The organism is Acidisoma cellulosilyticum, assembly GCF_020621385.1.
GTDB lineage: Bacteria > Pseudomonadota > Alphaproteobacteria > Acetobacterales > Acetobacteraceae > Acidisoma > Acidisoma cellulosilyticum.
On the sequence record NZ_JAESVA010000001.1, the window covers coordinates 789,002 to 844,220 of the forward strand.

The window sequence follows — 55,219 nt, forward strand, 5'->3', positions numbered from 1 at the left end:
CCGCAAGGGCGCCATTCAACCGCGCAGCCAGGCTCAGGCCGGCTATATGGAAATGCTGGCCCGCAACGAGATGGTCTTCGGCGTCGGCCCGGCCGGCACCGGCAAGACCTATCTGGCCGTGGCCCAGGCCGTCGCCATGCTGCAGACCGGTCAGGTCGATCGCATCATCCTCTCCCGCCCCGCGGTCGAGGCTGGCGAGCGTCTGGGCTTTCTGCCCGGCGACATGAAGGAGAAGGTCGATCCCTATCTGCGCCCGCTTTACGACGCTTTGAACGACATGATGCCGGGCGATCAGCTTGCCCGGCGCATGGCGGCCGGCGAGATTGAGGTGGCGCCCCTCGCCTTCATGCGCGGACGCACCCTCTCCCATGCTTTTGCCATTCTGGACGAGGCGCAGAATACCACGTCCATGCAGATGAAGATGTTCCTGACCCGTATGGGCGAAGGAACCCGGATGGTGATTACCGGAGACCCGACGCAGGTGGACCTTCCACCCGGCGTCAGTTCCGGCCTTGTCGACGCGCTGACGACCATCGAGGGCGTTCAGGGCATCGGCGTCACCCGATTCGGACAACAGGATGTCGTGCGTCACCCGCTGGTGGCACGCATCGTCGCAGCCTATGACCAGCGAGCAACGGCCGAGCGGGACGTCGTGCGAGATGCACGGCGCCACCGGCCCCGTGAGAGTGAAAGTGGAACCTCCAAGTAGTTACAAGGCACCCGCCGCCGACCCTGTGATCATCGTCGAAGATCAGGGCTGGCGTCGGTTCGTGCCACGCCTGGAGGAGCGGGTTCTCCGCTCCATCCGGGTTGCCCAAACCACCGTCCCCGACGTGGTGGTGGATACCGTTGTCCTCACCGATGACCGGACCGTCCGCCAGCTGAACGCGCGGCATCGCGGCCGCAACAAGCCGACCAATGTGCTGACCTTCGAGCCTGCGGGTTTCGGCGTGGGCGGCGAATTGGTGCTGGCACTGGGCGTCGTGCGCCGTGAAGCGGCGGCCGAGCGCAAGACCATGGCGCAGCATATGGCGCATCTGCTGGTCCATGGCGTGCTGCATCTGGACGGTGAGGATCATCACCATCCCGGCGATGCGCGCCGCATGGAAATGGCGGAAAGCCGCATCCTCAGCCAACTCCGCGTGCCCAACCCCTGGAGGGCGGCGCGATGAGCAGCCATAACGAATCCTTCTTCAGCCGCATCCTGTCGATTCTCGGCCGTCGGGGAAACGACCAGACCCTGCGCCAGTCGATCGCCGATCTGGTGGAGGAGGCCGGAACCAGCCCACAGGCCCAGGGCGATGAGCCGCCGGAGCTTGACCGGCAGGAGCGTCTGCTGATCGGCAATATCCTGCGTCTGCGGGGCACGATGGCCAATGACGTCATGGTGCCCCGCGCCGATATCGTGGCGCTGCGGGTGGACCTGACACTGGACGAGACCTTGCAGCGCTTGCGGGAGGAGCAGCATTCCCGCCTGCCGATCTATCGCAGCGAGCTCGATGACATCGTCGGCATGGTCCATATCAAGGACGTCTTCGCGTATATCGGCCGGGCCGAGGAATTCTCGCTCGAAAAGCTCGTGCGCAAGCCGCTGATGGTCGCGCCCCAGGCACCGGTGCTGGACCTTCTGGTGCAGATGCGCCAGGCCCGAGTCCATATGGCGCTGGTCATCGACGAATATGGCGGCGTCGACGGGCTGGTGACCATCGAGGATCTGGTCGAGACCATCGTCGGCGATATCGACGATGAGCATGACGATATCGAGGCGCCGCTGATGACCGAGCGGCCTGACGGCACGCTGGATATCGCGGCCCGCCTGCCGATCGAGGATTTCGAGGAAAAGGTCGGGCCGGTGCTGACGCCGGAGGAGCGCGCCTCCTCCATCGATACCGTGGGCGGGTTGATCTTCACCCTCGCCGGCCGCGTGCCGGCGGAAAACGAGATCATCACCCACCCGAGTTCGGGGGCCGAGTTCCAGGTGCTGGATGCCGACGCCCGGCATATCCATACGGTGCGGGTCAGGCCGCCGGCACCCAAGACCGAGACGGAAGGCGCCGCAGCCGCGGCGTAGCATAACCGATGCGCCTCGCTTCGCTCCGGGCGCAGCTGCGACCAGGCAACGGCCTTGCCATTGGCCTGGTCATCCTCTCGTCGCTGCTGTACTCGCTCGGTTATGCGCTGAGCAAACAGCTGATCCAGGCGTGGCATTTCAATGCCATGCAATTATTCGTCCTGCGCTCGATCCTGGTGCTTGCGGGAATCTCGGCCATGCCGCTGGTGGGCGCTCGGCCGCCGTCGCTGGCGCGGGTGCTGTCCCCACCCCATCCCTGGCTGCAGCGCCTGACCGCTCTCACCCTCGTCATCTCCGCGGTGCTGGCGACCATCGGCTACGGCTATCTGCCGGTGACGACGGCGACCGCCTTCAGCTTCCTGGCACCTCTGCTCGCAACCGCCATGGCTGCCGTTTTTCTGCGGGAGAAGGTTTCTGTTCAGCGATGGATCGCCATCGCCGTCGGATTCGCGGGTGTCATCGTCATCGTCCATCCTGGCGGACGGAACCAAGGCCAGTCAGCCCATCTGATCGGTATTGTCGCCGCTTTCGGCTCCGCGACGCTCTACGCCATGCAGCAGATGCTGATCCGTCGCGCCCGCGACAGCATGACGACCATGGATGTAATGGCCCAGGCGGCCGTCGTGGGGCTCGTCCTGCTCGTCTGGTTCATGCCCTTCGTCTGGCGACCCGTGCCGACTTCCGCACTTCTGCTGATCGTGGCAGCGGCGGCGACGCAGACAGGCGGGTTGCTGACGATCGCGGCCGCCATCCGCATCGGCCAGATTTCCCAACTCGCACCCTGGCAATATGGCGGCATGGTCTGGGCCATGCTGCTCGACCTCTTCATGTTCGGCCATACGCCCGGACTGGTCGCGCTGATCGGTGCCGCCATGATCGTCGCGGGCGGGCTGCTTTCCCAGTTTCGCCTGCAGGGCTTCTCCCGCCTGGTCCGCATGCGAAGCTAAGGGTCAGGGCCGCCAGGAGCCGTGCGGCAAAGCCTCGTCCCGCTTCGCGGCCGCAAGCGCTGCGATCATCCCGTCAAGGTCGAGGGGAATGCAGTAAGCCGGCTTCGCGCGTTCGAAGCGCCAGCTTTCTGCCAGGCCGCCCGCGTCCAGCGCATCGAAACCGATCTCCGCATGCAGACCGGCAACGACGGCTTTGGCCGCCGCATCCTCCCCCGCGATCGGCAGCGCTCGGCGCGCCCCTGACGGCAGCAGCGACGATCCCGGTTCCAGATCCACGGCCAGAATGGCGTTGAAGGCCTTCACCAGACGGGATTGCGGCAGAAGGGCCGCGATCATGCCACTGGTCGTCGTCCGTTGCTCATCCAGGTCTGCAACCACGCCGTCCCGCTCGGGATAATAATTATTGGCGTCGAGCACGATCTTCCCGGCCAGCGGCAGGTCCGCGAGACTGTCCCGCGCCGCGAAAGGCAGAGCGAGGAAGACAATATCCCCAAAGGCTGCGGCGTCCTCGGCCGTGCCGATGGTGGCACCCGTGCCGCTCGGCACGCTTGTCAGCGTTTTTGGCCCGCGCGCATTGCTGAGCATGACCTGATGCCCTGCCGCAATGGCCCGCCTCGCGAAAGCGCGGGCCAGAAACCCAGCCCCGATACTGCCGATACGCATGTCCTTGTCCTCGCTCTTGGAATGGCGAGAGTTTATTTGCCAACCATTTAGCGATAAATTCTGCTGAAAGAAATTCTTTCCCAATCATGAGTGGGCAATGCTCGATCGGCTGACCAGCATGACCGTCTTCCTGCGCGCCGTGGACCTCGGCTCCTTCGCGGCAGCGGGGGCCGCGCTCGGCCTATCGCCGCAGATGGTCGCGAAGCATGTCGTGGCGCTGGAGGATCGTCTCGGCGCAAGGCTGCTGCAGCGGACGACGCGCAAGCACAGCCTGACCGAAGTCGGCCGCGCCTATGCCGATCGCTGCCGGACGATCCTGGCGGAAGTCGAGGAAGCCGAAACGCTTGCGCAAACCGCTCGCCTGTCCCCGCGCGGCAAGCTGCGCGTCAATGCACCAGTGACCTTCGGCGCGCAGATGCTGACGCCACTCGTCACTCGCTTTCTGCGCCAGCACCCGGAGGTCGAAGTCGAACTGACCCTGACGGACCGGCTGGTCGATCCGATCGAGGATGGGTTCGAGGCGATCATCCGCCTCGGCCCGATCGGGGACAGCCGGTTGATCGCGCGTCCGCTGGCACCTTACCGGCTGATCGCCTGCGCCTCACCCGCCTATCTGGCGGCGCGCGGTACACCGCAAACCCCAGCCGATTTGGCCAGGCACGAATGCCTCGGCTTCGCCTTCTGGACGAGCGGCCTCGGCCGGCAATGGCAGTTCCGGCGGGATGGCCAAAGCTTTGACGTGCCGGTCTCCGGCCGTCTCAAGGTGAATGACTGGAAAGGCCTGCTCGCCGCCGCGCTCGACGGCTTCGGCATCACCCTCGGCCCGGAATCGGCCCTGACACAGGAATTGGCCGAAGGCCGGCTGATCCAGCTGCTGCCGGATTACGAGGGGCCGCTGCGGCCCATGCATCTTCTTTATGCGGCGGACCGGCGGATGACGCCGAAGCTGCGCCTGTTCATCGACGCTGTGATCGCGGAATTCGGCTCTGGCCTGCCCTCCCGCCCCTCTCCCAGCCGCGCGGTTCTGAGTTAGGATGGGGCTTCGGGAATGGTTGGAGCGCCGATGAATTCGATTTTCGTGCAAATCAAATGTGACCTCGGCCAGGCCTATCAGGTGGCGGCACAACTGGCCGATGAGTTCGAAAACGCCTCCCAGATCTACTCGACATCGGGACATTGGGACCTGCTGGTGCAGTTCCGCCTGGAAGACGGGCTCGACCCTGGATTGTTCGTGAACGAGCACCTGCACCGCGTGCCGGGGATTCGCGACACCTATACCATCATGGTCTTCGACGCCTTCACCCCCAGCGGCGGCTAGAGTCTGTCAGGTTTTAATAGATAATTTGTCATCCGCGCACTTGTTGCGCGGACCTACCCACCGCGGCGCCCAGCCGGCCGATTGCTTGCTCCACCGGGTAGATGCGCGGGTCGGGGCCCGCGCACGACAGATTTAGTGGCGTTTCCAACTAAACCTGACGGACTCTAGAGCGGCGTGATCAGCCTTGTCGCCAGATCGACGACGACCGTGTCATCCGGCGTTTTCGCCGTCTCCCCGTCGCTCGCCGGATGATATTCGATGCGGAGCTGCGTCTCCGTCACCACGATGCGCAGATAGCCGTAATTCTGATCGTCATAGCTCTCCAGAATCACCTGATCCTTGTCGCCCTTGGGCATCTGCAGCTTGGTCGGCGCGCGCAGCGGCAACTGCCCCTTGCGCGACAGTTTGGCGACGGCATGGCCGCCATTGCCGGCAATGATATAGGGGATCTGCATAGCCCCATGCAGGCGCGTGAAGCGCTGGTAGTTATGGGCATGCCCTGACAGCACGGCATGCGGCCAGAGCCCGACCTTCTCGCAAATGGCGTCGACCTCCTCCCGCAGCGTGATGCTCCAGCCATGAGTTGTGCCCGCCGTATAGGCCGGGTGGTGATGCGCGATGACGATGGCGCCGGCGAATTTTTCGTGTTTCGCGCGTTTCAGCGCGGCTTCCAGATAGGCGAGCTGGCTGTCGCCAATCTCAGGCCAGGTGCCGTCCTCGGATGATATGACACCCGGGTCTTCCAGCGTGTTGGAATAGAGCACGAAGCAGCGCAGGAAAGGCGCCTCGAAGGTATAAAAGACGCCGGGCTGGATCTGCGCCGTGCGCAGCAATCCGCCCGAATCCGCCGTGCGGTGGAAATCCTCGGCGCAGAAATTATCCAGGAAGGCAGCAAGCGTGGTCGCGTTCGAGCCGGGGACGGTCATGCCGTCATGATTGCCGGCGAGTGCGACGATCGGTGCCGGATAGCCGCGATAGGGGTCGTAGAACTGATCGTAATAATATTCGGCCTCGCCGAAATTATAGATGACGTCGCCCAGATGGAGGAAGAATTTCGGCACGTCCTTCGGCTCTGACTCATTGAAATCGCTGACCATCTTGTCGGCGACCTCGCTCTGGCTTTCCGGTCCGCGCGTGCTGCCGGTGTCGCCCACGGAGTGGAAGACGAGCTGGCCGGATTGCGTGATCATCTTTTCGGCGGCGGCACCGCTGGTGCCGTAGATGTCGGCGAGCGTCAGGCGCGGCTCAACCCCGCCGCGCGGCGCCGGAAAGGCGATGGGCCGCAGCTTATGCGCCTTGTTGAGCTTGTCGATCTTGGCATAGGCGGCGTCATCGGTCGGGTGATGGATGACGAATTCGGTCGGGTCCGCCCCAGGCTGCGGCTGAGCGAAGCTCGGCGACGGCTCATCCGGGCCGGGACCGGCCGCAGGCGGCTCGCCCTCATCACCGCCGTTTCCACCACCCTGGTCGTGCTTGTCCTTGGACTTGCTCTTATGGGCCAAGTTCGCCTCCCCCTTCTTGTCTCCAAAGAGATGGGAGTGCGATCAACGCGGCAGAGAGGCCGCTGCATGACCATGCAATGACAATCGGAGCCGCGTCAGCCTTTGCTGAGGCGTCGCTTATTGGCCGCGACCTTGCGGGCATAGAAGCGGGTGACGGCTTCCGCGCCCTTTTCAGGCGAGCCCGTCATTATCGCACGGGCCATGATGCCCTGCGCGACAGCGGCCGCCGCGATCTTCTCCGTCACCATCAACTGGGATTCGGCCGCGCCGCGCTTACCGCCGCGGGCGATTTTGGCCAGCCGCAGAGACATCACCTGCGGCACCGTCCAGGCGAGGCCGAGCCCCGCCAATCCAGTCGGGTAGCTTTTGCGGCGCGCCATGATCCAACCCCCATTTTGTCCCCCGCGGCATGAAGCCGCGGGCGACACATAGGTGGGTTTGGCAGTCGTTGGTTACGAGAGGCGGGCTTTTACGCCTTGGACATCGCCAGCTTCAGATTGTCGTCGATCTTGGCCAGGAAATCCTGGGTCGTCAGGAAAGGCTGGTCCTTCGCGATGAGGACGGCCAGATCCTTCGTCATGAAGCCGCTCTCCACCGTCTCGACGCAGACGCGTTCCAGCGTCTCGGCGAAGGCGGTGACGTCCGGCGTATTGTCGAAGCGGCCGCGATAGATCAGCCCGCGCGTCCAGGCGAAGACGCTGGCGATGGGGTTGGTGCTGGTCGGGCGGCCCTTCTGATGCTCGCGGTAATGGCGCGTCACCGTGCCATGCGCGGCCTCGCTTTCCACGACGGAACCCGACGGGTCGAGCAGCACGCTGGTCATCAGGCCGAGCGAGCCGAAGCCCTGGGCGACGATGTCGCTTTCCACGTCGCCGTCATAATTCTTACAGGCCCAGACATAGCCGCCGTTCCACTTCAGCGCGGAGGCCACCATGTCGTCGATCAGGCGGTGTTCGTAGGTGATGCCCAGCTTGTCGAATTCGGCCTTGAATTCGGCGTCGAAGATCTCCTGGAAGGCGTCCTTGAACATGCCGTCATAGGCTTTCAGGATCGTGTTCTTCGTCGAGAGATAGACCGGGTATTTGCGAGCCAGGCCGTAATTGAAGCTGGCGCGGGCAAAGCCCTGGATGGAAGCCAGGGTATTGTGGATGCCGAGCGCCACGCCCGGACCCTTGAAGTCATGGACTTCCAGTTCCATCGGCGCGGAACCATCGGCCGGCACATAGTTCAGGGTCACGCGGCCCGGGCCGGGGATCTTGGTCTCGGCGGCGCGGTAGATGTCGCCGTAGGCATGACGTCCGACGACAATCGGCTCGTTCCAATGCGGCACCAGACGCGGCACGTTGGAGCAGATGATCGGCTCACGGAAAATGGTACCGTCCAGGATGTTGCGGATGGTGCCGTTCGGGCTGCGCCACATCTTCTTGAGGCCGAATTCCGTCACGCGGGCTTCGTCCGGGGTGATGGTCGCGCATTTCACGCCGACGCCGTATTGCTTGATGGCGTGGGCGGCATCGACCGTCACCTGATCGTCGGTCTGGTCGCGATATTCGATCCCGAGATCATAATATTTCAGGTCGATATCAAGATAGGGGACAATGAGCTTCTCCTTGATGAAACCCCAGATGATTCGGGTCATCTCATCGCCGTCGAGTTCTACGACGGGGGTCTTCACCGGGATTTTTGCCATGTCGGTCCTCGTTAGATCTTCTGGGAATGGTCTTGCCGCAAATTCGCACCAAGCCCGGCCTGCGGCAACCCTGCGCGCGAAAATGTGGCCGGTATCTGCTGCTCCCTTGTCGCAGGGGTCATTGAAGCCGAGGCCGGTTCGCGCGACCCTCCGCCTCAGGCCATCCCGCCGGGCAGATCGCCCGGATGAGAAGATCGGCCGAAAGGGAAGCAAAGCCATGAGCGGCAATCGCGGCGTCGTCTATCTCGGTCCCAAACACGTAGAAGTGCAGGATATTCCGGACCCCAAGCTGCAAGCGCCGGACGGGCGGCGGATCGAGCATGCGGCGATCCTGAAAATCGTCGCCACCAATATCTGCGGCTCCGACCAGCATATGGTGCGCGGCCGCACGACGGCGCCGGCCGGTCTGGTCCTGGGCCACGAAATCACCGGTGAGGTGATCGAGACCGGACGGGATGTGGAAATGGTCGCGAAAGGCGATCTCGTCTCCGTGCCCTTCAATGTCGCCTGCGGCCGCTGCCGCACCTGTCGCGGCGGCGATACCGGCGTCTGCCTGACGGTGAATGACGGTCGGGCCGGCGGCGCCTACGGCTATGTCGATATGGGCGGCTGGATCGGCGGGCAGGCGCGCTACGTCATGGTGCCTTACGCCGACTTCAACCTGATGAAGTTCCCGGACAAGGCGCGGGCCATGGCGAAGATCCGTGACCTCACCATGCTCACCGATATTTTCCCGACCGGGTTTCACGGCGCGATGGGCGCCAAGGTCGGGGTCGGCTCCACGGTCTATGTCGCGGGCGCGGGTCCGGTCGGCATGGCGGCGGCCGCCTCCGCCCGCCTGCTCGGCGCGGCCGTGACCATGGTGGGTGACTTCAATCCCGAGCGTCTGGCCCATGCCAAGGCCATGGGGTTCGAGCCGATCGACCTCTCCAAGCATGACCGGCTGGGGGAGATGATCGCCGAAGTAGTGGGCGTGCCGGAGGTCGATTCGGCGATCGACGCCGTGGGGTTCGAGGCGCGCGGCCATGCCGGCGGGGAGCAGCCGGCGGTGGTGCTGAACCAGATGATGGAGATCACACGGGCGGCCGGCAGCATCGGCATTCCGGGTCTGTACGTAACGGATGATCCGGGGGCGGTGGACGCGGCGGCCAAGGTCGGCAGCCTGTCGCTCCGCTTCGGCAAGGGCTGGTCGAAGGCCCATACGCTGCATACGGGACAGACGCCGGTGATCCGCTACAATCGTATGCTGATGCAGGCGATCCTTTATGACCGCGTCAATATTGCCGAAATCGTCAATGCGACGGTGATCGGGCTGGAAGATGCGCCCAAGGGATACGAGTCTTTTGACGCCGGCGCGGCCAGGAAATACGTGATCGACCCGCATGGATTGATCGCCAAGGCGGCGTAATTCTCGGTCCTATCGGCCGCAGGTAAGTTCCGCACAGCACGACGTCGGGGGGAAGGGCGAGCCCTCCCCCCTTCGTCGGTCGTTTACTCTTCGTGCCAGCTGCGGCCGTCACGCTCCAACAGGGCGACGGAAGCCGAGGGGCCCCAGGTGCCGGCGCGATAGGTCTTCGGGAATTCGCCCGAGGACATCCAGGCATCCATGATCGGATCGACCCAGCGCCAGGCGGCCTCAACCTCATCGCCGCGCATGAACAAGGTCTGGTTGCCGCGCACGACATCCATGATCAACCGCTCATAGGCATCCGGGCTGCGCACCGCGAAAGCCTTGGCGAAGCTCATGTCCAGCGGAACGTGCTGCAGGCGCATGCCGCCCGGACCCGGATCCTTGATCATCAGCCAAAGCTTCACGCCCTCATCCGGCTGCACGCGGATGACAAGGCGATTGGCTTGCAGCTGGCCGGCATTCTCCTCGAAGACGCTATGCGGGATCGGCCGGAACTGGACGACGATCTCCGACACGCGGGAGGGCAGGCGCTTGCCGGTGCGCAGATAGAAAGGCACGCCGGCCCAGCGCCAATTGCCGACCTCGGCCTTCAGGGCGACAAAGGTCTCGGTCATGCTGGTCGGGTGGCCGAGTTCTTCCAGATAGCCGCGCACCGGACCCTTGGTCGAAGCGCCGGCCGTGTACTGGCCGCGCACAGTCTGATGGGCGACCTGCGTCGGGTTCATCGGCTTCAGGGAATGCAGGACCTTCAGCTTCTCGTCCCGCACGCTGTCGGCGTCGAGCGAGGTCGGCACTTCCATCGCGGTCAGGCAGAGCAGCTGCATGATGTGATTCTGGATCATATCGCGCATGGCGCCGGCCGTATCGTAATAGCCGGCCCGGCTTTCCAGTCCGACTTCCTCGGCGACCGTGATCTGGACATGGTCGATGTAGCGCGCGTTCCAGACCGGCTCGAACAGGGAATTGGCGAAGCGCAGAGCCATGAGGTTCTGCACCGTTTCCTTACCCAGGTAATGGTCGATGCGGTAGACGCTGGTTTCCGGGAAGATCTTGCCGACCGAGGCGTTCAGCGCCTGGGCGGATTCAAGATCCTTGCCCAGCGGCTTTTCGATCACCACGCGGCTTTTATCGGTGATCAGGCCGTGGGCGTTGATCTGCTCGCAGATCGGGCCAAAAATATCCGGCGCGGTCGAGAGATAGAAGACGCGGATGCGATCCTTCTCCTCGTTCAGGCGCTTGGCGAGAACGTCCCAGCCTTCCGAGCCGGTCGCGTCCATCGACACATAGCCGACGCGGGCGACGAACCGTTCCAGCACCTCGGCGTCCATATCGGCGCTCGGCACGAAGCTCTCGATGGCCTCGCGGGCGACCTTCTGGAACTCTTCGTCGGTCACCTTCCGGCGAGAGGTGCCGATGATGCGCGCCTCGGCCGGCAACTGGCCGTCACGGTCACGCTGGTACAAGGCAGGGAGAAGCTTGCGGCGAGAGAGATCTCCCGAACCGCCGAAGATGACGAAATCAAACGGATCGACGGCAATGATGCGTGCGACCATACGACAGGGCTCCTTTTCAGGCGAGGCGCTACCATACGCGAGCGTGAGGAATTGGCTAGAACCCTGGCCTTCGCATTTGCACCATAAGCGCTGCACGAGAGGCGCTTGACGGCGCGAGCAGGCTGGCGTCAACCCGAACCATGACCGTTTCATCACGATTGTCTCCACCGGTGCCCCAAACCGAAGCCGTCAACCGGCGCTACCGGGACCTTGACCTGTGGGACAGCGCGACCGCGCTGGAAACGCTCTGGGAAGGACAGATGGCGGCGATGGCAGCCCTTCGTCCGGCTTTGCCGGTCCTGGCTGCGGCCGCCGATGCCGCCGCCGCGCGTCTAGCGACAGGTCAAGGCCGGCTGATCTATGCGGGCGCCGGCACCTCCGGCCGGTTGGCGGCACTCGACGCCGCCGAACTGCCGCCGACCTTCGACTGGCCTTACGCGCGGACGCATCTCGTCATCGCCGGCGGCACCGGCAGCCTGCTGCGGGCGGCGGAAGGGGCCGAGGATAATGCCGATGCCGCCCGCGCCGAGCTTGAAACGGCGGGCGTCAGCCCTGACGATGTGCTGATCGCGCTCGCCGCCAGCGGCACCACCCCCTTCGCGATCGCGGCGGTCGAAACGGCGCGTGCCGCCGGCGCGCTGACCATCGGCATCGCCAATAGCCGCGGCGCGCCGCTTCTGGCCGCCGCCGACCATGCCGTTTTGCTCGAAACCGGCGCGGAGGCCATCGCCGGTTCCACCCGCATGAGGGCAGGCACGGCCCAGAAGGCGGTGCTGACCTTGCTCTCGACCCAGATCATGATCCGGCTCGGCCGCATCCATGACGGGCGGATGGTCGAGATGCGGCCCACCAATGCCAAGCTTCTCGCCCGCGCCCAGCGGATGGTCGCAGACCTGACCGGCTGTTCGGCCGAAGACGCCGCCGAAACTCTGGAGGCAGCGCAAGGCCGGATCAAGACAGCCGTCCTCATGATCCTCCGCGCTATCGACGCCCCCCAGGCGGAAGCTCTGCTTTCCCGCCATGCCGGCATTCTCCGCGCGGCCTTGGCGGAGGGGCGCGAAGTTCCGCTATAGCCTCCTGACCTGCAAACCCTGCTCCGCTTTCGGGGCAGCCATGCCAAGGAACCGATGATGACCGACACCCAGACGGCCGCGGATATCCGCATTGAGCATGATGCGCTGGGCGATGTGCCCGTGCCCAACAACCGGCTTTGGGGCGCTCAAACCGAACGCTCGATCCACAACTTCCCGATCGGCCGGGACAATTTCACGTGGTCGCGGCCCGTTATCCGCGCTCTCGGCGTCCTGAAAAAATCGGCCGCCCTCGCCAATGGCGAGCTCGGCGAACTGCCGCCCGAAAAAGTCGCACTCATCGTCCAGGCGGCGGATGAGGTGATCGCCGGCACATGGGATGACGAATTTCCCCTCGTCGTGTTCCAGACCGGCTCCGGCACGCAGAGCAATATGAATGCGAACGAGGTGATCGCGAACCGCGCGATCCAGATCGCGGGCGGCGTGCTCGGCTCCAAGACCCCGATCAATCCGAATGACGACGTCAATCGCGGCCAGTCCTCCAACGATACCTTCCCGACGGCGATGTATATCGCGGCGGTCGAAGTGATCGCCGGCAAGCTGCTGCCCGCGATCACCGTTCTGCGCGATACGCTGGATGCGAAGGCGCGCGCATTCGCCCATGTCATCATGATCGGCCGTACCCATCTGCAGGACGCGACGCCGATCACCCTCGGACAGGCCATCGGCGGTTGGGTGGCGCAGCTGGATGAAGCGGCCCGCGCCATCAAGGAGGGGTTGCCTTGGCTGATGGAGCTCGCCATCGGCGGCACCGCGGTCGGCACCGGCCTCAACGCCCATCCGAAATTCGGCGAGACGACGGCACGCCATATTGCCGAGACGACCGGTCATCCTTTCGTCTCGGCCCCCAATAAATTCGCCGCACTCTCCGCGCATGACGCCATGGCTCATTCCAGCGGGACGCTGCGCACGCTGGCCGGCGCGCTGCTCAAGATCGCGAACGACGTCCGCTGGCATGCCTGCGGTCCGCGTGCCGGCCTGGCCGAAATCCTTATCCCCGAGAACGAGCCTGGTTCTTCCATCATGCCGGGCAAGATCAACCCGACGCAGTGCGAATCGATGACGATGGTGGCCGTGCAGGTTTACGGCAATGACGCTGCCGTCGCCTTCGCCGCGAGCCAGGGCAATTTCCAGCTCAACGTCTACAAGCCTGTCATGCTGTATAACCTGCTGCAGTCCGCGACGATCATGAGCGAGAGCATGCTGGCCTTCGATGAGCATTGCGCGCGCGGCATCGAGCCGAATTACGAGCGGCTGAAGCACAATCTGGAAAGCTCGCTGATGCTGGTGACGGCGCTGAACCGTCATATCGGATACGAGAAGTCGGCCCAGATCGCGCTGAAGGCGCATCGCGAGAATAGCAGTCTGAAGGAATCGGCGCTCTCGCTCGGCTTTCTGACCGAAGAGCAGTTCGACGCCTGGGTGAAGCCGGAAGACATGCTTGGGCCGATCGCCGCGCGGTAAGCGACCCGTCCAAGCCGACATAAAAAAGGCCGCTCCGATCTCCGGTGCGGCCTTTTCTGTAAAGCCCTGCGGCTGCGGCTTCAATTGTGAAGATTGTTGTAATCGACCCAGCCTTTGACCGGGCCGTTCGGCGTCTGCATCTGCATCTGGATCGAGGGTTCGCGCATGCCGTCCGCCTGAATGCCGACAAGGCCTGCCGGCAAGCCGTTCGTCACCATCGTGCAATCGCCCGGACTGCCCGCCGAATAATTTTCGAGATCCGACTCCGTCGGGCAAATCGCCGCAGCACCGCGCACGAAAATCGGCTTCGCCAGATCCAGCGTGTGGCGGCCAACCGAGATGGTCTGGCCATTGATGAAATAGGCCGCCATGCCGACCGGCGGCGGCGTCTCCCCGGTCAGGATCGCGGTCACCACCAGCCCGCCGATGACGAACAGAAACACGCCCACGAGAGACTTGCGCGCAAGCGAGCTTTCAGGCCGCTTCCCTGCGTCCATCAAGCCGGGGACATTAAAATCGGAATCGCCGCTCACACTCTGTCCGATCACCGTCGAATGTTCCGCTTTCGAGCGCGCATGCTCTCTCTGCCACTTAACTGCGAATGTCGGCCCGATGCCTAGCCGATTTTTTCTATATCGTCCTTTTCATGGCGGTCGTTAGCCGCAAATGGGGCCGTTTTCCAGCGGCATTACGATACTGACGGGTCTTCTCCGCATGACGGATCGCGACCCGGCATCCGTCAGAGCTTGTAGGCCTTCTTCGCAAGATTATAGGCAAGGTCTTGAGCGATAGCCTGCGCCTCATCCTCGTTAAGCCGGTGCTGCACGACGAGGCCAGCCAGGAAGGCGCAATCGACCCGGCGCGCCATGTCATGCCGCGCGGGAATGGAGAGATAGGCGCGCGTGTCGTCATTGAAGCCGACCGTATTCGCGAAACCTGCCGTCTCCGTCGCTATCTCTCGAAAGCGCTTCATGCCCTCGGGACTGTCGAAGAACCACCAGGGCGGCCCCAGGCGCAGACAAGGATAATGGCCGGCGAGCGGTGCCAGTTCCCGCCCGTAACTCGTTTCATCAAGCGTGAAGAGAATGAGGGTGAGATGAGGGTCATTGCCGACCGCATCCAACAAGGGTTTCAATGCCCGCACATAATCGGTGGACGACGGGATATCCGCGCCCATATCCGGCCCGAAATCGCGGAAGACGAGCGGGTTGTGATTGCGGAAAGAGCCGGGATGCAGCTGCATGACCAACCCGTCCTCGATGCTCATCCGCGCCATTTCCGTCAGCATCTGCGCCCGGAACAGTTCGGCCTCGGCAGCACTCCCTTGTCCCGCGATAATCCGCGTGAACAAAACGGCGGCGTCTGTCTGCGGCAGGTCAGCCGTCTGTGCGGTCGGATGACCGTGATCCGTCGCCGTAGCGCCCATCGATATGAAAAAGGCGCGGCGTTGCCGGTGTGCTGACAGATAACCTTGCCAGGTCATAGCCTCGCCGGTCATGGCCGTAAGCTGCGCGACATTGGCGGCAAAACCCTCACGCGCGGGATCGACCGTGAAATCCGGCCGATAGGTCGGCACCACCCGCCCCTGCCAACCTGACGCGCGGAGTGCGGCATGATTCTCCAGATCGCTCAAAGCGCTGTCGGTCGTCGCGATCGCTTCCAGGTTGAAACGTTCATACAGGGCGCGTGGGCGAAACGCGTCCTGACCGAGGTGATCGGCGATGACATCATAGAGCCTGTCAGCATTGTCTTCGTTCAACCGCTCGGTGATCCCGAAGAGGTCTTCCAGAGACTGTTCAAACCAAAGCCGCGTCGGCGTGCCGCGGAACAGGTGGAAATGACGGGCGAAGATGCGCCAGATTTTGCGGCTGTCGGTTTCCACGTCCTGTCCGTCACGCCGCGAAATCCCGAGCGACTCAAGTGAAATCCCCTGGGAATAGAGCATGCGAAAGATATAGTGGTCAGGCTTGACGAACAGCGTCGCGGGATCCGGAAACGGCGCATTCTCGCTATACCAGCGGGGTTCGGTATGCCCGTGGGGGGAGATGATCGGCAGGGTCGCTATGGTGTGATACAGCCGACGGGCGACAGCGCGGGTCGCAGGATCGCTCGGGAAAAGTCTGTCTGGATGTAAGGCCATGGTCAGCTGCCCCCGCAGTCTTCTCAGTTGCTTTGGGGGCGCATTCGTGGCGCCCTCTTGTTCAGATGCAAAAATGGAATTGATATATTAGAATGTCAAGCGACGGCCCTTCGATCCGCAATTCGCAATCCCTCGTGGATCAAGTGATTGCGAACGCGCCGCGCCTGCCGCGCATCACCTCGGCAGTCGCGATTTACCGTCATCTGCATGCGGCTATCTTGAGCAATGCGCTGCCGCCCGGAACCGCCCTGCAGGACAAGCTGCTCTGCGCGGAATTCGCCGTCAGCCGCACGCCGGTGCGGGAAGCGTTGATTCGCCTGGCGGAAGACGGGCTGGTCGATATCTTTCCGCAATCGGGCACCTTCGTCTCCCGCATCAAGGCCGACGCGATTCCGGAAGCGCTCGATATCCGCCAAGCGCTGGAAAGCCTTGCTGTCTCACGCGCAGCGGCGCTCGCCAAACCCACCGATATCGCGCGGTTGGACCAGTTGCTGGCACGGCAGACCGCACTCGCGGAGGCCGGCGATACGGGACTGTTTCACGAGGCCGATGAGTTTTTTCATGAGACGATCGGCATGATCGCTGACCGTCCCGGCCTCTGGCGACTTGTGAAACAGGTGAAGTTGCAGATCGACCGTACCCGAGTCCTGACCCTGCCGGCACCGGGCCGCATGATCCAGGTCGTCAGCGAGCATCGGCTTGTACGCGACGCGATTGCCGCCGGCGACGCGGTCAGCGCGCAAGTCGCGATGACGGATCACCTCAATGTGGTGATCCCTGATCTGGCCCGGCTGCGCGGCGAATATCCGGCCTATTTCACATGACAGCCCATCTGACCCGCCGCGCCGCGCTCGCGGCACTCGCCACGGGCCTGGTCTTGCCCAGCGCCGCAAGGGCTGAGGCGCGCGATATCATCCCGCTTTGGCCAGATGGACCGCCGGGCGGCGGCGGCCCGGCGGGGCCGGAACGCATCAGCACGCGCGGCGCCATCAGCCACATCGCGATCCCGCATCTGCGGGTCTATCGCCCTGAAAACCCCACCGGCGCAGCCGTTCTGGTCGCCGCTGGCGGTGGCTACAGACATATCGAGATGGGGATGGAGGCGGCGCCCGCCGCGCATTGGTTGGCCGCGCGCGGCATCACGGCCTTTGCCCTGCTGTATCGTCTTCCGGATGAGGGATGGTCCGCCGGACCTTACGCACCGCTGCAGGATGCGCAGCGGGCCATGCGCCTCGTCCGTGCTCAAGCTGGCCTTCAGGACGGCAGGATCGGCGTTCTCGGCTTCTCATCCGGCGGGCATCTGATGGGCATGACGGCAACGCGATTTGATAAAGCATCCTATGCACCGGTCGACGCGGTGGATCGGCTTTCGGCGCGGCCTGACAATGCGGCCTTGATCTATCCGGTCATCACCCTTGAGCCACCCTATGACAATACATCGACAAGGCGCGTGCTGATCGGACAGACCCCGAGCGCGGCGGAGAGCGCGGACTGGTCCGTGCAGACCGCGGTCCGGAAAAACGGCCCGCCGGTCTTTCTCGTCCAGGCCGACGACGACCCGATCTCCAACCCCGCGAATACGCGGATCATGGCGCAAGCCTGTGCCAAAGCCGACGTGCCGGTGGAGTGGCATAGGCTCGCCCAAGGCGGCCATGGTTTCGGCATGGGACAGCCGGGGAGCGATACCGCGCTTTGGCCCGGCTGGTATCAGGAATGGCTGCAGCGGCAGGGCATGCTTTAAATCAGGCTGCAATGCGCATCGGCTATCGACCCAAACAGGGCATAGGCCAACTCGGAAAACGACCCCAGAAGCGGACATTCATCGCTGGCGCATGCCTAAGGCAACGCGGTCGGAGTGGAGCGGCGCCTGTGAGCATAAGCGAACAGGAAACGCTCTAAACGCTGACCCAGGCAAAAGCCTCGATCATTAGCGGACGTCCTTGTTGGTTTTGCGTAAAGTCTCTCGATGAGAGGCACCGGGGCGGTCATCGATGAGTTTTGAAGCGAACCCAAGGAATGAGGCTTGGAAGCGGTTGCTGCCTCTGGCGCCGCATGACGCGCGTGCGGGCGGCAGCGCGGACGATGTTCCATCCATCTCCGCCTTCGTGGCCCGGCAACGCGAACACTTCAAGGAACTGACGCTGCCGACGAACGGACTTATCGTGCTTCTGGAGGGCAAGAAGGAGGTTCGCTTTGGCATTGACCGATACCTCTATCGTCCCGGTGAGGCCTTTGTCGCACTGGCCGGTGCCGTAATGGATGTCACCAACTTCCCAGACACTTTGTCCGAGCACTATCGCGCCCTGTTTGTGCGGCTGCCACGCTCGTTGATGATCGAGGCCGCACGGCGCTGGCCGCAGTTCTCCAACCCGGTATCGCCGCCCCATCTCAGCCGCCTTCCGGTCGATGCGATCCTTACCGATACGCTTATTCACGCGGTCGGGCGCGGCTATGGGTCGGGTCAATCCACAGTCTCGCAGCCACTCGCACAGCACCGCTTCCTGGAAATCGTTCTTGTTCTGGCGGAGCGCGGAGCGATCTCGCTGACACCGAAATATGCTGAGCAATCCTTTGCCGATGCCCTGCGCCAGTTCATTCGCCACCGGCTGCACCATCCCTGGACCGCGGCAGAGGTGGCCCAGCATTTCGGCTGCTCGGTCGCGACCTTGCGGCGGCGGTTGCTGGCCGAAGGCCAAAGTTTCGCCAAGCTTCTCCTGGCCGAGCGTATGGCCGCAGCCCGCATCCTGCTGACCGAGCGGGGTGCCGAGGTCGCGGATACGCTCGCCGCGACAGGGTTCGCGTCCCGATCCCATTTCGCCGTGCATTACCGGCGCCTCTATGGCGAGACGCCATCGAGCGCCCGCGCCCGGGCGAGGGAACCGACCGTCCCGATTTGATTGGCTTCGGCGCATTCCTGCTCGTTTCGGGCCGTCATCCCCCGTTTCCCACGGATAGTTTTGGGCGGTCACACAGCCCGGAGCGATCCCATGCGCACTCTCATTCGAGTCTCTTCCCTGGCCTTCGTCGGCACCTGTCTTCTGGCCTCCGCAAGTGCGGCGGCGGACCTCACCGTCACGTTCGGCGAAACAGGGGCCCACGGCGTCATCGCGGATCGTTATGCCTTCTGCCCGCCCGCCGGCACGAAGGGGGCCGATATCAGCCCGGCCGTCACGTGGTCGGCGGGACCGAGCGGCACGCGGTCTTATGCCCTGCGTATGCAAGACCTCGACGTACCGGCCAGCTTCGACCAGATCGAAAAGCCCGGCGTTACCATCCCGTCGGATGCGCCGCGGATCAGCGTTGACCATTGGGTTCTGGCCGATATCCCGGTCCAGATTCATGCGCTGGCCGAAGGCGCGGATAGCGCGGGCTTCGTCAAGGGAGGCAAGCCGACGGGGCCCACCAGCCACGGCGTGCGCGGCACGAACATCTATGCCAGATTCCTGGCCGCCAAGCCTGGCATGGCAGGCCCCTATGGCGGCTATGATGGCCCCTGTCCGCCGCGCAACGACCAGCGTCCACATCGCTATGTGGTAGAGGTCTTCGCGCTGAACATCGGCAGCCTGACGCTGCCCATTGGCTTTACCGGCGCCGAGATGGCCAAAGCCATGGCAGGCCACATTCTGGCGCAGGGGCAAGCCTCGGCTGTCTACAGCCGATGGAAGACCAAGATGTGAGCCATGGCAGCGCGGTCTTGCGGAGGGGCTGCATGCCTCTACTGCCGCACCGGCATCGTTGAGGACTGATGATGTTCCTTATCGAACAGCCGGTAACGACCCGATGCAGCCGTTAACGGTACCTTCGGGCAGTCCCGAAAGCGGATGTCGGCGGCCTCACCATGAATGAGGGTAGCGAAGAGCATCGATCAGCAGCTTAAACGCCGACGAGCCATGTCTGCGGCTTGGGTAATACAGATGATACCCGGGGAAAGGCGGACACCAGTCTTCCAGCACCCGGATCAACCGACCTTGGGCGATATCTTCGAGGGCTTGATCCTCTGGCATATAGGCGAGGCCCAGACCATCCCGCACCGATTGCAAGCGCAACACCGCGTTATTGAAAACAAGCTGCCCCTCGACCCGCACGCGTAGCTCACGGCCGTCTTTTTCAAACTCCCACGGAAACAGCCCGCCATACGTCGGTAGCCGGAAATTGATGCAGTTATGTCCCGTCAAATCGGCTGGTATCAGCGGGCGCGGATGGCGGTCGAAATAGCTGGCTGAGCCGACGACGGCGACACGCATATCCGGCGCGATCCGGACAGCGATCATGTCTTTGGCGACCTGCTCGCCTAGGCGCACGCCAGCGTCATAGCCTTCGGCGACAATGTCCGTCAGGCCGAGATCAACGATGATTTCTACCCGAATGTCAGGATGGTCGATCAGAAACCGTTTGAGGGCCGGTTGCAGCACAGTCACCGCCGGATGTTCGCCTGCAGAAATTCTGATCGTGCCGGACGGCTTGTCCCGCAAGGCGCTCAATGCCGCCAGTTCGTGTTCCATTTCATCGAAGCGTGGGGCGAGCGTCCGCATGAGCCGATCACCAGCCTCAGTTGGCAGGAGGCTTCTGGTGTTACGGCTCAGAAGCCGCACGCCAAGACGGGTTTCCAGACCCTTGATGGTCTGGCTTAGGGCAGACTGCGACACCCCCAGTTTGGCGGCAGCCCGGGTGAAGCTGCGCTTACGGGCAACCACCACGAAAGCGGCCAGGCTATTGTAGTTCTCGGTGCTCAACTATTAGGTCACCTTATGACGGCATGCTGATTACCCCTTCTTATCGAAGTTAGGCCCCGAGGTTAAGTAAGAGGCCGAGCAAAGGCCGGTCAGAAAAGACCCGATCAGCCTTTCATCCGAAAAGGAGATGCGCATGACGACATGGCTCATCACCGGCTGTTCCGCCGGTTTGGGGCGCAGTCTGGCCCAGGCTGTCCTCAAGGCAGGGTTCAATGTGGTTGTCACTGCCCGGAACCCGGATTCAGTCGCGGATATCGTCTCGGCCTATCCGAAGACGGCGGTCGCAGCCGCGCTCGATGTCACCGACCGCCAAGCCATTGACCGCGTGGTCGCCCTAGCCGGGGAGCGGTTCGGCGGCATCGATGTGCTGGTGAACAACGCGGGGTACGGCTATCGCGCGGCGGTTGAGGAAGGCGACGAGGAAGAGGTGGCCGCGCTCTTTGCGACCAATGTGTTCGGCCCCGTATCGGTCATAAAGGCTGTCTTGCCGGGCATGAGGGAGCGGAAGACCGGGACGATCGTCAATATCAGTTCCATTGCGGCACAGCGCTCCTCACCCGGTTCGGGCTTCTATTCGGCGACCAAGCGTGCCCTGGAAGGGTTGTCCGACGCACTTCGGAAAGAAGTGGCACCGCTTGGCATCAAGGTTCTGATCGTAGAGCCCGGCGCCTTCCGCACCGAGTTTGCGGGCCGGTCGCTGCGTGGCAGCGATAAGGGTCTTGATGCCTATGCCACCACTGCCGGCCCACGTCGCAAAGGGACCGACAAGACGCACGGCACCCAGCCGGGTGATCCGGATCTTGCCGCGCAAGTCATGATGGACACCATCATGGGCGGCGATCTCCCGGTGCGGCTGCTGCTGGGTCGTGATGCCATCGCGGTCGTGGGCGAGGAAATCGAGGCGCAGCGGGCCGAGATCAAGGCATGGTCTGACGTCAGCGTCAAAACTGATTTCACCAATCGTTAGATGATGGGACCGGCCGGGATGCCCCGTCGCCTGATCTTGGCCGCATCCGCCGCGCTTGCCGCCGCGACCAAGACGGCCGCCAGTGCCGAACCGGATGCAACGCAGCAAGGCTCGCCTAAAAGCCTCGTCGTTCTTTTCACACGGTCAGGCAATACGCGCGTCATCGCGGGCATCATACAGCGTAGATTCAAGGCAGCGTTTTTCGAGATACAACCAGCCAAACCCTATCCCGATGACTATGAAGCGACCGTTGCACGAGCACGCCTGGAACGCGACCAGCAGATCGAGCCGCCCATCGTGCAGACGGTTTCGGATCTCTCCCGTTACAGCACAGTCTTTCTTTGCTTTCCGATATGGGGAGAGACCGCGCCGCCGGTCATTCGCACCTTCCTGAAGGCGCACAACTTTCAAGGAAAGACTGTGCGCCCCTTCATCACCCATGGCGGCTATGGCCTGGGCAATAGTCTGTCCGTCATCCAAGGCCACGCGCCCGGTGCGCAGATCGCCTCTCCCTTTGTGATGGAGGCCGATCAGGAGCGGCGCACACTCAATCAAGTCCAAAACTGGCTCGGCCAGATCAAAGGAAATACCTTATGAATAGTCGTATCCTAGGAAACGGCCTGGAGGTCTCTGCACTCGGCCTTGGCTGCATGAGCATGAGCGCGCTTTATGGGCCACCGGCGGATATAGCGGAAATGATCAAGCTCATCCGCGACGCCCACGAACAAGGCGTGACGATGTTCGATACGGCGGAGTCCTACGGCCCGTTTACGAATGAACGCCTTCTCGGCGAAGCCCTCCAACCGATACGCGATCAAGTGGTCATCGCCACCAAATTCGGCTTCGACATTGACCTGGAGACCGGCGAGCGCCGGGGTGGCACGAACAGCAGGCCGGAGCACATCAAGGCAGTCGCAGAAGCGAGCCTGAAGCGGCTGAAGACCGACCGGATCGACCTTTTCTATCAGCACCGCGTAGATAGCGCAGTACCCATCGAAGACGTTGCCGGAGCGGTCAAGGACCTGATTGCAGCAGGGAAGGTGAAGCACTTCGGACTATCGGAAGCCGGTGTGGGGACAATCCGCCGCGCCCATGCGGTTCAGCCTGTGACCGCTGTTCAGAGCGAGTATTCCTTGTTCTGGCGTGGCCCGGAAAGTGAGCTTCTTCCTGCTCTTGAGGATCTCGGCATCGGCTTCGTGCCGTTCAGTCCCCTTGGCGCAGGCTTTTTGACCGGCAAGATCGACGAGAACACGAAGTTCGACCCCACAGACTTCCGCAACAACGTGCCACGCCTCGCCCCTGAAGCACGCAAGGCCAACATGGCGCTGGTTGATGTCATCCGAAGCGTTGCAGAGCAAAAAGGGACTACTCCGGCTCGGGTAGCGCTTGCATGGTTGCTGTCTCAGAAACCTTGGATTGTTCCAATCCCAGGAACGACGAAAGCGCATCGCCTTCAGGAAAACCTTGGCAGTGTTGAATTGACGCTGACGGCGGCCGACCTGGAACAGATAGAGACGCAATTGGCTCAGATAACTGTTCAAGGCGAACGGCTCCCCGAAGCGGTTCTCAAGTTGAGCGGACGCTAAAACCAAGGAGAGTTTCAATGCAAAAACGAACACTCGGAAAAAGTGGTTTAGAGGTTTCCGCCCTTGGCCTCGGCTGTATGGGCCTGAGCTTCGGCTACGGACCAGCCACAGATCGCGGCGAAGCCATCGCGCTGATCCGCGCTGGCTTTGAGCGTGGCGTTACCTTCTTCGACACGGCCGAAGCCTACGGGCCTAACCACAACGAGGAGGTCGTCGGCGAAGCCCTTCAACCCTTCCGTGACGAGGTCGTAATCGCCACCAAGTTCGGTTTTAAGAACGCCGTTCCCGCTCAAGGCACCGACAGCAGCCCAGAACGCATCCGCCAGGTGTGCGATGAGGCGCTAACGCGTCTGCGTACCGACCGCATTGATCTCTTTTATCAACACCGGGTCGATCCCAATGTGCCGATCGAGGATGTCGCGGGTGCGGTGAAGGACCTGATCGCCACCGGCAAGGTGAAGCACTTCGGCATGTCGGAAGCGGGCGCCCAATCGATCCGGCGTGCGCACGCGGTGCAACCCGTGGCGGCCCTCCAGAGCGAATACTCCATGTGGTGGCGCGAACCGGAGCTGGAGATACTGCCGCTTCTGGAAGAGTTGGGTATCGGCTTCGTGCCTTTCGCCCCGCTCGGAAAGGGATTCCTTACTGGCAAATTAGAGGCGACGACCACCTTTGATAAAGGAGATTTCCGCAGCACGGTACCCCGCTTCGCGCCGGACGCGATGAAGGCTAACCAGGTGGTGGTCGAACTGATCAAGGAGATCGCGGCCGATAAGGGCAGCACCTCGGCACAGATCGCGCTCAGTTGGCTTCTCACCCAGAAACCCTGGATCGTGCCGATCCCCGGCACGACCAAGCTGCACCGGCTCGATGAAAACCTTGGAGCAGTGAATGTTGAGCTTACTGCCGAGGACCTTGAACGCATAGCCCAGGCACTTGCCAGACTAACGGTCCAGGGCGATCGTTATGGTGCATCACACCAGAACCTCATCAATCGTTGAGACGCTTAACCGTCTCCGCTCGCCTCGGCTATGAAAGCTCATCCCAGTTTAATCGACAATAAAGCCGATTGTTTGATCGGTTCTCAGGGCGCGACACAGCGGAGATGGCAGAGATTTGGGGACCGAAGGCTTAAACTCAAATCTCTGCCACACCGACAACTCACTGCCTTAGATAAACCGCTCTCAAAAACACACTGATTGTCAGCTAAACACAGTTCCGATCCGAAAACCGACAGGCTGCTTTCCCCCCATCTCGGCCATTAACTCTATTGCTCGGGCCTTCGGTCACATCCTGACACGGGCAACGAGCGGTTCATCCCACGGCCCGCCGACAGTCGTCGACACGAAATCCAGAAAGGCGCGCACCTTGGCCGGCGGCAGATGGCGCGACGGATGATAGACATGGAGCGGAAAATGCTCCCCGTTCCAATCCGGAAACAGCTCGATCAGCCGCCCGCTTTCCAGAAGCGGCGCCATGCCCAGCACCATAGGCTGGGCGATGCCAAGCCCTGCCAGACAGGCGGAGACCGAGGTTGTCGCATCATCCAAAATCAACCTTCCATGGACGTTGACCGGTAGAATCTGGCCATCGCGATGAAATTCCCAGTCGAAAGGCCGGCCAGTCGCAGGGTCACGGAACAGCAGGCATTCATGGCTTGGCGTCGCCAAATCCTCCGGATGCGCAGGCCTTCCGTACCGCGCGATATAGGATGGCGCCGCGCAGGTCATGATCCGCGTGTCCAGAAGCTTGCGGGTGATCAGGGCGGAGGGTTCGGGCTCCCCAAACCGTACCGCCGCGTCGAAACCGTCCGAGATCAGATCGCCCAGCCGATCCCGCACCACCACATCCAGTTCCAGCTTCGGATAGCTGTCCAGAAAGGCCTGCAGGCGTGGCACCAGAAGCAGGGAGGCGAACCAGGGGTCGCAATTGATGCGCAACCGGCCCTGCACCGCCTGCGCTTCCCCGGCAGCCGAGCGCGTCGCCTCCTCCATCCCAGCCACAAGGGGTGCCAAGTCCGCGACCAGACGGCGGCCGGCGGCGGTCAGGGTCGTCGCACGCGGATTGCGGTCGAACAGCCGCAGAGCGAGCCGTGCTTCCAGCCGCCCGATGGCACGACTGACGCCGGAGGGGGTCAGGCCCAGCACCTCCGCCGCTCGGGCGAAGCTGCCGGTCTCCGCCACCGCCATCAGCGTGCCGACACCGCTCAACAGCCGCCCGTCAAAATCCATGGTGATTTTCGGTCATCTATAGGCTGACAAAGATGCGCTCACGTCATCCTATATCCAAGGGCTATCTCTCCCCTCGCGGCGGGTTCGCCGCCGAAATTGGAGGCTAACATGACATTGAACGCCAAAACCGTGGTCGTGCTGGGCGGAACATCCGGCATCGGCTTCGCCATCGCGGAAGGTGTGGCGGCGGCCGGCGGCAAACCCATCATCGTCTCGCGCTCACAGGCCAATGTGGACGCGGCTTTGAGCAAGCTGCCCCAGGGCGCGGAAGGCCATGCGGTCGACCTCACGGATGAGGCAGCCTTGGCCGCGCTGTTCGCGACCATCGGCACGCTCGATCATCTCGCCTATACGGCCGGTGAAAGTCTGATGATGGGCCCGCTGACGGAGATGGACCTGACGGCCGCACGGCGCTTCACGGAAACCCGTTTCTGGGGGGCGGTCGCGGCTGCCAAACACGCGGCCCCGCGCATCCGGCCCGGCGGGTCCATCGTGTTCAGTTCCGGCATCGCGGGCGCACGTCCGCCGCAAGGCGGCTGGTCCATGGGCGCCAGCATCTGTGCGGGGATGGAGGGGCTGACGCGGGCGCTGGCCATCGAACTCGCGCCGACGCGCGTCAACCTCGTCTCACCGGGCTTTATCCGCACGCCGCTGTGGCGCGACATTCCGGAAGCCGACCGTGAGGCATTGTTTGCCTCAGTCGGCGCCAAGCTGCCGGTCGGCCGCGTGGGTGAGCCAGGGGAAATCGCCGCTGCCTACCTGTTCCTGATGCAGGCCGGTTTCACCACCGGGCATGTTCTGGTCGCCGATGGCGGCGGATTGCTGGTCTGATCCCCAAGGCTCACGGACAAAACGGGTCCTCGTCGCGCGGCCAATAGCGCGACGAGCGGCGCGTATAGGAAATCTGGCCGAAATCCTGGGACAAGGCGCCGGGCGACGAGGCATAGAGCACGTCGCCCGCGATCGGCGCGAAGCCGGCATAGAAATGCTGGTTGGATTTCACGACCAGAATGTGCTGCGTTGCCGGGTCAAGCCCAAGCGTCACCATCGCCTCCGGATGGAAAGCCTGGCCGCGTAGGCTGCACAGGATGATGTTGATCCCCTGCGACTGCACCCAGGCGCAGGCACCGAGCGACACCGGCGCATCACCGAAACGCTGATAGACCTCATCAGCCAATCCCATGACCTGGACGGAAAGATCGACCGGCGTACCGGAACTCACCCCGCATTTGCCGCCGATGCGCAGGTCAAGACTCGCACCCAGCCCGGCCTCCTGACAGAAGCGCACGGCCATCGGGTCCCACAGATAGCCGATGGTGATGCGCGCGATACGCCGCTCCAGGGCCGCTTGCAGAAAGAACGTGGCATCGCCCGGCGCGCCGCCGCCGGGATTATCCGCGACATCGGCAATCACGATGGGAAAGCCCGGCTTGTCCTCGGCCAGTTCCAGCGCGACCTCCAGCGCAGCGTCGATGGTCAGGCAATGGGGCAGAACCTCCTTGCGCTGCGCGAACAGAGCCTCCCCGTAATGACGTGCTGTGGCAGCCGCCTTCTCGGCGTCACCATCGGCCACCGCCAGCAGCTTGACGCCGACATCCGCCACATCCGCCCAGGGAAAGCCGTGGATGAGCGACAGCGACAGGATGCCGTCGCGTCCTTCATGCGCCGCCAGATGATCCACGAAATCGCGCATCGGCTGGGCGGTCGGGCGGAACATGCCGATCATGCGGCAATCGAAGACGGCCATCACCGGTTGCGTGCGTCCGGCGGCGGCATCTTCGATCAGCGTGAACAGGTCATCGGCACGGGCCGGAATATCGACATGCGGATATTCCTTATAGGTCAGCAGCACCGTGGCGGAATCAACCATCGCGTCCGTCAGGTGGCAATGCAGATCAAGCTCCACGCCGATCGGCACAGCGGGACCGACAATCGCGCGAACGCGGGTAAGTACCTCGCCCTCGCAATCCTCATAGCCGTCCGCGACCATGGCGCCGTGCAAGGCGAGCAACACGATATCGGGTTTCGCGGCCTCAAGATCACGCAGGATCTCGTCGCGGAAACCTTCGAACACCGGCCGCGTGGTGATGCCGCCCGGCTCGGCATAGGCACACAGGCTTTCCGCCACCTCCCAACCCAGCGCCTCCGCCCGGCGGCGCCAGACATACAAATGCGCCGAGCAGTAGTTTTCCGGCCGGGACGTGGCATCGCCATGGGCGACGAACCCGTCCGCGAAAGCGCGCGCGCCGGTCGGCAGCGGGGCAAAGGTATTGGTCTCGGTATCAAGCGCCGCGATGAAAATTTTCATGCGACCGAGGATAGCAGCGCCTCGCCAAGGCCGGGAAGGCCCGGTTGCCGCGTCATCGCGGGCTTCTCGTGATCCAGCAGCCAGACCTTGCGTGGAAGGCCGCCGCCATAGCCGGTCAGCGCGGCACTGGCCCCGATGACGCGATGACAGGGCACGACGATGGCGATGGGGTTGGCGCCGTTCGCCGCCCCCACGGCACGCGAGGCATTGGGACGGCCGATGCGGACAGCGAGCTTGCCGTAGCCCAGGGTCTCACCGGCCGGGATATCGCGCAAAGCGGCCCAGACCTGGCGTTGGAATTCCGTGCCTCCGGTCTTGGTTTTGATCTTGTCGATGGCCCGGAAGTCACCCGCGAAATAGCGGTCCAAAGGATCGCGCAGCGCTTTGGGTGCTGGTTCCGGCTGCAAGGCGGCGGCCCCGTAATGCAGCGACAGCAGGCGCCGCATGCGCGTCTCGTAATCATGGAAATCGAGGGCACGCAGAATATTGCCTTCGAAGACCAGCAGAATTTCCCCGACCGGAGAGGGGATACGGTCAATCGACAAGAGCACTTTTTTTCTCCTTGTCCGTCTTGGTTGCAGGCTTGGTTGCAGGCACAGAACCCAGCGCCTGCAGCCAGAGGTGAATGGCGGCATAGGCCCGCCACGGCCGCCAGCTTTCCGACCGCGCCTCCAGCGCCCTGGCCGATAGGCCCAGCACCCGCTGCATGCCGACATCCTGCGCGGGAAAGGCATCCGGCTCCCGTAGGGCGAACAGCGCGATACAATGCGCGGTCCAGGGGCCGATACCGGCGACGGCGGTCAGCCGCCTAATGGTCTCGGCCAGATCGCCGCCCGGTGCCAGCAGATCCGGATCAGCAGCCTCGGCGCGGGCAAGGTTGATGATGGCGGCAGCCCGGGCGCGCGGCATATTGAGGTCAAGGCTGAGATGATCCGCGACTTCGATCAAACGCTCGGGCGTCGGGAACAGCCCGATGAGGCCGGGAATGCCGGTCTCGACCTCCGTGCCGTAGCGCGTCACTACCTCGGCCGCCAGACGGCGACCGGCAGCCACGCTCACCTGCTGGCCCAGGATGATGCGCACCGCGCATTCGAAACTGTCCCAGGCGCCGGGCACGCGCATGCCGGGTCGGGCCGCAACCCAAGGCGCGAGGGTCGGGTCAGTCGCCATATGCGCGTCGATCAGCGTAGTATCGGCGGCCAAGTCGAACAGCGCGCGCAGACGCGCCACGATTTCAGGCAGGAATGCGAGTTTCGGAAAATCGATCCGAACGATGAGGTGATCGCCGCCACCGGGTGACACGACAACCGTCCCGTGATGACCGCCGAGCGTGATGAGCCGGGCATAGCTTTGCGGCGTCACCGCTTCCACGCCCGGAATGGCATGGGCGGCCAGGGCCGTGATGACGCCGTCCCAGTCATACGGGGGACGAAACGGCAGGCTGAGCGAGAAGCTATGATCCGCTTGCGGCTTGGACGACCGGCGGCGCATCTGGCTCGGCGGCTGGCCGTACAGCGTGCTGAAAACATGGTTGAAGCGGCGCAGGCTGCCGAAGCCGGCGGCGAGTGCCACATCGGTCAGCGGCAATGTGGTTTCCACGACCAATTGCCGGGCGAGCAGATGCCGCCGCGTCTCCGCCACCTGTTTCGGGCTGGCGCCAAGATGGGCGGTGAACAGGCGGCGCAAATGCCGCTCCCCCACGCCAAGCTTGCGCGCAAGGCTCGGGCCATCCGTCGCATAGCCCAGCGCGATCAGCGCCATCGCGCGTTCGACCAAGGGATTGGCAGGCGCCGTGGATGGCGCGCGTTCCGGCCGGCAGCGCAGGCAGGAGCGATAGCCCGCGACCTCGGCCGCCGCCGCCGTCGGGTAGAAGGTGACGTTTTCGGATTTGGGCGTCTGCGCCGGGCAGACGGGGCGGCAATAAATCCCCGTCGTGCGGACAGCGGTGAAAAACCGGCCGTCGAACCGCGCGTCGCGGGTTGTCAGCGCCCGGTAGCAGATGGCGGGATCGAGCCTGGCCAGCGCGATGGGATTGGCTGCGGACATGGGGACATCATGCCATGCAGCCGCCCGCCCCGCTCGCCGTTTTCGGACATGACCGTCCCTCGGCGGGACGGATCGATGTCAGGCTTCGCGCGCCAGCCGCACCGCCTCGCGCTTGGCCTGACGGCCGTTCCAATAGCCGGCCAGAAGCGAGCCGGAGATATTATGCCAGACCGAGAAAATGGCGCCCGGCAGGGCGGCCAGCGGCGTGAAGTAGAGCTTGCCCAAAGTGGCCGCCAGCCCGGAATTCTGCATCCCGACCTCGAAGGCCAGCGTCCGGCAGATGCTTTCATCGAAGCCGAGCAGGCGCCCGCCCCAATAACCGCCGAGATAGCCGGTGCCATTGTGCAGAACCACGGCCAGGAAAACGATCGGTCCCACGGTTGCGATGGCACCCGCCGTGCCGGCGACAACCGCGGCAATGATCAGCAGGATGCAGACCATGGAGACCAGCGGCAGGATCGGCTCGATCCGCCGTACCGCCTTATGCGCCACCACATTCACGAAAACGCCGAGGGCGACCGGCACAAGCACGATGCGCACGATGCTTTCCAGCAGGCCGAGCGTATTCACCTCGATCCCGTGGGAGACATAAAGCCGCACCAGCAGCGGTGTCGCGATGACGCCGACGATGGTGGAGACGGCGCTGATCGTGACGGACAGCGCCACATCGCCGCCCGCCAGATAGACCATGACGGTGGAGGATGTGCCGGACGCGACCGACCCCACCAGCACCATGCCGACGGCCAATTGCGGCGAGAGGCCGAGGATCTTGGCGATCAGGAAGGCTGCCAGCGGCATGATGATGTAATGCAGCACAAGGCCGGCGATGACCGGTGCGGGCTCCCGCGCCACGCGGCGGAAATCCCCCGGCGTCAGCGTCACGCCCATGGCGAACATGATGATGCCGAGCAGCAGCGTGACCCAAGGCAAAATCGTCTTGAAGGCCGGCGGCATCAGGAAGGCCGCGACGGCGATCAGCAAGGCCCAGAGCGGAAATAAACGGGTGACAAGGCGCATGAGGCGATTTCTCCGGTCGTGAGCGATGCTTCAAGGACCGAAGCGACGCACGGCAAAAGGGCAGGAAAGATTGTGTCGCCTACCGTCTTTCTCCCGACAGGAAAATAGCGAAAACCGCCTGTCTGCTTTTCCCTTTGGTGTTAGTGGTGGTGATGCGCGTGGACCGGCTCGGCCGCTTTCGCCTTGGCAGCGCTGTGGCCGCAGCAATGGCGCGGCGCCATTCGCATCGGGTTCCGCTTGGCAAGGATGACGGCAGCGACGGCAACAAGTCCGAACAGGATATTGAGAAAGAACGTGTAATTGACGGAGAAATGCTCCATCGCAGCGGCCGCATGCGGGTTGCGCGCCGGAATCCAGCCGAGACCGTTGAAGGCCAGATCCATGATCAGCGCTGCCAAGACCATCGTCGCGTAGAAAACGCCACCGATATAAGCGGCCATCTTCCAGCCATAGGTGCGCCGATAGACATCCAGCAGCGGCAGCACGATCAGATCGGCGAACAGGAAGGCCAGCACGCCACCGAAGCTGACACCCGATCCCCATAGGATCGCGGCCAGCGGCACATTGCCGATGGAGCAGACGAAGGACAGCATGGCGACAATCGGGCCCAGCAGCGCATTGGCCGGCACCTGAATCCAGGGATTCGCTCCCTTCACGAATAGGAACTGCCAGACGCCGTCGGGCACGAAGGCACCCAGCACCCCGGCGATGACGAAGCCGAGCACGATATCCTTCCACAGCATCTGCCAATCCATGACGAAGCTGTGGGAGGCATGAACCCAGGTGTCACGACGGCCGAGCTTCTGCCAGACGCTGCCCGGTGCTTCGGCCATGCCGCCGTGATCGTGGTTGTGGCCCCCCGCCTCGGGGAATGTCCGCGCCTCTTCCACCAGCTTTTTCGGATAGGTCAGCTTCACCAGCACAGCGAGGATGATGATCAGCACCACCCCGCCGATCCATTCGCCGACCATGAATTGCCAGCCCATCAGCAGCAGCAGCACGACGCCGAGTTCGATGACGAGATTGGTGGAGGCAAACAGAAAAGCGAGGCTAGGCACCAGCGCCGCGCCCCGCTTGAACAAGGTGCGGCTGACGGCGGCGGAGGCATAGGAGCAGCTGGAACTCGCCGCGCCGGCCAAAGTCGCGAGAATGATTTCCTTGGGGCCGTTGCGACCCAGCGCCTTCTGCATGCCCTGCTTGGAGACGAGGGTTTGCAGCAGCGCGGAAATGGCGAAGCCAAGCACCAGGCTCCACCCCACCTGCCAGACCATGCCGATGATCAGCATCACCGCATGCTCCAAATCCGTCAGCAGCATTTCCATCGGCTCTCTCCTGCGCGCCCGCCAATGGGAGAGATGGGCATCGCCGCATCACCCCTCATCAGGCGTGACTGCAGGCTAGACCTTTCCAACATGGGAAGGTCTAGCCTTTCTTCCGGCCGTTGAAGGTCAGGCAGCCATGCTTTGGGCGAAGTGATCAGCGTTACGGATTGCATCTGCCGATACCGTCATGCGCGCGACATCGAGATCGTAGCGCAGTTGCAGGTTCAGCCAGAATTCGGGCGAGGTCGCGAAGGCATGGCCGAGCAGGATCGCCGTCTCACCCGTAATCCGCCTGGTGCCGTTGATGATAGCGGTGATGCGGTTTGTCGGAATGCCGAGGTTTTGTGCCAGCTTATTGGCGCTGATCCCATGCGGCTCCAGAAACTCTTCCTTCAGAATCTCTCCCGGATGGATCAGCAGGGTCTTGTCCATCGCCGCGCCTCCTTCAATGGTAATCGACGATTTCGACATCCGTGGCACCGTCCCCCGCCCATACGAAACAGAGCCGGTACTGGTCGTTCACTCTTATCGAATGCTGACCCAGCCGATCATGCTTCAGCGCCTCAAGCCGGTTTCCGGGTGGTGACCGGAGATCGTCCAGGCTTTTCGCAGCATCCAGCATGAGCAATTTCCGGCGCGCCACGCGCTCGAACGCCTTCCAGGCCGGATCGCCGGACCGACCGTCGAACAGACCCTGCAAAGCCTTCGAGCGGTAGCTCTTGATCATACGAAGAATGGCATTCCCATATGCTTTACGTCAAGAATAATGAAATTGCCTTCCGGGTAGATCACCCCACCAGCGCCTTGACGCCGACGAGGTCCGCGAGCGTCGGGAAAATTTCCGGCGCGCCGGCTGCCAGGGGGTGGCCGGTCCACATGCCGTCATCGGCCAGGAAGTCGCTCACGGTGCCGCCGGCTGCTTCGATGATGCAAAGTGCGGCCAGGCAATCCCAGGAATTGATGTGCTGCTCGATATAGCCGAGCAAGCGGCCGCAGGCGACGTCGCACAGCATCAGCGCGCCGGATCCGTTGCGGAAGAACATGCCCCCTTTATTGAGCAGGCTCTCCAACAGCGGCAGGAACCTTGCGGGCGGAATGCGCGCGGAATGGCCCATGCCCGTCAGGCCGTCGGTGATCTTCGCATTGGGGCGCACATGGATCGGTTTGCCATTCAGCGTCGCCCCTTGGCTAAGACGGCCGACGAAGACCTCGCTGCGCGCGGGCGCGGCGACGAAGCCGAGTTCGGCACGGCCATCGAGCACGAAAGCGATGGAGACGCACCAGTTCGGCATATTGCTGACGAAAGGCTGCGTGCCGTCGATGGGATCGACCACCCAGATGCCGCGTGCGCCGTCCACGGCATCGGTCCGGCCGGTTTCCTCACCCAGAAACGCATCTTCTGGGAAAGCGTCGCGCAGCCGGTCGCGGATCAGGATTTCGGTATTGAGATCGGCCTCGCTCGCCATGTCCTGCGGGCCTTTGCTTTTGATCGTCAGCGTGCCGAGGCTCTGGAAATAGCCCATGGCGAGTTCCGCCGCCTCCTCCACCAGACGGGCGCCAAAGGCGAAGCGGGCATCGAGGTCGAAATCGGCCATTTTTTCTCTTTCGTCGAAGATCGAACAGAAGGGTCAGGACTAGCGCCAAAGCCAGGCAGCGCCGCGCACGCCGCTGCTGTCGCCATGCACGGCACGGCGGATCGGCGTGTGGAAAACGGTGGAGAAGGTGTAGCGCGCCAGCACGGTCGGCAGGTCAAGATACAATTCCTCGACATTCGACATGCCGCCGCCCATCACGAAAATATCGGGGTCGAGCGCATTGACGACGAGCGAAAGGCCGCGCGCCACGCGGTCGACATAGCGCTGCCAGATGAGGCCCGAGAGCCGATCGCCCTGCCGCATCGCCTCGATAATACCGGGTGAGGTGACGGTCTCGGGGTCGATATCGGCCGGCGCATGGCGCAGGTAATCGGCGCGGAAGGCGCGGCCGGACACCCAGGTCTCCATACAGCCATGCTTGCCGCAATAGCAGGGCGTGCCTGGCAGTTCCGTGAGGTTGGGCATGGGTAGCGGGTTATGCCCCCATTCCCCGGCGCTGTTATTGGGACCGTGATGGGCGCGGCCGCCGACCGCGATACCCGCACCCGCGCCGGTTCCCAGGATCACCGCGAAAACGACATTGAAGCCGGCGCCCGCGCCATCCACCGCTTCCGACGCGGCCAGGCAATCGGCGTCATTCTCAACCCTGATCTCCCGCCCCAGCACGCGGCGCAGATCGGCTTCCACCGGCCGGCCGAGCAGCCAGGTCGAACTGGCACCCTTGCCGAGACGGGATTTCGGTTCCAGCGAGCCGGGAATGCCGATGCCGAGCGTGCCGGTGCCGCCGGCCTCTGCCTCCAGCTTCGCCACCAGATCGGCGATGACCGCCAGGCAGCCGTCATAATCATGCCGGGGTGTATCGGCGCGCAGCCGGGCGATCTGCTGGCCTTCCGGGGTCATGGCGATCCCTTCGATCTTGGTGCCGCCCCAATCGATACCGATCAGCATTGTCGTCCGCCCCTCCGCATCGGGCGCGTCTTGGTCGCGCGCCTCGTGTGTTTCGTCACTTATGCCGCCCGACATGACACCTGTCATCTCACCGATGATGCTTGAGGCGCCCCGCCCCATCCGCTAGGCAACGCCATGTCCAAAACCCTGTTCATGCCCAATGCCACCCTCCATCTGCACCGGCACGATCTGCCGCCCGATCTCGACCTCGGCGCGTCCATCGCCGTCGATACCGAAACCATGGGCCTGAACCCCATGCGGGACCGGCTTTGCCTAATCCAGCTTTCGGCGGGCGACGGGCAGGCGCATCTGGTGCAGTTGATCCCGGAGTCGCTCGGCGGGCGCGGTTACGACTGTCCCAATCTGAAAGCGATGCTGGCCGATCCCGCCCGCCTGAAGCTGATGCATTTCGCGCGTTTCGATGTCGGCATCCTGTTCCACGCACTCGGCATTCGCGCGACCCCGGTCGTCTGCACCAAGATCGCCGCCAAGCTGGTGCGAACCTTCACCGAGCGACATGGCTTGCGCGACCTTTGCCGCGAGTTGCTGGGCGTCGATATTTCCAAGCAGCAGCAGACCAGCGATTGGGGCAATCCTGAACTGAGCCCGGAGCAGCTGGCCTATGCGGCGTCCGATGTGCTGCATCTGCACGCCCTTTGGGCGCGGTTGGAAGCCTTGCTGATCCGCGAAAATCGGCGGGATATCGCGCAGGCTTGCTTCGACTTCCTGCCCGCCCGCTGCGAGCTTGATCTGCTCGGCTATGATACGCCGGACATCTTCGCCCATCAGGGCTGACCTGCGATCCGCTCGCAACCGGCGCCGGCTGTGGTAAGCTCGTGTGACTGTTAAGACTGGGACAAGCCAATGATCGACCTTGATTATCAGGCCTTCGACGCGACACCCGTGGCAAGCGAGCCCTATACCCACATCGTCGTCGAAAACTTCGTCAAACCGGAATCGCTCGCGGACGTCGTCAAGGAACTGCCCAAGCTCAGCAAGGGCGGGTCATTCCCGATCGATTCCCTGCGGTTCGGCCCGCATGCCCAGGCGCTGATGACGGAGCTGGAAGGCCCCCGCTTCCGTGACGCGGTGGCCAGGAAATTCGGTCTCGATCTGGACGGCGCGCCCACCATGGTGACGCTGCGCGGCGCATCCCGCGAGAAGGACGGCCGCATCCATTGCGACAGCACGACCAAGCGCGTCACGATTCTGCTGTATCTGAACCCCGAGACTGAAGCCTGGGCGCGGCGTGAAGGTTGCCTGCGTCTGTTGCGCGGGCCGGACGATATCGAGGATTACGTGCATGAAGTGCCGCCCGTGAACGGCACGCTGCTGGTCTTTCCGAACGGGCCGACCACCTGGCACGGCCATAAGCAGTTCGTCGGCCAGCGCTACGTCATCCAACTCAATTACATGACGACGGATTCGACCGCGCGGTCCGAAATGCGGCGCCACAAGGTTTCGGCTTTCATCAAGCGCCTGACCTCCGCCGCCTGAGAGCCCGGCGGCGTCAGACCTCGGTCAAGACCGTCGGCGCCCGCGCGCCGCGATCGGTCGCCAGATACCAAAGCACGCTGGCGAGCACGATGAAGCCGCCGACGAGGACCGTCGGCGTCGGGCGTTCCGCATAGAATAGCCAGACCCAGAAGGGTCCGAGCACGACATCCAGCATGGAGATGAATCCGGCCTCGCCGGATGAAATCAAGCGGCCGCCCTTCAGGACCAGCAGATAGGCAAGGCCCGTCGTCAGAATGCCGAACAGGGCACAGGCCAGCAGCGATAGCGGCGCGGGAATGCTGTGCTGCATGAGCGGCGCTATGATCGGAACGCAGGCGGCCGCCGCCAAGGCACTGACCACCGTCATATTCAGCGATGCATGCCGCTTGGTATGAACAAGCTGCGCGGCGAAGGTCGCCGTCATCACTAGCGCTGCCAGAATGCCGAGCAGGTCGCGCCTTGTGGCGACCCCGCCCGCCATGATGACGATACCGGCCAGCCCGATCGCACCCGCGACCAGAAAGCGCTTCGTCACCCGCTCCCCCAGCCAAAGAAAGGCGATCGCCGTCGCGATGAAGGGCAGCGCCGCGTAGATCGTCATCACATTCGCGACCGAGGTCAGGCAAAGGGCAACGACATAGCTGATTGATGAGACGGTCGAGATCGCGACCGAGGCGACCCCCGGCCAGCCGATGCCCGTGATCGTGCGGAAAACATGGCCGCGGTTTTGGACAAGAACGATGCCGCCCAGCGTCAGGACGGAGAAGAGCGACCGCCAGACAAGGATGGTCCAGGAGTCCAGATGGGCCATACGCACGAATAGCCCCGCCGTACTCCAGAACACCGCCGACAAAGCGACGAGCATGATGCCAGTGCGACGGGTCTGGGCGAGAGGCATGGTTGCTCCGAGGCGCGTAAGGCGTTATCCGTGTTAGATAGTCGATCGGTCTACTATCATGATCTCAGAGCACCAGACAAGAACCGCCCTGATCAGCGAAGGCCTGAAAGCGCTGATCGCCAACGGGTATGATGGGGTTGGTATCGGCCCCATCCTGACGGCCGCCGGCGTGCCGCGAGGCTCGTTCTATTATTTCTTCAAGAGCAAGGAGGAATTCGCGGTTGCGGTGCTGGAGGCCTATCACCGTCATTATCAGGACCTGCACGCGCCGCTGCTGGACGACGCAGCGCTAAGCCCGAGCCAGCGACTGCGCGACTATTTCGATGATCTGGAGCGGATACACTTGGCCGAAACGCCGCTCGGCGGCTGTCTGTATGGCGTCTTCGCCCAAACCGTCTCTGCCCGCAGCGCGGCGTTCCGGGACAAGCTCGCGTCGATTTTCGCGATTTGGGCGGCGCAGCTGGCAAAGCTGCTGGAAACCGCGCAGACGATGGGGGAGATCGATCCTACGCTCGACCCGAAGGAGGCCGCCGGCTTTCTGATCGAAGCCTATGAAGGCGCGCTGATCCGCATGAAGGTCGACGGCAATGCCGTCGGGTTCGACCGCTTCAGACGCTTCGCGCTGGAACCGATTCTGGCGAAGCCGGGGTGAGCGGCCGCCGATCGATCATCGACATCGAGCATCTTCGGCAATCATTCTCCCCCAGCGAACCTTAACTTTCTACAATTCGTACACCCGGGAACGATTATGGCCGAAAGCCACACACCAGAAGCGCCGCAATCAGAAGACGAGCCTAGTAATCCTCCTTGGGCGAGTGCTGCGCTTGAAGATCTGGACAATCTTGATTTTGAGGCACCCATATCCGGTTCCGACGCAGGCGATAGCGGCGATCTCGCGGATCTCTATCGAACTGCGTCTCAAGCGTTGGAATCGCAAGACGGCCTAAGCGAAATTGCCGCCAAGCGAGTGTGGGACATGCTGGCCTCCGTTACCGGCATGTATTTCAAACCGGCTGACTTCAATGAACCCTTTGGCCCGATGCTCGTGCTGGATGGAAAACGCTCGGCGATACCGTCAGATTTTCGAGAGCATATCGACATGCTCGAAACCATGGCTCAAACTACATCGAATATTATACTGAAGGCCCGTCTTTGCGATGTGGCTTGGTCGCTCGACCACAAGCGAGCTTCCCTGGGTTTAGCAGCAATTGCCGCTTACGGAGAACTTGCTCGGCTAACGGAGGCAGGCGTCCTTAAACTCAGGTATTCGTCTGACAAAGCACGCTTTCATTATGAGAGCTACAATTACCTACAGCGGGCCCTGAACATTGCCCAACTGCTCGGGTGGAACAAAACTGAGTTCGATGCCACAAAGAAAATGCTCATTGACATCCGCAAAGGTGCAATCGAGGTGCGCGATCCTATGGCAGCACTACAATTTTCTAACCTTGATTTGCAGGTCGGCGTTTCTGATCCTCTAGACTTAGCTGCAGATCTTGAGACGGTTCTGGCAAACTTGCCCGGTGAAACCAACCACAACACAGTTATACAACTTTGGCATCTTGCCGCCCAAGCCTATATGAGAGCGAAGCGGTTTCAGGATAACTACCGGTGCCGAGAGGCTGCTGCCGAAACAATGGTCCTCCAAGCAGATGCAGCGGCGTCCGCAACGGTCAAATCGCACTTCATTGCTAACGCAATAGCTGCCCTTCATCGTGTTCCAGAAAGCAAAAATCGGCGCATCGCACTTCGTCATCAGTTGATCGACGTGCAAGCCGGCATATCCGACGAAATGTCGTCATTTTCACATGAGATCGATTTAACCGAGTTAGTGGAAAAAGTCCGCAGCGGACTCGTGTCGCGAAGTCTAACAGACAGCCTATTTTTGTTTGCCAATCTAGATTCCAGTCCCGATCCGGCAAAGCTCGAAACCGAAGCTATCGAGACAATTCGAAATTACCCGCTGTCATCTCTCTTTGGGGCAACTCAAGTGGATGGTGAAGGTAAGGTCATTCATAGGGCAGCTGGGGGCGCCGGATTCGGCGATCCCGATATCGACACAATTACACAACAGATTTCCCAAGCCGAAAGCAGCCGTCGATATCTCGTCGTAGCCGGCGAAATCGAACCCGCTCGGCACCAAATATCGACATTGCACTACGTCTCTGATGATGTACTCTCCGCTTTACTTCGATGCAGCCCTTTTGTAACTCCCGACCTGATTCAAACCTTTGCGCGGGGCCTCACCCGTTTTTTTCAGGGCGACTTCACGAGCGCCGTATATATCCTCACGCCGTTGCTAGAAAACTCGCTGCGGCATGTTCTGAAAACATACGGACATGATGTGACAACTTTTGATCACGCAAATCAAACGCAGGAAGATCGTACGATCTCCTCACTGTTCAACAACATGCGATCGGAATTAGAGGAAATATTCAGCTGTTCGATCATTGAGGACATCGACCGCGTCTTTCTCACAAAACCTGGCCCACACCTTCGACACGCGGTCGCGCACGGCCTGCTCTATGATGGTAGTCCTTATGGGCCCGACTCTATCTACGCCTGCTGGCTGATCTTCAGGCTATGTATGCTCCCGCTTTTTCCTTATCGTCAGGAGTTGGGCCTGGATTGACCAAATTTATCGCGTGAAAAGTTGGGCGGAGCAGCCTCGCCCCTACTCAGCCGCGACGCGCGTCAGCCGGTAGCCGACGCCCGGCTCTCCGTCGCCCAGAATCCTCGCCAGCGCCTGCAGGATCGTGGGGGCCGTCGTCATGAAGGGCCAGGGCGGATTGACGATGAGCAGGCCGCTGCCGTTCAGCCGGTCGACATCCACAGGCTCCCGCAACAGAACCTCGGCCGCCACCACATCGCGAATACCGGCCTCGGCCAAAGCGGTATGGAAGGCACGGACCGGCCCGCGATGCTTGATCGGATACCAGGCGGCGAAGACGCCACCGGGGAATTTCTCATACCCGTCCCGCAGCGCCGCGGTGAGCGCCGAAAACTCATCCGTCTGTTCGTATGGTGGATCGATAAGAATAAGACCCCGCCGCTCCTTCGGCGGCAGGAAGGCGCGCATCGCCTCATACCCGTCCCGCAGATGCGTGGCGACCTGGGCATTGCCGCGGAAATGCCGCCGCAGCACAGCCTGATCCTCAGGATGCAGCTCACAGCAGATCAGCCGGTCCTGCGGCCGCAGCAGAGCCTCCACCAGCGCAGGCGACCCAGGATAGAGACCAAGCTGATCGACAAGGTCCATGTATTCCAGGATGCCGTCCGGCAGCTTTGCCCCATTGGCACGCGCATCCCTGAGCCGGCCGATACCGGTCTGCCACTCCCCTGTCCGGGTCGCTTCCGGCCCGGACAGGTCATAGCGGCCGATACCGGCATGGGTATCGAGCGTCAGAAATCCGGCTTCCTTCCGCCCCAGCGCGCGCAGGAGCCAGAGCAGAAGGACGTGTTTCATGCAGTCGGCGAAATTGCCGGCATGGAAGGCGTGGCGGTAGTTCACGACCGTTAATGACCTTGCAGAATTAGAGGCGGGCGCTGTCCGTCGCGGTTTCGATCACCGGCAGCTCCATCAGCCGCTCAACGATCGCGTCCGCACTCTCCAGCACCTCAAAGAAATCCCGCGAATGCGCCGGGGCGAAGCCCATCTCGACATAGCTGTCGACCATATCCGCGAAGATCATACCCCAGCCCTCGATATCGCAGACCAGGATTGGCTTGGCGTGCAGGTCCAACTGCCGCCAGGTGATCATCTCGAAGGTCTCGTCCAGCGTGCCGAGCCCGCCCGGCAGGGTCACGAAAGCGTCCGACATCTCGAACATGCGGCGCTTGCGGCTATGCATGCTGTCGGTGACGATCATCTCGGTCACCTTGGTATGGGCCACCTCCTTACGCGCCAGGAAGTCAGGAATGATGCCGATCACCTGCCCCCCGGCGGCCAGCGCGCCATCGGCGACCGCGCCCATCATGCCGATACTGCCGCCGCCGAAAATGACGGTAATCCCGGCCTTCGCCAGCTTTTCGCCCAGTGCCGTCGCCACGTCCCGGAAGATAGGACTGCTGCCCGAAGACGCGCCGCCGAAAACAGTCACCGCTTTGATCGCCGGCATGTCGTTCGTCCTTTGCAACAGGGTAAGCCAACGGATGACTGACCATGAAGGACGCAGCTCCGCAACCGCGAAAACGCTTGCTCGCCGGACAGGCCCGCCTGGGCTTAATCAGGGCCGCGGCTAGGCCGTCCCTGGCCAATTATGCGTTTCCCCTGCACAGAACGCGCGAATCCGTGATAGACATTGCTTTGATTGGTAACAAATTCGGCTGAGCGGCAGGATAGATCGCCCATGACTGAGGTAACACAGAATGTACCGAGCCCGTCCGAAAGGCCGAGCCGGCCTTTGGGCGGCTTCGCTCTTGCCGCGCTGTGCGTGCTGGGTGCCGGCGCGCTTTACCTCTATGAGAATCACGGCCAGCTCTATCCGCAGCCTGCGGCGCCCGTGGTGACGGCAACGGCCGTTGCCCCTGCCGCCACCGCCGCCAAGCCGACCGTTCCCGCCCAAACGATGGCCATGACGATGGCAGCGGCCTCCCCCTCTGCCCCGCTATCGTCCGCCCCGCTTCCCGCTGTCGCCAATCCGGCGGCGCCGAGCGTGGATGTGGTGCGCGTCGATAAAAACGGCGATCTGGTGATGGCCGGCCGCGCGGCACCCGACGAAAAGTTGACCGTCCAAAACGGCGACACCACGATCGGGACCGTCACCGCCGATGATGACGGGCAATGGGTCTTCCTGCCCGACACGACACTGCCAAGCGGCGTGCACCAGCTGTCGGTCAGCGGCGCGGCTGCGAAGGCCGGCGATAGCTCGGCCAAGACGACCGTCCTGCTCAACCTGCCCGCCAGCGGCGGCACGGCGGGCGCGGCCACGGGTCAGAATGCCGGGCCCATGGTGGTTCTCGCCCAAGGCAATGCCCCGCCGCGGCTGCTCGAAGGCCCAAGCGGCCATTCGGGTCCGGTCGGCCTCGATATCGTGCAATATGACGAACAGGGCCGTATCCGCTTCACCGGCCATGCCGAGCCAGGGCATTCCGTACGTCTTTACGTGAATAACAAGGCCATCGGCGATGCGACGGCGGATGCCAAGGGCACCTGGTCGATGATTCCGGCTCAGGATCTCAAGCCCGGCCTCTATCGCTTGCGGACGGATGAGCTGACCGCCACCGGCAAGGTCGCCGCGCGCAGCGAGGTGCCTTTCGCCCGCGCCAGCCTCTCTCAATCCCTGGCCGCCGGCCAATCCGTCGTGCAGCCGGGCGACTGCCTCTGGACCATCGCACGCCAGAATTACGGGCGCGGCGTTCAATATACGGCGATCTTCGTCAAGAACATGGACCAGATCCGCGACCCCAATAAGATCTATCCGGGCCAGGTTTTTCATATGCCGAGCCAGGACGAAGCCGCCCATGCCCCCGATGTTTCGACTATCAGGAAACTGAAGCGAGGCGAGACAAGCCAGGGGTAGACCTGTTAACAGGCGGGCATCATGGCCCATCCAAGCGCTTTCAAATACGTCCTCTCCCCTCCGCACCCGGCGGCCCGCCCCTTTCTGGCGATCGGCGCGGCCCTTGTGCTGATCGGCCTCATCTTCGCGAGTTGGCTCGCCTGGATCGGGGTCCTGTTCACCCTTTTCTGCCTCTATTTCTTCCGCGACCCCGAGCGCTTCCCGCCGGCGCGGACGAACGTTCTGCTGGCCCCGGCCGACGGCCACGTGACCAGCGTGGCACTGGCCGTGCCGCCGTCCGAACTCGGCCTCGGCGCCTTGCCCCGCTGGCGCGTCGCGATCTTCCTCTCGGTGCTGGACGTTCACGTCAACCGCATGCCGGCCGACGGCACGGTGACGCGCATCGCCTATCGTCACGGCAAGTTCGTCAGCGCCAATCTCGACAAGGCGTCCGATGAGAATGAGCGCAATGCGCTCGCCATCCGCCTGGAAGACGGGCGGGAGATCGCGGTCGTGCAGATCGCGGGGCTGATCGCCCGGCGCATCCTGTGCGACGTCAAGGAAGGCGATCATGTGCAGGCCGGCGGTCGCTTCGGCATCATCCGCTTCGGCAGCCGTACGGACCTTTATCTGCCGGCCGGCGTGTTGCCGCTGGTGACCGAGGGCCAGACGATGATCGGCGGCGAGACCGTCATCGCCGACATCAGCGGGGACCCGCTGGCCGAGATCGACCCGCTGGCTGAAAGCTTCGAGGTCGATACCGAGATCACGGAGCCTGAGATCACCGTGATCGACCCGATGGGCGAAATGCATTCCATTGTCACCGCGCCAGGCATCGACACGCCGCCCGCAAGCCCGATCGAACCGGAAAAGCTGTGAGCGATCCGCGGACCCCCGGGTCGCCGGACGGCCGCATCTGGCCGGTGCGGCGCCGGCGCCGGTTGAAGCGGCCGGCGCATCGTCCGCGTTATAAGGGCCCGTCCTTCAATCGCGTTCTGCCGAATGTGCTGACCATGCTGGGCCTCTGCGCCGGGCTGACGGGCATCCGCTTCTCGCTCGACGGGCAGTTCGATGCCGCCGTCATCGCGATCGCGGTCGCTGCCGTCATCGACGGGCTGGACGGGCGGATTGCCCGCCTGCTGAAAGGCACGTCGCGCTTCGGCGCGGAATTCGACAGCCTGGCCGACTTTCTGTGCTTCGGCATCGCCCCGGCCTTTCTGCTCTATCTGTGGTCGCTGCACCGCTTCGGTGGCGTGGGTTTCATCCCGTCCCTGATGTTCGCGGTCTGCATGGCGCTGCGTCTGGCGCGCTTCAATGCGGCGCTCGATTCGACATCCGCGCCGAAATATACGGCAGGCTTCTTCACCGGCGTGCCGGCGCCCGCCGGCGCCCTGCTCGCGTTGTTTCCGATTTTCGTGGGCCTGGAAGCGCGGGTTTTGAACCTGCAATGGCTGGACACGCTATCGCATGCGCCGGCCGCCGTGGCCCTGGTGCTGATCGGCACGGGCCTTCTGCTCGTCTCCACCCTGCCGGTCTGGAGCTTCAAGAACTTCAAGGTGCCGGCCCCGGCCGTGCTGCCCATTCTGCTCGGCACCGGCGTCTATGCCGCCTTCATGCTCGCCGAACCCTGGGCCGCCCTCGCTTTGGCCGGGATGATCTATGTCGGTATGCTGCCCTTCTCCACCCGCAGCTTCCGCCGGTTGCGCGATGAGGCCGAGGCCATGCGCATGGGTGAGGAAACCGACGAAACCGAGAGCAACGCGGCCTGATGCCAGGCCGTCAGGGCTTGAGGTCAGCGATCGGCGACGGCGCCTGACTCTGGGCATTGGGGGACAAAAACAGCCCCCGGCTGCGCAGCAGATGCGTGCGCATCGCCTCCGCCGCCGCATCCTCGTCATGAGCGATAATGGCGTCCAGGATGATGCGGTGCTCCTCCAGCGTCACTGTCTCATGCCCTTTCCAAAGCAGAAGGCTGGCGTGGAACATGCTGAGCCAATGCAGCATGGCGCGGCTGACGGCTTCCAGCACGCCGTTGCGGGTGACGGCCGCGATCTTCGTATGAAACTCCATATCGGCCGCGACGAAGCGGCCGGAATCCTTGTCGAGGAAGGCGGCCTGGGTCGCCAGCGCCGCTTCCAGCCGGGCGATATCCTGCTCATCGGCCAGCCGCGCTGCTTCCCGCACCATGCCGATTTCGAAAAAGACGCGCGCATCCTGAAGCTGTGACAGGGAGCCGGGCTGCGTCATCAGAATATGACGCGCCGCATGCTCGATCTGGCCGATCACGTCGGCCACGGTCGGCTGCGAGACGCGTGCCCGCTCGCCATGGGTGATGACGATGAGCCCGAGCTTTTCGAGCCGCTGCATGGCCTCGCGGATCGCCGGACGGCCGACACCATAGGCCGCCATCAGCTCACGCTCGGACGGGATATGGGCGTTCGGCGGGTAGAGGCCGGTCTCGATCTCCTTCAGCAAGCGATCGAAGACCTCATCCGACAGTTTGCGGCGGACAATCTTGCGGACGGGAAGCGCATCACGCCGCCGCGCGGGCGAAGCGGCCTCCCCCTTGGCCGAAACTGTCACACCTCTTGCCATTCCTTGGGCCACCGATTCCGTAACTGCGTAAAGCTCTGCCTAACCAATGGTCTGGACAACCGCAACCGCTGGCCGAAATCCGGCCTCAGGCAGCGAGGGTGACGACGCTCCCGCTTTCGGCCGAGCGATAGGCCGCCATGACCAGCGCATAGGTTTGCAGATTGTCGGTGCCCGAGGTTTCCGGCATCTCCTCCTTCCGCCAGGTATCGACCCAATGACGCTGCAGGTTGAGCACACTTTCCTGCAGCACGTGCCAGGGCTTCTGCGTCCAGGACAAGGTTTCCGGCTCAACCCCTTCCTCGGTCACCTGACCGTGAGAGGTCACGCGCAGCCGATAGCCTTCCAGCAGTTCGATGGTCCCATGCTCACCCTCGATGCGCAGAACGGTCTGCGGGAAGGGCTCCGGCAGGCGGCGGCTGGCATAGCTGCAATCGACGACGCTGACGCCACCATCGCGGTGACGGATCATCGTGGTCGCGACATCCTCGCCCGCGATCTTCGGGTTGATATGCTGGGTCAGGCAGTAAAGCGTCTCGGCCTCGCCCATGATGGCGCGGCAGACATCCAGGATATGGATGCCGAGGTCGATCAGGATGAAGCGTTTTTCGGTCGCAAGATAAGGCTGGCCGGAAAAGACATCATAGCCGCTGCGGAAGGACGCCTGGCAGTAATGCGGCTTGCCGATGCGGCCATCGGCCAGGGCCCGGCGGGCGGCCAGGATCGGCGACTGGAAGCGGAAATTCTCATGCACCATCAGCCGCACGCCGGCCTGCGCACAGGTATCGACGATCTTCTGGCAATCCTCGAAGCTGGGCGCGAGGGGCTTCTGCACGATGACATGCACGCCCTGTGCTGCCGCCATCTCGACCAGCGCCAGATGCGTCTGCATCGTCGTCGCGATATCGACGAAGTCGAGCTTTTCGGCTGCGAACATCTCGGCCGCGTCGGTATAGGCGCGGGCGGCACCGAAATTCTTCTGGGCGGCCTCCGCCTTGGCCGCGTCACGGTCACAGACAGCGACGATCTCGACCTCGGGGATCGACGCCCAGGAATGCAGATGGTTCTGCGCAAAAAAGCCACAGCCGATCAGGGCCATGCGGAGCTTCGGAGACGTCGTCATTTTTAGTTTTTATCCTCCCTGATCAGTCAGGCAATGGTCAGTCCGGCACTTGCTGCCATACCGTATCGAAACCGTCTATGCGCAGCGATCCGCCTTCGGGCAGCAAAGCCTCGGCCGGTTCGTGATGAAGATTGGCAATGCAATAAGCTGTTTCGCTCAGGCGCAGCCCGGACAGACGCGGCTGGCCTGGCCAGGACAGAATGGCGATGCGCTGGCCCTGAAACGCGGCAAGGCGCTTGAACAAGGCGGCCGCCGGCGTCGGCTGGCCTTCGGCATCCATCAATCCACGCGGCCCCTGCGCTTCGAAAAACGACATCGTGTCGATGACGTCATCGGCATAGCCGGCCAGCATGCCGAGCATCCAGGCGGCGGCGATGCTGTCACCCTGACGCGGATCAGCATCGGCTGGGCGGCTGAGGCCTTCCGGCGTCGTCGCATTCGGGTTGAAACGTGCGCCCAAGGTATGCGGCCCGATCTGGAAGCGCTGGCCGGGAAACGTCGTTTTGGCGGTGCGCAGGATATCGCCCAGCGGCCCGATCGATTCGCCGATCGTATCGTCGGTGGCCCCGTGATAGGTGGGCGTCGAGGTCCAGGTCAGGTAATCCGCGCTCTGCGGCCAGTTCTTGCCGCGATTGAGTTCGGTAAAGAAGGCGCCAGTGCCGCTGCCGATGGGCAGACCCGGCAGCAGCACGCGTGCGGCTGCGACCAGCGCCGCATCCGCATCCCACAGCGAAATACCGATCACGCTGCGGCCCGCGAGCAAGGGCGCCAGCGTGGTCATTGCGCGGAGGACCGCCTCTGCCTCCGCCCGACGGATATCAAGGCGGATGGCGCCGGGAACGGCGGACAGGATAAGACGCGTCTGCACCAGATCCGGATCGCCTGCGAGATCAATCTCGATCGCCGTGAAGCCGGGCGAGAGAGCAGTGATCGCCTCGTTCAGCCCATCAACACTAGCCCCCGGAGAGACGCCGACACCCAGACGCGGCATCGTGGTCTCGCACACAACCACCGGCGGGCCGAATGCCTCGACAGGTGCAGACGCAATCTTGAGGAAAGAAAGATCGACGCGCTGCCGCTCAGGCTCGGTAGTCGTGATGCGATAGGGAAAGGGTTTGGACAGCGGCCGGGAATAGGTCTTGTAGGAGGCATCGGTCCAATTGCGCTGATCCTCGGTCTCGAAGACCTCGCCTTCGAAACGCAGATGGAGGCGATGGCCGGCAGACGTCGTGTAATCCATCGCCGTCACGCCCATGAAGGGCTGGTGCGGTGAGATCAGATCGGGGAAGTTTGCTGCCTCTACCTGCCCGTCATCGTGAGCGATCGAAATCGCTTGCCCTTTTGCCGCCGGCACGCTGTGCAGCACAACAAAACCGACGCGGGTCGTCGGAAACCCATCGACGCTCGTGCAATCGCACGCAACCGACAAGCCATCAGCCGCCAAGGTCCAGATCAGCGACCAGTCAAGCAAACCGTCCGGCGCGTCGATCCGTCCGGCGACGCGGACAATGATCTTCTCGGACGTTTGTTCGATCTGCGGATCAGCCTGGAGCGAATAGCTGCCCCAGTTCTGATCGCGCACAACGAAACCGATGCCACGAAACACTTCCTCGCCCGGCAGCGCAATGGCGCGCAGAAAGCCGCCATCCGCGTCGAGATAGGCGACAAGGTCGCCGATCTGAAGCCGCGTGCCGGACGTGGAAAGTGTTGTCATGGCAAGCGTATCAGGCGTTGCAGATGTCTTTGACGGATTTCAGCACGGCGTCCTTGTTGAAGATGCGCTCCAGCCAACCCTCCCGGAAGATTTCCGGCTTCGCCTGGTTGATGGCGTGGATCGCGCCGTCAGAGAACTTGCCTTCCGGGAAGACGCCGAAAGCGATCGACAGGCCGATATTGATATGGCCGAGCATGAAGTCGGTCGCGGCTTCGCGGTCGATACCGTGCTTCACGACTTCGTCCACGGCTTCCTTCATCGCGAGGCAGAGCGTTATGCCGACCGTCTCGGACAAAGCGGGCTCAAGGAAAGCAATGCCTTCCAGCGTGCAGCGATGCGCCTTCATCACCGGCTTGTAGATGTTGCGGGCCACTTCCTCGCACAGCGCGTAATGCTCTTCCGGACCCTGGATCAGCGCGCAGACGATATGCTGCTTCGCATGAACGCCGCCGAAGAAATCATTCTTCGCCTGCATCTCGGTTTCGTCATTGAAGATCGGCGGATGGCAAGGATGGGTCACGAAATAGGTGACATCGTCGCGGGTCGGCATTTGGCCGGCATAGGGCGCGGCTGCGTCAAGCACGATGAAGGCCGTGCCCGGACGGACCTTGTCGATGATCTGGTGGGCAATCTTGCCGATCATACGATCCGGCACCGCCATCAGAACGACATCGGCCTGGGCCAGGGCGATGTCCATATCGACGCAATCGACGCCGATGGCGTTCTTCAGACGCTCACGACCGACATCCGAGACCTCGACATGGTCCACGTCGAAGCGCGAGCCCTGCAGGTTGGTGGAGAGGCGAACGCCCATCTTTCCGCCGGCGCCGAGGAGAGCAACCTTGGTCATGGTCTTGATCCTTCAATCAAAGGGTTGAGGAACTATCCCGGCCACCGGCCCGGATAAGTCCGAAGTAATCCGGCGTACCCATCTGGCCGCCCTTCAGGGCAAGCTCCAGATCGCGATGAGCCGCGTCGTCGGAATAAGCTTTGTTGAGTGCCGCACCTGGCACGGTGGCAGCCACCGCGGTCAGCGCATAGACGCCCATGGCAAGGGCGGCGTGACTTGATGTGTCACCGCCGGCGATAATGCCGCGATGCAGGCCAGCCTCACCCAACGTCCTGTCCAGGATGCGGCCGAGGCCATTGCCGATGCGGTCATTGACCAGGTCCATGGCAACACCCGCCGCTTCCACCGCCGGGCGCAGCGTATGGGCCGAAGGGTCATCCGGCCCGCGCGCGGTATAAAGAATGGGGCTAGCACCTTCCGACAAAACGCCCAGGGCCTGTGCGACGGCGCGGGCGATCTCCGCATCCCAGGCGCGTTCATCGACGGCCAAGGTCGCGTCGAGAGGCAATGTCCGGAAACCGTTCGCGTCCGCCCAACTCAGCTGTTCGGCCGTCACCGGGGAGCAGGAACCGGAAACACCCACGATCTGGCTGACGCCTGCGGCCATCGGCGCCTGTGCCTGCGCCGGAATCCAGCTGCGTTTCTGGAAATAAGCGATCAACGCATATTCCAGCCCTTGAGACCCCACCGCGAACTGGCAGGCTTCGCGATTTTCCCAGACCAGACGTCCGGCTTCAGCCAGCGTTTCCTGGTCGACGATATCAAGCGACAGGATTTCCGCGCCCGCCGCCCGGCGGGCTGCCATCACAGCATCAGCCTGACCGGTCTTCATGGCGACGAAATCGACGACGTCGATGCTCCGCTTCGTCTGCTTGCCAAGATGCAGACCGAGATCGGCCTCATGCATCGGCGTCACCGGATGACGGCTCATCGTCGGATGTCGGTCGAGGCGAAAGCCGCGCCCGGCGACCGTCGCGAACAGATTGCCGAAAGCCTGGTAGCGATGGATAGCCGGTGCGGCCGTCACCAGCGGCACCCAGCTATTCGCGAAGATCGCCTGCCCGATATCGATGGCCGCCCCGATGGAGCCCACATGCGGCGCGGAATCAAAGGTCGAGCAGATCTTGTAATGCAGAATGGGTGCTGCGGTTTCCCGCAGCGCCTCGTAAATGGGCGGCAGATGCGTCTGCATCCAGGCCGGCGTCTGCGACCGTGCGATACCGGCAATGCCGATCCCGCGCAGACCCGGAAAGCGCGCGAGCTGTTCTGCCGTGGGTGCTGCGAAGAACAGCGCCGACGGCAGACCGGCGAAGGTCAGCGCCTCCATCGTCGCGGCCGAACCCGTGAAGTCATCGCCGTAGAAGGCGACCAAGGGTCCGTCCGGCAGGCCTGCGCCCATGGTCGCTGTCTCGCTCACGAGCAGCGCGTGTATTTCGCGTCGAGGCTGTTAATGCCTTCGACATTGGCTGCCGACGACCCCTTGGGATCGAAGTCCGATTCCAGAAACTTGTCGGCGATCGCTTTGGCCAACTCGCTGCCGATGACACGTGCGCCCATGGTGATGAAATGCGCATTGTTGCTTTTGGCGGCACGCTCGGCGGAGTAAGTGTCATGCGTCTGTGCCGCGCGGATGCCCGGCACCTTATTGGCCGAGATCGCAACGCCGATGCCCGTGCCGCAGCACAGAATGCCGCGTTCAGCGCGACCGTCGAGAATGGCCTGGGCGCCGCGATCGGCGAGTGACGCGTAAAGCTCGCCCGTCTCGGCGCCGAGATCGATCACCTCATGACCCGCGGCCGCCAGATGCTTGACCAGGATATCCGCGAGCGGCTTGCCCGCACTGTCACCACCAACAACGATCTTCATCACATACACTCCAAGAAACGCGAGGGCTGCCTGTTCAGGACACGCCCGTCTTGCCGAAAGCTTCGATCGACTGGGCCAGTTCCGCATGGTCGCGGGCATAGGTTTCCAGCGGAATGCCGGAGACCGCCGCTTCCCAGGCCTGGGCGATGGCGCGCACGCCGGCACCCGGACCGCCAGGGTGACCCATAATGCCGCCGCCACCGAGATAGAGCAGATCGGTCGATTGTCCGTTGCGCGCATAGGTTTCCGGCGCCTGGCCGCCCCATTGGCCGGAACCCACAACCGGCAGCGGCCGGTCGCTCTCGTCCAGCAGCGGCGTCATGCAATCATGGAAGGATTTCAGGAAGCTCTCATCCGGCTCCCAATATTTCGCGCCGATGCCGTTGATCTGGAATTGATCGACACCGAGCAAACGCCAAAGCTGCTGATAGACGCTGAAATCAAGGCCGAGGTCCGGATGACGGGTCAGCATGTCCCATTGGCTGCGATGGGCATGCAGCACAAGGCGCGAACGCTTGCGCAGATAGGCCATGCCGCCATAGCCCAGCGCATTGATATTGATGACCGCCGCCGTGCCGCCGGCGTCGGCCACGATATCATGATGACGCATCATCGTATCGGGGTCGGCCGAGGAAATGCCGAAGGCATAAAGCACCTTTTTGCCGGTCCTCTGCTCGTGATCGAGCAGAACCGGCATCACCGCCCGCACCCGCGCTTCCAGCGGCGCATAGCCCGGGTTCATCATCTTTTCATCGTCTTTGATGAAGTCGACCCCGGCCTCGACCAGTTCCTTCGTCACCACCGCCGTATCCTCGGGCGACAGGCCCAAAGCGGGTTTGATGATGCTGCCGATGAGCGGGCGGCCGTAGACGTTGGAGACGCGGCGCGAGCCGGCGATGCCGAATTGCGGACCGGGATGGGCGCGGATGAATTCCGGCGGCAATTGCATGCCGACGATGCGCACGCCGGACAGGCCGCGCACGGAAAACACGCCGCCGAAGGCGATCGTCGTCAGCGCCGCGATATCGGTGCCGACCACTTCCAGCGGAAAATCGACATCGATATCGGCGCGATTATAGGGAAAGGCTTTGTCGGAGGTGACACGATCGTGCGGAAAGGTGGGCTGCGCATAGGGTTCCAGCGGACGGATATCGATCACGCGGGCCGCGCAGCGCGCCTTCAGGTCCGGCGTCTCTCCCGGCACCGGCACGAAAGTGCCGGTTGTCTGGTCGCTCGCGATCTTATCCGCCATGCGGCGGATGTCACCCGGCGTCTCGATCCGGTAGGTCAGGCGAATGAAGGCCATTTACACTGTCTCCCGCGCGGGGGCAGGCCGCGCATATTTGGTCACGCAGCCCCGAACGATCTCCTGCACGACAAGTCCTCCGTTGACAGGGTTCGGCTGACTCCGAACCATCTATTGCTCCCTGAGGCCTTGTCGCCGCCGAGGTTGGTAAACTCATTATACCAGTACGTAAAAGCTGGAAAGACCCTGAGCACCGGCCGCACGCGGCTGTGAGCGCTAGCTGACCTCGCCGATCCGGTCCGGCGGCGGCTCATCCCCGAAGACGCTGCGGCCGCCATAGTCATAGGAAAGCGCCCGTTCCTGCGCGAAAACCGCGTCGATCGAGGGGCCCTGGGCCTCACGCTCCACCAGCCGCGCCTGATCATCCAAGCGACGCAAGGCCGCCAGCTCATCCGAATGGCCGAGATGCGCCTTCTGCACGGCTGATTTCAGAACTGCGATCGTTTGGTCATAGACTTTCAGCGGCACCGGAAAGGGGTGGCGGTCCTTGCCGCCATGGGCGACCGAAAACCGCGCCGGATCGCTGAACCGATAAGGCGCGCCGTGGATCACCTCGGCGACCTGGGCCAAGGCCCGCACCGTGCGCGCGCCGACACCCGGCACCATCAGAAGCTCGGAAAAATCCTGCGGTCCACGGTCGGCCGCCGCCTGGAAATTGGCATGCAGGCGCTTCGTCACAATATCTTCGGGCCGCACGTCATGATGCGCTGGCATCACCAGATGCGGCAGCATGCCCTGTGCTGGCGGCGGCGCGGGTGGCAAGGCGTATTCCGCCATCCGGCTCAGCGCCTGCCCAATTCCGTCCGGCCCCAGATCCTGCAGCAGATCGAGCTGGCGCTGACGGGATTGGTCGGCACGCCGATCCGTCAGGTTCACGATCACCCCCTGCCCCGGCCCATCGATCGCCGCATGGGGTGCCTCCACAAAACTGGTGATGCCTTCCGACAGCCAGTGATAGCGCCGGGCCTCGCCCCGCGCGTCGTTCATGCCCTGCTGCACCACGACCCATTTACCGTCATCGGTGACGATGAACCCGTGCAAATAGAGATCGAACCCGTCCTGCACGGCGGCACTATCGACCTTCGCGACCAGCCGGCTGGTCTGGGCCAAGGCCGCGCCGTCGATCCCGACCCGGTCGCCGATGGCGTGGAGTTCATCCGGTGTGCGGCGGGAATGCTTGCCGCGCCCGCCGCAGACATGCAGGCCGAGTGTCGCCGCACGCGGCGCCAGACCGCGCTTCAGGGCGCCGAGCACGCTGGTGGTGATGCCGGACGAATGCCAGTCCATGCCCATGACGGCACCGAAGGACTGAAACCAGAAGGGATGGGCCAGGCGCCGCAGATACTCGTCACGCCCGTATTCCAGGACGATGGCTTCGGTGATGACAGTGCCGAGCCGCGTCATCCGATCCGCCAGCCAGGCGGGCACGCGGCCGCCATGCAGCGGCAGATCGGCACTGCCCGCGCGCTGCGCCATCAGCGGCGCACTGCCAGGGTTTCAGGGCGTGGTTGTCTTGGCAAAGATTTCCTCGCCCATGGAGAGGGTCATAGGGCCGTCCAGCATGGACCGCGCGGCCCAGAGAAAGCGCTCCATCAACTCGGCATTGAGGTGACGGTGCAGCGCGTCCCGCGTCGTGAAACGGCCGAGCAGGGTGAAGACCGCCGCGTCCTGCTCGTCCGACAGGATGCGGAAATCGACCGTCTCGGGCTCATCCGACTGGATAAAGTCGGCAAGGTCGAGCAGGGCTTCGCGGATGGCGCCTTCATAGCCCGGCTTGGCACGAAGGATGGTGGTGCTGCTGATCATCGAAGCCCGTCTCGTCAGAGGCTGCCTTGCCGGTCAGGAACAAGCGGCCTGTTTATCTAAAAACTATCAAATCAATGACTTGAGAAGCGTTTGGCCGATGGCTGCTGCGCTTCGGGGTACAGCATACCGGCCGCCTTCCCGGACAGACAGAGCTAATTCTGTCGGCCCGGGAGGCGGTTGCCGAGGGTGCTCTCCCGCACGTCGCGGTCGACCCGGTTTCGTTCCGCGCTCCCGCGCGGGGAGCGGCCGGCGTCCGCGCGGTGCTAGCCGAAATGCCCGCGTTTGTTTCGATCCGCGCTCCCGCGCGGGGAGCGGCCAGTCCGCATCGAGCAGCAAAAGGCCGAGGCGGCGTTTCGATCCGCGCTCCCGCACGGGGAGCGGCCCAGATCCTCGGCTTTGGGGATGTCCCAGCCGGGTTTCGATCCGCGCTCCCGCACGGGGAGCGGCCCCCCATGGTGATCATGCCGCGCGTGTCCCGCACGTTTCGATCCGCGCTCCCGCGCGGGGAGCGGCATATGCCGTAGGGCGGATCAGTCTCGATCGCGATGTTTCGATCCGCGCTCCCGCGCGGGGAGCGGCGATATCTATGCCACTATCAAAGCCGTCCGTATGGTTTCGATCCGCGCTCCCGCGCGGGGAGCGGCCGCAGCGCTCGCTGGCAATAATCCGCTTCCCTCGTTTCGATCCGCGCTCCCGCACGGGGAGCGGCAACATATGCTTACGGCTTGGCACGCCCTAAACTCATGTTTCGATCCGCGCTCCCGCACGGGGAGCGGCGCACCCGATTCATCGTCGACTTTCTGCGCTCGGCTGTTTCGATCCGCGCTCCCGCACGGGGAGCGGCCAGCGGCGCCCTGCAGCCCCATCAGGGTCTGCGATGTTTCGATCCGCGCTCCCGCACGGGGAGCGGCCGCCGGCGATGCTCGCCGTGCCCTTGGCATCGTGGTTTCGATCCGCGCTCCCGCACGGGGAGCGGCGATCAGGCGGGCACCATATCGACGGTCGTATTTCAGTTTCGATCCGCGCTCCCGCACGGGGAGCGGCCGCGTGGCTTTCGCCTTACTCGCCATGTAGATCGGTTTCGATCCGCGCTCCCGCACGGGGAGCGGCACGCGGGTCATGCTAGTTTCCTATCGTGCTGGTAGGTTTCGATCCGCGCTCCCGCACGGGGAGCGGCCTCGGCCATAACGACCCCCATTATCGCGTGTGCGACGTTTCGATCCGCGCTCCCGCACGGGGAGCGGCGAGGTCACGACAGTTCGGCTCTTGCATTCCTGCTGTTTCGATCCGCGCTCCCGCACGGGGAGCGGCATAGAGCAAAGTCTGCCGTTACGGCCTTTGGCAGGTTTCGATCCGCGCTCCCGCACGGGGAGCGGCCCGGATGTCCGAGCGTTCCTGACGGGTTCTTGGCGTTTCGATCCGCGCTCCCGCACGGGGAGCGGCGCTATCACGTCTTTTTCCAG

General features: G+C 63.2%; 54 protein-coding genes, 1 pseudogene and 1 CRISPR repeat array (2 of these 56 cut by a window edge). Of the genes and pseudogenes, 25 read left to right on the forward strand and 30 right to left on the reverse strand.

Annotated elements, in window-relative coordinates; genetic code table 11:
- The 4 genes in view from ACELLULO517_RS03695 to ACELLULO517_RS03710 are tightly spaced (at most 8 nt apart) and all read left to right on the forward strand, a layout consistent with a single transcriptional unit that may run on beyond the window.
- On the forward strand, nt 1-709 hold the 3' portion of the coding sequence (locus ACELLULO517_RS03695; protein WP_406566237.1) for a PhoH family protein. 368 nt of this gene lie to the left of the window's left edge; the window shows 709 of its 1,077 coding nt (coding positions 369-1,077); its start codon lies off the left edge, out of view; its stop codon occupies nt 707-709.
- Nucleotides 693-1,172 (forward strand): rRNA maturation RNase YbeY, encoded by a 480-nt coding sequence (gene ybeY, locus ACELLULO517_RS03700; RefSeq protein WP_227305913.1) that lies wholly within the window; start codon nt 693-695, stop codon nt 1,170-1,172. The genes ACELLULO517_RS03695 and ybeY overlap by 17 nt, the downstream gene beginning before the upstream one ends.
- Nucleotides 1,169-2,071, forward strand: a complete 903-nt coding sequence (locus ACELLULO517_RS03705; protein ID WP_227305914.1) for a hemolysin family protein — start codon at nt 1,169-1,171, stop codon at nt 2,069-2,071. The genes ybeY and ACELLULO517_RS03705 overlap by 4 nt, the downstream gene beginning before the upstream one ends.
- A gap of 8 nt (nt 2,072-2,079) precedes the next feature.
- On the forward strand, nt 2,080-3,018 hold the full coding sequence (locus ACELLULO517_RS03710; RefSeq protein ID WP_227305915.1) for a DMT family transporter: 939 nt from the start codon (nt 2,080-2,082) through the stop codon (nt 3,016-3,018).
- A gap of 3 nt (nt 3,019-3,021) precedes the next feature.
- Here the strand turns inward: ACELLULO517_RS03710 and ACELLULO517_RS03715 are convergent, their stop codons facing one another.
- Nucleotides 3,022-3,681 carry an NADPH-dependent F420 reductase gene (locus ACELLULO517_RS03715; protein ID WP_227305916.1) on the reverse strand — a complete coding sequence of 220 codons (660 nt, stop codon included), beginning with the start codon at nt 3,679-3,681 and terminating at the stop codon, nt 3,022-3,024.
- Between the two features lie 97 nt (nt 3,682-3,778).
- On the opposite strand from ACELLULO517_RS03715, the gene ACELLULO517_RS03720 reads away from it, so the two are divergent.
- Together ACELLULO517_RS03720 and ACELLULO517_RS03725 are read left to right on the forward strand one after the other, a co-directional pair.
- On the forward strand, nt 3,779-4,714 hold the full coding sequence (locus tag ACELLULO517_RS03720) for a LysR family transcriptional regulator (RefSeq protein ID WP_227305917.1): 936 nt from the start codon (nt 3,779-3,781) through the stop codon (nt 4,712-4,714).
- Between the two features lie 30 nt (nt 4,715-4,744).
- On the forward strand, nt 4,745-4,999 hold the full coding sequence (locus ACELLULO517_RS03725; RefSeq protein ID WP_227305918.1) for an Lrp/AsnC ligand binding domain-containing protein: 255 nt from the start codon (nt 4,745-4,747) through the stop codon (nt 4,997-4,999).
- A gap of 164 nt (nt 5,000-5,163) precedes the next feature.
- Here ACELLULO517_RS03725 and ACELLULO517_RS03730 read toward each other — a convergent pair whose 3' ends face one another.
- The 3 genes from ACELLULO517_RS03730 to ACELLULO517_RS03740 all read right to left on the reverse strand — a co-directional run bounded on the left by ACELLULO517_RS03730 (nt 5,164) and on the right by ACELLULO517_RS03740 (nt 8,191).
- On the reverse strand, nt 5,164-6,501 hold the full coding sequence (locus ACELLULO517_RS03730) for a metallophosphoesterase family protein (RefSeq protein WP_227305919.1): 1,338 nt from the start codon (nt 6,499-6,501) through the stop codon (nt 5,164-5,166).
- A gap of 95 nt (nt 6,502-6,596) precedes the next feature.
- On the reverse strand, nt 6,597-6,881 hold the full coding sequence (locus ACELLULO517_RS03735) for a hypothetical protein (protein WP_227305920.1): 285 nt from the start codon (nt 6,879-6,881) through the stop codon (nt 6,597-6,599).
- Between the two features lie 89 nt (nt 6,882-6,970).
- Nucleotides 6,971-8,191, reverse strand: coding sequence for an NADP-dependent isocitrate dehydrogenase (locus ACELLULO517_RS03740; RefSeq protein ID WP_227305921.1), 1,221 nt, complete (start codon nt 8,189-8,191; stop codon nt 6,971-6,973).
- A gap of 217 nt (nt 8,192-8,408) precedes the next feature.
- On the opposite strand from ACELLULO517_RS03740, the gene fdhA reads away from it, so the two are divergent.
- Complete coding sequence (gene fdhA, locus ACELLULO517_RS03745; protein ID WP_227305922.1) at nt 8,409-9,599, forward strand: formaldehyde dehydrogenase, glutathione-independent; 1,191 nt, start codon at nt 8,409-8,411, stop codon at nt 9,597-9,599.
- Between the two features lie 83 nt (nt 9,600-9,682).
- Here the strand turns inward: fdhA and zwf are convergent, their stop codons facing one another.
- Nucleotides 9,683-11,155, reverse strand: coding sequence for a glucose-6-phosphate dehydrogenase (gene zwf, locus ACELLULO517_RS03750; RefSeq protein ID WP_227305923.1), 1,473 nt, complete (start codon nt 11,153-11,155; stop codon nt 9,683-9,685).
- 170 nt (nt 11,156-11,325) lie between these two features.
- Between zwf and ACELLULO517_RS03755 the strand changes: the two genes are divergently transcribed.
- The gene (locus ACELLULO517_RS03755; RefSeq protein ID WP_227305924.1) at nt 11,326-12,228 is read left to right on the forward strand and encodes an N-acetylmuramic acid 6-phosphate etherase; all 903 of its coding nucleotides are present in this window, start codon (nt 11,326-11,328) and stop codon (nt 12,226-12,228) included.
- Nucleotides 12,229-12,285: 57 nt separating this feature from the next.
- Nucleotides 12,286-13,710, forward strand: a complete 1,425-nt coding sequence (gene fumC / locus ACELLULO517_RS03760; RefSeq protein ID WP_227305925.1) for a class II fumarate hydratase — start codon at nt 12,286-12,288, stop codon at nt 13,708-13,710.
- A gap of 80 nt (nt 13,711-13,790) precedes the next feature.
- Here fumC and ACELLULO517_RS03765 read toward each other — a convergent pair whose 3' ends face one another.
- Together ACELLULO517_RS03765 and uxaC are read right to left on the reverse strand one after the other, a co-directional pair.
- Nucleotides 13,791-14,243, reverse strand: a complete 453-nt coding sequence (locus ACELLULO517_RS03765; RefSeq protein WP_227305926.1) for a hypothetical protein — start codon at nt 14,241-14,243, stop codon at nt 13,791-13,793.
- Between the two features lie 206 nt (nt 14,244-14,449).
- The gene (gene uxaC, locus ACELLULO517_RS03770; RefSeq protein WP_227305927.1) at nt 14,450-15,850 is read right to left on the reverse strand and encodes a glucuronate isomerase; all 1,401 of its coding nucleotides are present in this window, start codon (nt 15,848-15,850) and stop codon (nt 14,450-14,452) included.
- Nucleotides 15,851-15,942: 92 nt separating this feature from the next.
- Here uxaC and ACELLULO517_RS03775 point away from each other — a divergent pair, with 92 nt between their 5' ends.
- The 4 genes from ACELLULO517_RS03775 (at nt 15,943) to ACELLULO517_RS03790 (ending at nt 19,527) form a co-directional block, all read left to right on the forward strand.
- Nucleotides 15,943-16,674: a GntR family transcriptional regulator gene (locus ACELLULO517_RS03775; protein ID WP_227305928.1), complete on the forward strand. Its 732-nt coding sequence runs from the start codon at nt 15,943-15,945 to the stop codon at nt 16,672-16,674.
- Nucleotides 16,671-17,591, forward strand: coding sequence for an alpha/beta hydrolase (locus tag ACELLULO517_RS03780; protein ID WP_227305929.1), 921 nt, complete (start codon nt 16,671-16,673; stop codon nt 17,589-17,591). The genes ACELLULO517_RS03775 and ACELLULO517_RS03780 overlap by 4 nt, the downstream gene beginning before the upstream one ends.
- Before the next feature lie 250 nt (nt 17,592-17,841).
- Entirely contained in the window at nt 17,842-18,747 is a 906-nt protein-coding gene (locus tag ACELLULO517_RS03785) for a helix-turn-helix transcriptional regulator (protein ID WP_227305930.1), read from the forward strand.
- A 90-nt stretch (nt 18,748-18,837) separates the two neighbouring features.
- Nucleotides 18,838-19,527 carry a YbhB/YbcL family Raf kinase inhibitor-like protein gene (locus ACELLULO517_RS03790; protein ID WP_227305931.1) on the forward strand — a complete coding sequence of 230 codons (690 nt, stop codon included), beginning with the start codon at nt 18,838-18,840 and terminating at the stop codon, nt 19,525-19,527.
- 156 nt (nt 19,528-19,683) lie between these two features.
- Here ACELLULO517_RS03790 and ACELLULO517_RS03795 read toward each other — a convergent pair whose 3' ends face one another.
- Nucleotides 19,684-20,583: a LysR family transcriptional regulator gene (locus ACELLULO517_RS03795; protein ID WP_227305932.1), complete on the reverse strand. Its 900-nt coding sequence runs from the start codon at nt 20,581-20,583 to the stop codon at nt 19,684-19,686.
- A gap of 133 nt (nt 20,584-20,716) precedes the next feature.
- Between ACELLULO517_RS03795 and ACELLULO517_RS03800 the strand changes: the two genes are divergently transcribed.
- Genes ACELLULO517_RS03800 through ACELLULO517_RS03815 form a run of 4 tightly spaced genes read left to right on the forward strand, consistent with a single transcriptional unit; the run spans nt 20,717 to nt 24,137 of the window.
- On the forward strand, nt 20,717-21,550 hold the full coding sequence (locus tag ACELLULO517_RS03800) for an oxidoreductase (protein ID WP_227305933.1): 834 nt from the start codon (nt 20,717-20,719) through the stop codon (nt 21,548-21,550).
- An 18-nt stretch (nt 21,551-21,568) separates the two neighbouring features.
- Nucleotides 21,569-22,147: a flavodoxin gene (locus ACELLULO517_RS03805; RefSeq protein WP_227305934.1), complete on the forward strand. Its 579-nt coding sequence runs from the start codon at nt 21,569-21,571 to the stop codon at nt 22,145-22,147.
- Nucleotides 22,144-23,136 (forward strand): aldo/keto reductase, encoded by a 993-nt coding sequence (locus ACELLULO517_RS03810; protein ID WP_227305935.1) that lies wholly within the window; start codon nt 22,144-22,146, stop codon nt 23,134-23,136. Before ACELLULO517_RS03805 ends, ACELLULO517_RS03810 begins: the two co-directional genes overlap by 4 nt.
- Nucleotides 23,137-23,153: 17 nt before the next feature.
- Complete coding sequence (locus ACELLULO517_RS03815; RefSeq protein WP_227305936.1) at nt 23,154-24,137, forward strand: aldo/keto reductase; 984 nt, start codon at nt 23,154-23,156, stop codon at nt 24,135-24,137.
- A gap of 285 nt (nt 24,138-24,422) precedes the next feature.
- Here the strand turns inward: ACELLULO517_RS03815 and ACELLULO517_RS03820 are convergent, their stop codons facing one another.
- Entirely contained in the window at nt 24,423-25,367 is a 945-nt protein-coding gene (locus ACELLULO517_RS03820) for a LysR family transcriptional regulator (RefSeq protein WP_227305937.1), read from the reverse strand.
- A gap of 108 nt (nt 25,368-25,475) precedes the next feature.
- On the opposite strand from ACELLULO517_RS03820, the gene ACELLULO517_RS03825 reads away from it, so the two are divergent.
- A complete protein-coding gene (locus tag ACELLULO517_RS03825; protein ID WP_227305938.1) occupies nt 25,476-26,198 on the forward strand; it encodes an SDR family oxidoreductase in 723 nt (240 codons plus the stop codon).
- Nucleotides 26,199-26,208: 10 nt separating this feature from the next.
- On the opposite strand, the gene ACELLULO517_RS03830 is transcribed toward ACELLULO517_RS03825, so the two are convergent.
- The 9 genes from ACELLULO517_RS03830 to ACELLULO517_RS03870 all read right to left on the reverse strand — a co-directional run bounded on the left by ACELLULO517_RS03830 (nt 26,209) and on the right by ACELLULO517_RS03870 (nt 34,678).
- Nucleotides 26,209-27,675: a M81 family metallopeptidase gene (locus ACELLULO517_RS03830; protein WP_227305939.1), complete on the reverse strand. Its 1,467-nt coding sequence runs from the start codon at nt 27,673-27,675 to the stop codon at nt 26,209-26,211.
- Nucleotides 27,672-28,226 carry a methylated-DNA--[protein]-cysteine S-methyltransferase gene (locus tag ACELLULO517_RS03835; protein WP_227305940.1) on the reverse strand — a complete coding sequence of 185 codons (555 nt, stop codon included), beginning with the start codon at nt 28,224-28,226 and terminating at the stop codon, nt 27,672-27,674. Before ACELLULO517_RS03835 ends, ACELLULO517_RS03830 begins: the two co-directional genes overlap by 4 nt.
- The gene (locus ACELLULO517_RS03840; protein WP_227305941.1) at nt 28,210-29,721 is read right to left on the reverse strand and encodes an AlkA N-terminal domain-containing protein; all 1,512 of its coding nucleotides are present in this window, start codon (nt 29,719-29,721) and stop codon (nt 28,210-28,212) included. The genes ACELLULO517_RS03835 and ACELLULO517_RS03840 overlap by 17 nt, the downstream gene beginning before the upstream one ends.
- A gap of 78 nt (nt 29,722-29,799) precedes the next feature.
- The gene (gene panS, locus ACELLULO517_RS03845; protein ID WP_227305942.1) at nt 29,800-30,738 is read right to left on the reverse strand and encodes a ketopantoate/pantoate/pantothenate transporter PanS; all 939 of its coding nucleotides are present in this window, start codon (nt 30,736-30,738) and stop codon (nt 29,800-29,802) included.
- Nucleotides 30,739-30,878: 140 nt separating this feature from the next.
- Nucleotides 30,879-32,060, reverse strand: coding sequence for a permease (locus tag ACELLULO517_RS03850; RefSeq protein WP_227305943.1), 1,182 nt, complete (start codon nt 32,058-32,060; stop codon nt 30,879-30,881).
- 126 nt (nt 32,061-32,186) lie between these two features.
- Nucleotides 32,187-32,492, reverse strand: coding sequence for a HigA family addiction module antitoxin (locus ACELLULO517_RS03855; protein ID WP_227305944.1), 306 nt, complete (start codon nt 32,490-32,492; stop codon nt 32,187-32,189).
- A 13-nt stretch (nt 32,493-32,505) separates the two neighbouring features.
- Complete coding sequence (locus ACELLULO517_RS03860) at nt 32,506-32,787, reverse strand: type II toxin-antitoxin system RelE/ParE family toxin (protein ID WP_227305945.1); 282 nt, start codon at nt 32,785-32,787, stop codon at nt 32,506-32,508.
- Between the two features lie 61 nt (nt 32,788-32,848).
- Complete coding sequence (locus tag ACELLULO517_RS03865) at nt 32,849-33,655, reverse strand: inositol monophosphatase family protein (RefSeq protein WP_227305946.1); 807 nt, start codon at nt 33,653-33,655, stop codon at nt 32,849-32,851.
- Between the two features lie 39 nt (nt 33,656-33,694).
- Nucleotides 33,695-34,678, reverse strand: coding sequence for an ROK family protein (locus tag ACELLULO517_RS03870; RefSeq protein ID WP_227305947.1), 984 nt, complete (start codon nt 34,676-34,678; stop codon nt 33,695-33,697).
- 60 nt (nt 34,679-34,738) lie between these two features.
- On the opposite strand from ACELLULO517_RS03870, the gene ACELLULO517_RS03875 reads away from it, so the two are divergent.
- Nucleotides 34,739-35,398, forward strand: coding sequence for a ribonuclease D (locus ACELLULO517_RS03875; protein ID WP_227305948.1), 660 nt, complete (start codon nt 34,739-34,741; stop codon nt 35,396-35,398).
- A 69-nt stretch (nt 35,399-35,467) separates the two neighbouring features.
- Nucleotides 35,468-36,100 carry a 2OG-Fe(II) oxygenase family protein gene (locus tag ACELLULO517_RS03880; RefSeq protein WP_227305949.1) on the forward strand — a complete coding sequence of 211 codons (633 nt, stop codon included), beginning with the start codon at nt 35,468-35,470 and terminating at the stop codon, nt 36,098-36,100.
- A 13-nt stretch (nt 36,101-36,113) separates the two neighbouring features.
- Here the strand turns inward: ACELLULO517_RS03880 and ACELLULO517_RS03885 are convergent, their stop codons facing one another.
- Nucleotides 36,114-36,998, reverse strand: coding sequence for a DMT family transporter (locus tag ACELLULO517_RS03885; RefSeq protein WP_227305950.1), 885 nt, complete (start codon nt 36,996-36,998; stop codon nt 36,114-36,116).
- Nucleotides 36,999-37,056: 58 nt separating this feature from the next.
- Here ACELLULO517_RS03885 and ACELLULO517_RS03890 point away from each other — a divergent pair, with 58 nt between their 5' ends.
- The gene (locus ACELLULO517_RS03890) at nt 37,057-37,650 is read left to right on the forward strand and encodes a TetR/AcrR family transcriptional regulator (RefSeq protein WP_227305951.1); all 594 of its coding nucleotides are present in this window, start codon (nt 37,057-37,059) and stop codon (nt 37,648-37,650) included.
- A 96-nt stretch (nt 37,651-37,746) separates the two neighbouring features.
- On the forward strand, nt 37,747-39,630 hold the full coding sequence (locus tag ACELLULO517_RS03895) for a DUF4209 domain-containing protein (RefSeq protein WP_227305952.1): 1,884 nt from the start codon (nt 37,747-37,749) through the stop codon (nt 39,628-39,630).
- 42 nt (nt 39,631-39,672) lie between these two features.
- Here ACELLULO517_RS03895 and ACELLULO517_RS03900 read toward each other — a convergent pair whose 3' ends face one another.
- The gene (locus tag ACELLULO517_RS03900) at nt 39,673-40,509 is read right to left on the reverse strand and encodes a 23S rRNA (adenine(2030)-N(6))-methyltransferase RlmJ (RefSeq protein WP_227305953.1); all 837 of its coding nucleotides are present in this window, start codon (nt 40,507-40,509) and stop codon (nt 39,673-39,675) included.
- A 22-nt stretch (nt 40,510-40,531) separates the two neighbouring features.
- Nucleotides 40,532-41,116, reverse strand: coding sequence for an LOG family protein (locus ACELLULO517_RS03905; RefSeq protein ID WP_227305954.1), 585 nt, complete (start codon nt 41,114-41,116; stop codon nt 40,532-40,534).
- 231 nt (nt 41,117-41,347) lie between these two features.
- Here ACELLULO517_RS03905 and ACELLULO517_RS03910 point away from each other — a divergent pair, with 231 nt between their 5' ends.
- The 3 genes and pseudogenes from ACELLULO517_RS03910 to ACELLULO517_RS03920 all read left to right on the forward strand — a co-directional run bounded on the left by ACELLULO517_RS03910 (nt 41,348) and on the right by ACELLULO517_RS03920 (nt 44,268).
- Entirely contained in the window at nt 41,348-42,520 is a 1,173-nt protein-coding gene (locus tag ACELLULO517_RS03910; protein WP_227305955.1) for a LysM peptidoglycan-binding domain-containing protein, read from the forward strand.
- A gap of 21 nt (nt 42,521-42,541) precedes the next feature.
- Nucleotides 42,542-43,204: pseudogene (locus ACELLULO517_RS03915) on the forward strand (phosphatidylserine decarboxylase); the annotation flags it as partial.
- A 170-nt stretch (nt 43,205-43,374) separates the two neighbouring features.
- On the forward strand, nt 43,375-44,268 hold the full coding sequence (locus ACELLULO517_RS03920) for a CDP-alcohol phosphatidyltransferase family protein (protein ID WP_227305956.1): 894 nt from the start codon (nt 43,375-43,377) through the stop codon (nt 44,266-44,268).
- A 10-nt stretch (nt 44,269-44,278) separates the two neighbouring features.
- Here ACELLULO517_RS03920 and nanR read toward each other — a convergent pair whose 3' ends face one another.
- From nanR to ACELLULO517_RS03965, 9 genes are all read right to left on the reverse strand, one after another.
- A complete protein-coding gene (gene nanR / locus ACELLULO517_RS03925) occupies nt 44,279-45,082 on the reverse strand; it encodes a transcriptional regulator NanR (protein WP_227305957.1) in 804 nt (267 codons plus the stop codon).
- A 97-nt stretch (nt 45,083-45,179) separates the two neighbouring features.
- On the reverse strand, nt 45,180-46,214 hold the full coding sequence (locus tag ACELLULO517_RS03930; RefSeq protein WP_227305958.1) for a Gfo/Idh/MocA family protein: 1,035 nt from the start codon (nt 46,212-46,214) through the stop codon (nt 45,180-45,182).
- Nucleotides 46,215-46,251: 37 nt separating this feature from the next.
- Nucleotides 46,252-47,928 (reverse strand): hypothetical protein, encoded by a 1,677-nt coding sequence (locus ACELLULO517_RS03935; protein ID WP_227305959.1) that lies wholly within the window; start codon nt 47,926-47,928, stop codon nt 46,252-46,254.
- A 10-nt stretch (nt 47,929-47,938) separates the two neighbouring features.
- Nucleotides 47,939-48,778 (reverse strand): phosphogluconate dehydrogenase C-terminal domain-containing protein, encoded by an 840-nt coding sequence (locus ACELLULO517_RS03940; protein WP_227305960.1) that lies wholly within the window; start codon nt 48,776-48,778, stop codon nt 47,939-47,941.
- Between the two features lie 16 nt (nt 48,779-48,794).
- The gene (locus ACELLULO517_RS03945) at nt 48,795-50,195 is read right to left on the reverse strand and encodes a four-carbon acid sugar kinase family protein (RefSeq protein WP_227305961.1); all 1,401 of its coding nucleotides are present in this window, start codon (nt 50,193-50,195) and stop codon (nt 48,795-48,797) included.
- Complete coding sequence (locus ACELLULO517_RS03950) at nt 50,192-50,644, reverse strand: RpiB/LacA/LacB family sugar-phosphate isomerase (protein ID WP_227305962.1); 453 nt, start codon at nt 50,642-50,644, stop codon at nt 50,192-50,194. The genes ACELLULO517_RS03945 and ACELLULO517_RS03950 overlap by 4 nt, the downstream gene beginning before the upstream one ends.
- A gap of 34 nt (nt 50,645-50,678) precedes the next feature.
- Complete coding sequence (oiaX, locus tag ACELLULO517_RS03955; RefSeq protein ID WP_227305963.1) at nt 50,679-51,950, reverse strand: 3-oxo-isoapionate-4-phosphate decarboxylase OiaX; 1,272 nt, start codon at nt 51,948-51,950, stop codon at nt 50,679-50,681.
- A gap of 216 nt (nt 51,951-52,166) precedes the next feature.
- Nucleotides 52,167-53,426: a DUF763 domain-containing protein gene (locus ACELLULO517_RS03960; protein ID WP_227305964.1), complete on the reverse strand. Its 1,260-nt coding sequence runs from the start codon at nt 53,424-53,426 to the stop codon at nt 52,167-52,169.
- A gap of 21 nt (nt 53,427-53,447) precedes the next feature.
- Nucleotides 53,448-53,756 (reverse strand): putative quinol monooxygenase, encoded by a 309-nt coding sequence (locus ACELLULO517_RS03965; protein ID WP_227305965.1) that lies wholly within the window; start codon nt 53,754-53,756, stop codon nt 53,448-53,450.
- Between the two features lie 215 nt (nt 53,757-53,971).
- A CRISPR array of direct repeats spans nt 53,972-55,219; the repeat unit is 32 nt; unit sequence GTTTCGATCCGCGCTCCCGCACGGGGAGCGGC; it runs 1,914 nt beyond the window's last position.

What these genes read in the sequence shown, in the direction of transcription:
- ACELLULO517_RS03705 (WP_227305914.1), top strand. Translation starts at nt 1,169, where the DNA reads ATGAGCAGCCATAACGAATCCTTCTTCAGCCGCATCCTGTCGATTCTC.
- ACELLULO517_RS03710 (WP_227305915.1), top strand. Translation starts at nt 2,080, where the DNA reads ATGCGCCTCGCTTCGCTCCGGGCGCAGCTGCGACCAGGCAACGGCCTT.
- ACELLULO517_RS03715 (WP_227305916.1), bottom strand. Translation starts at nt 3,681, where the DNA reads ATGCGTATCGGCAGTATCGGGGCTGGGTTTCTGGCCCGCGCTTTCGCG.
- ACELLULO517_RS03720 (WP_227305917.1), top strand. Translation starts at nt 3,779, where the DNA reads ATGCTCGATCGGCTGACCAGCATGACCGTCTTCCTGCGCGCCGTGGAC.
- ACELLULO517_RS03725 (WP_227305918.1), top strand. Translation starts at nt 4,745, where the DNA reads ATGAATTCGATTTTCGTGCAAATCAAATGTGACCTCGGCCAGGCCTAT.
- ACELLULO517_RS03735 (WP_227305920.1), bottom strand. Translation starts at nt 6,881, where the DNA reads ATGGCGCGCCGCAAAAGCTACCCGACTGGATTGGCGGGGCTCGGCCTC.
- ACELLULO517_RS03740 (WP_227305921.1), bottom strand. Translation starts at nt 8,191, where the DNA reads ATGGCAAAAATCCCGGTGAAGACCCCCGTCGTAGAACTCGACGGCGAT.
- fdhA (WP_227305922.1), top strand. Translation starts at nt 8,409, where the DNA reads ATGAGCGGCAATCGCGGCGTCGTCTATCTCGGTCCCAAACACGTAGAA.
- zwf (WP_227305923.1), bottom strand. Translation starts at nt 11,155, where the DNA reads ATGGTCGCACGCATCATTGCCGTCGATCCGTTTGATTTCGTCATCTTC.
- fumC (WP_227305925.1), top strand. Translation starts at nt 12,286, where the DNA reads ATGACCGACACCCAGACGGCCGCGGATATCCGCATTGAGCATGATGCG.
- uxaC (WP_227305927.1), bottom strand. Translation starts at nt 15,850, where the DNA reads ATGGCCTTACATCCAGACAGACTTTTCCCGAGCGATCCTGCGACCCGC.
- ACELLULO517_RS03775 (WP_227305928.1), top strand. Translation starts at nt 15,943, where the DNA reads ATGTCAAGCGACGGCCCTTCGATCCGCAATTCGCAATCCCTCGTGGAT.
- ACELLULO517_RS03780 (WP_227305929.1), top strand. Translation starts at nt 16,671, where the DNA reads ATGACAGCCCATCTGACCCGCCGCGCCGCGCTCGCGGCACTCGCCACG.
- ACELLULO517_RS03785 (WP_227305930.1), top strand. Translation starts at nt 17,842, where the DNA reads ATGAGTTTTGAAGCGAACCCAAGGAATGAGGCTTGGAAGCGGTTGCTG.
- ACELLULO517_RS03790 (WP_227305931.1), top strand. Translation starts at nt 18,838, where the DNA reads ATGCGCACTCTCATTCGAGTCTCTTCCCTGGCCTTCGTCGGCACCTGT.
- ACELLULO517_RS03800 (WP_227305933.1), top strand. Translation starts at nt 20,717, where the DNA reads ATGACGACATGGCTCATCACCGGCTGTTCCGCCGGTTTGGGGCGCAGT.
- ACELLULO517_RS03805 (WP_227305934.1), top strand. Translation starts at nt 21,569, where the DNA reads ATGCCCCGTCGCCTGATCTTGGCCGCATCCGCCGCGCTTGCCGCCGCG.
- ACELLULO517_RS03810 (WP_227305935.1), top strand. Translation starts at nt 22,144, where the DNA reads ATGAATAGTCGTATCCTAGGAAACGGCCTGGAGGTCTCTGCACTCGGC.
- ACELLULO517_RS03815 (WP_227305936.1), top strand. Translation starts at nt 23,154, where the DNA reads ATGCAAAAACGAACACTCGGAAAAAGTGGTTTAGAGGTTTCCGCCCTT.
- ACELLULO517_RS03820 (WP_227305937.1), bottom strand. Translation starts at nt 25,367, where the DNA reads ATGGATTTTGACGGGCGGCTGTTGAGCGGTGTCGGCACGCTGATGGCG.
- ACELLULO517_RS03825 (WP_227305938.1), top strand. Translation starts at nt 25,476, where the DNA reads ATGACATTGAACGCCAAAACCGTGGTCGTGCTGGGCGGAACATCCGGC.
- ACELLULO517_RS03830 (WP_227305939.1), bottom strand. Translation starts at nt 27,675, where the DNA reads ATGAAAATTTTCATCGCGGCGCTTGATACCGAGACCAATACCTTTGCC.
- ACELLULO517_RS03840 (WP_227305941.1), bottom strand. Translation starts at nt 29,721, where the DNA reads ATGTCCGCAGCCAATCCCATCGCGCTGGCCAGGCTCGATCCCGCCATC.
- panS (WP_227305942.1), bottom strand. Translation starts at nt 30,738, where the DNA reads ATGCGCCTTGTCACCCGTTTATTTCCGCTCTGGGCCTTGCTGATCGCC.
- ACELLULO517_RS03850 (WP_227305943.1), bottom strand. Translation starts at nt 32,060, where the DNA reads ATGGAAATGCTGCTGACGGATTTGGAGCATGCGGTGATGCTGATCATC.
- ACELLULO517_RS03855 (WP_227305944.1), bottom strand. Translation starts at nt 32,492, where the DNA reads ATGGACAAGACCCTGCTGATCCATCCGGGAGAGATTCTGAAGGAAGAG.
- ACELLULO517_RS03860 (WP_227305945.1), bottom strand. Translation starts at nt 32,787, where the DNA reads ATGATCAAGAGCTACCGCTCGAAGGCTTTGCAGGGTCTGTTCGACGGT.
- ACELLULO517_RS03865 (WP_227305946.1), bottom strand. Translation starts at nt 33,655, where the DNA reads ATGGCCGATTTCGACCTCGATGCCCGCTTCGCCTTTGGCGCCCGTCTG.
- ACELLULO517_RS03870 (WP_227305947.1), bottom strand. Translation starts at nt 34,678, where the DNA reads ATGTCGGGCGGCATAAGTGACGAAACACACGAGGCGCGCGACCAAGAC.
- ACELLULO517_RS03875 (WP_227305948.1), top strand. Translation starts at nt 34,739, where the DNA reads ATGTCCAAAACCCTGTTCATGCCCAATGCCACCCTCCATCTGCACCGG.
- ACELLULO517_RS03880 (WP_227305949.1), top strand. Translation starts at nt 35,468, where the DNA reads ATGATCGACCTTGATTATCAGGCCTTCGACGCGACACCCGTGGCAAGC.
- ACELLULO517_RS03885 (WP_227305950.1), bottom strand. Translation starts at nt 36,998, where the DNA reads ATGCCTCTCGCCCAGACCCGTCGCACTGGCATCATGCTCGTCGCTTTG.
- ACELLULO517_RS03890 (WP_227305951.1), top strand. Translation starts at nt 37,057, where the DNA reads ATGATCTCAGAGCACCAGACAAGAACCGCCCTGATCAGCGAAGGCCTG.
- ACELLULO517_RS03895 (WP_227305952.1), top strand. Translation starts at nt 37,747, where the DNA reads ATGGCCGAAAGCCACACACCAGAAGCGCCGCAATCAGAAGACGAGCCT.
- ACELLULO517_RS03905 (WP_227305954.1), bottom strand. Translation starts at nt 41,116, where the DNA reads ATGCCGGCGATCAAAGCGGTGACTGTTTTCGGCGGCGCGTCTTCGGGC.
- ACELLULO517_RS03910 (WP_227305955.1), top strand. Translation starts at nt 41,348, where the DNA reads ATGACTGAGGTAACACAGAATGTACCGAGCCCGTCCGAAAGGCCGAGC.
- ACELLULO517_RS03930 (WP_227305958.1), bottom strand. Translation starts at nt 46,214, where the DNA reads ATGACGACGTCTCCGAAGCTCCGCATGGCCCTGATCGGCTGTGGCTTT.
- ACELLULO517_RS03935 (WP_227305959.1), bottom strand. Translation starts at nt 47,928, where the DNA reads ATGACAACACTTTCCACGTCCGGCACGCGGCTTCAGATCGGCGACCTT.
- ACELLULO517_RS03940 (WP_227305960.1), bottom strand. Translation starts at nt 48,778, where the DNA reads ATGACCAAGGTTGCTCTCCTCGGCGCCGGCGGAAAGATGGGCGTTCGC.
- ACELLULO517_RS03950 (WP_227305962.1), bottom strand. Translation starts at nt 50,644, where the DNA reads ATGAAGATCGTTGTTGGTGGTGACAGTGCGGGCAAGCCGCTCGCGGAT.
- oiaX (WP_227305963.1), bottom strand. Translation starts at nt 51,950, where the DNA reads ATGGCCTTCATTCGCCTGACCTACCGGATCGAGACGCCGGGTGACATC.
- ACELLULO517_RS03960 (WP_227305964.1), bottom strand. Translation starts at nt 53,426, where the DNA reads ATGGCGCAGCGCGCGGGCAGTGCCGATCTGCCGCTGCATGGCGGCCGC.
- ACELLULO517_RS03965 (WP_227305965.1), bottom strand. Translation starts at nt 53,756, where the DNA reads ATGATCAGCAGCACCACCATCCTTCGTGCCAAGCCGGGCTATGAAGGC.